The sequence below is a fragment of the Azonexus hydrophilus genome, assembly GCF_001956855.1.
GTDB classification, from domain to species: Bacteria; Pseudomonadota; Gammaproteobacteria; order Burkholderiales; family Rhodocyclaceae; genus Azonexus; species Azonexus hydrophilus_A.
Window position 1 is genome coordinate 1 of record NZ_MTHD01000004.1, and the last position, 54,996, is coordinate 54,996.

The following is a 54,996-nucleotide window of genomic DNA, read 5'->3' on the forward strand; positions in this document are numbered from 1 at the left end:
CTATCGGTTGTCCAAACTTTTAAAGAACATCGCCGCGCCGTCTTAAACATCAATTCGTCTGCAGCAGAGAAGCGAGATTATGTAACACTTCCTCACTTCCGTCAAGCTTTTCAGTAAAAAATTTTCTACCGAACCGCCTCACTACTTCCTCCCTCACGCCGCCGAAAACCCCGGCACCGCAAGGAAGGTGCGCATTCTACCCATCACAAAAATTCCGTCAATACCTTTTTGAAAATTATTTGACCAAACCTCAAGAGAATAGCCATGCAGAACATTTCCACACCCAAAGCAGGAGACGACTCCCATATATAGAGAGGAAAAACACTGCCCTAGAACACCGAAGCGCAGATCAGTACTTCGAGTATCTTTAGGATGAGCGGGATGCTCTGATAAAATCACGGCTGATTTTCGAGGCAACACTAGGGACTCAATGAAAAAGCAGGGCACCTCTCCCCTCCCGCGGCCCCGAACCACGGCCCCCGCATCACACCCGATTCAAGCCATCGCACTCGGCACCATCTTGGCTGCCGCATTCGCAACCGCGCTCGCGGTCGCCCCCGGCAGCAGCAGCGACAACCTCAAACAACAAACAATTGTTGAGACGCTTGAAATCGCTCCTCCTTTCATACTGGACAATTCGGAGCAAGTATTTTTCTCGGAAGCGACCATACAAAGAGGTGACACATTGCAGCGCCTGCTTGGACGCTTGAACATCTCCGATAGCGATGCAGCGTCCTTTCTTCGCTCCTCCCCCCTGACCTCGGCTATCCGCCGCGAATTCATCGCTGGCCGCACAGCCGCCGCCAGCGCATCGGGAGACGGCAAACTGCTCAGCTTCTACTTTCCCCTCGGCGACAAGGAAACCGCTCTCACCATCAAGCGTATCGGCTCGGAGTTTCGTGCTGAGATTGTTGCCGAAAGACCGGAAATTCACATTGAAACCAAAACAGCAAGGATAGAAAGCTCACTCTTCGGCGCCACCGATGCAGCAGGAATCCCTGACAGCATAGCAATTCTGATGGCAGAAATTTTTGGCAGTGAAATCGACTTTCACTCTGATCTACGCAAAGACGACCGCTTCACCGTTAGCTACGAAATGCGCTATCTGCAGGGACAGCCCATACGCACCGGCAAAGTTGTCGCGGCAGAATTTGTCAACAACGGAAAGACAAGCCGCGCCATCTGGTTTGACCACGGCAACGAACAGGGGGAATACCTGACCCCAGAGGGCAAACCGCTAAGAAAAGCCTTCCTTCGATCGCCTTTGGAGTTTTCCAGAATCAGCTCAGGCTTCAGTAGACGCTTCCACCCCATACTGAAAACTTGGCGAGCACACCAGGGGGTTGATTATGCCGCACCAACAGGAACCCCCATTCGAGCAACAGCCAATGCCAGCGTGGACTTCGTCGGAACCCAGCGCGGCTATGGGAAAACCGTTGTACTCAAGCACGACGGCAAGCACACCACTCTTTACGCCCATCTCTCCAGATTCAGCCCTGGCGTGCGCAAAGGCGCCCGCGTCAATCAAGGCGAAACAATCGGCTATGTCGGACAGACCGGCTGGGCAACAGGACCACACCTCCATTACGAATTCAGGATCAACAACACCCCGGTAAACCCGCTGTCAGCCAAACTTCCTATCGAATCAGCAAGCCTGGATGCAAAACAACTCGCACTGTTCAAACAACAAAGCAGCGCCAAGCTTGCTGCGCTTGAAAGAATGAACGAGTCCAGTATTGCCTATCTTGAATAACGCCTGCTGAAGACCAGACACCAGAACCGGCATTGAAACCCTCTTCGCTCCACAATCAAAAACGCCCGACGAAGCTCATCGGGCGTTTTTGACATCTGGACCCAACCTTATCGGCAGGTACAAAGTTGCATCATCAGGACGGCCAAGCTTTTCTCACGCAGAGAACGATGACCCACAACCACACGTAGAAGTTGCATTAGGATTTCGGATGACAAACTGCGACCCCTCCAACCCTTCCGTATAGTCAATTTCTGCACCGACGAGATACTGGTAGCTCATCGGATCAATGAGCAGTTGAACACCATTTTTTTCCATCGTAGTGTCGTCATCAGCTACTTCCTCGTCAAAAGTGAAACCGTACTGAAAACCAGAACAGCCCCCACCGGTAACGAATACACGCAACTTCAAATCGGCATTACCTTCCTCTTCAATCAGTTCCTTTACCTTGTTTGCAGCACTATCGGTAAAGACAATTGGCGAAAGGCTTTCAGCAACAGCGTTCATGGAGCACTCCTAAATATTGGTTCCAAAATTGTAGATCGTAATCAGCCCACTCATGGGGCTTAGTCTTCTGGCAGCACATTTGGTTCCAAAACAGACTTGTGCTCATGAACCAGACGCCCCTCAATGACAGCCCCCTGATGCATTTCGATCGCAGCGTAGGTGACGTCACCCACAATCCGGGCCTTTGGCTGCATTTCAAGACTCTCGGCCACCGAAACCGGACCGACAACCACCCCGTTCAATACCAGATGCGCCACAGAGACCGCACCTTCGATACGCGCCTGATCGCTGACTACCAGCGTTGATGATGAGGCTCCGGAAACAGCCTCAACACTGCCACGCACCTCGCCATCCACGCGCAAGCCTCCACTGAAACGGATCTTTCCCTCGATGCAGGTACCAGCACCGATCAAGCTATCAATTCTGGCCTGAGCGCCAGCAGAATTTTTCTTTCCAAACATCAGGCCTCCTTAGTTCAGCAGGGATTCAGAGCACTGAAAACCAGGCAATCACAAATTAGCAACTTGCTTCGTCACCAGTTTACCAGCCTGCAACAAGCGCGCCTCAACAGAAATCAAAGTCGCACCTGCCGGTAGTTCGATTACCCCCTCGCGCCGAAGAAAATGCTGAACTTCAACAACACCATCCTTGCGGCCAGGCAGCACCAGTTGCCGCAAAGCACCATCCGGCAAACGGTAAGCGGCAACCACCTCATACACCCCACGAAACCCCCCACCACGTTGCGCAGCCTGATATGCCAACAACAGACGATAGCGATAACGCGTTGACGCCTCGGACAGTACGCGAAAGCTCTCGATTCGGACCAGCGACTCCTGACCGGCAACCGGTATCAGTCTCTCGAAGATAAGCATATCTTCCTTGAGAGCCGAATTTTCGGCCTCCAACTCCTGAATGCGCGCAACCAATTGTTGCTGAGCCGCACGTTCCATATTTACTGCATTCTGACCAGTACCAACACTCGAGCGCAACAAGGCCAATTCCCCCTGCTGAGCCCTCAGCTGCTCCTTTAGGTCCGCCAATTGGCTACCCCCCAGGAAACCGCCAAAGTGAAAAACCCATATGACAACAGCAAAAACAGCGGCGGCAAGAAAACTAAAAAACAGAACCCATTGGCGCGGCAAGACACTGCGGACAACAACACGCGGTGCCGAAATACCAAATCGGTGCCTGAATCGTTTCAGGCGAAGACTTACAGCAGGAGTGGGCATCAAAGAAATGGGATCTGCGGCTAAAAAAACCGCTGCGAAGCACTCAGAAAGCCAGGAAAGCATCGCCTCACTGACGCCCCGTAGCAGGGAGCCAATAATAACCCGATGCCCGCAAACAAAAAAGCCGCCCAAAGGCGGCTTTTTCCTGCGTGAATAATCAACGCTTGGAGAACTGCTTCCGGCGGCGAGCCTTGTGGAAACCCACCTTCTTACGCTCGACCTCACGTGCATCACGGGTAACGAACCCAGCCTTCGACAACGCCGGCTTCAGCGCTGCGTCGTATTCGATGAGCGCGCGGGTTATACCGTGACGGACAGCACCAGCCTGACCAGATTCGCCACCACCGGTAACATTAACCTTGATGTCAAAACCATTGAGTTGCTCAACCAGCGCAAGCGGCTGACGAACAATCATGCGACCGGTTTCACGCGAGAAAAACTGGTCAACCGGCTTGCCATTGACAACGATGGCACCCGAACCACGCTTCATGAAAACACGAGCAACGGCGCTCTTGCGACGACCGGTACCGTAAAAATAACTTTCTGCCATGATGACCCCTTAGATTTCCAGAGCCTTCGGCTGCTGGGCGGTGTGAGGATGCTGATCGCCGGCATAGCACTTAAGCTTCTTCAGCATGGCGTAGCCCAAGGGCCCCTTGGGCAGCATACCCTTGACAGCAGTTTCCAGAGCACGCCCCGGAAAACGTTGCTGCATCTTCTTGAAGTTGGTTTCCTTGATACCGCCGGGATAGCCAGTATGACGATAGTACTTCTTGTCGTCAGCCTTGTTGCCGGTTACGGTAATCTTGTCCACGTTGGTCACGACGATGAAATCGCCGGTATCAACGTGCGGAGTGTAAATAGCCTTGTGCTTGCCACGGAGGCGGCGAGCAATTTCGGTAGCGAGGCGGCCGAGCACCTTGTCTGTGGCGTCTACCACAAACCACTCGCGCTTCACCTCATGTGGCTTGGCGGAAAACGTTTTCATGTGTGTGCCGTCCTGAGAAAATTGGGCGCAGATTTGAGAAAGCCGTGGATTTTAACCACACATATCCACAATGTCAATCAACAAATCACTTTGACTCAACACGCAGACAAAAAAAACGCGGCTCGCTGAGCCGCGTTAAATCCACACCAAAGGAGGAGGGTGGAGGAGACAAATCTGAACTGAAGGCAAAAAGAAGAAAGCCATCACAGTTCGTACGCTTCACATTCTGCCCAAACACAAGACGAGACGCAAGACAAATTTGTGCGACGCACAACCACTTGATAAATGCGCAAATAATATATAATTATCTTATTTAATTTATTGAATAAATTGAATATTTTAAATTTTTACGAAACATATATCCATTGGTTTAATCCAATGGCACAACCCTGCCGCACTATCATCCGCCACACTTTATGCTGCGCCGCAACAAGCCGGGTACATCACACAATAGCGTTCCGAATCCGCTAGAATTCACCGCCAGAACAAGCGGAGATGAATAATGGACTGCACAGTACGATGGATGGGAAATGAAGCCGGGATGTCTTTTGTGGCAGAGACCGGCAGTGGCCATGCGTTCGTTATGGACGGAGCACCGGAAGCCGGCGGGCGAAACCTCGGCCCCAGACCAATGGAAACCGTACTTGCCGGAACAGGCGGATGCTCTGCCTTCGACGTCGTCATGATCCTGAAAAAAGGCCGCCAGGCCGTCACTGCCTGCGACGTGAAGCTATCAGCAGAGCGCGCCGAAAGCGACCCGAAGGTCTTCACGAGAATACACTTCCACTATCGCGTCAGAGGTCACCAGCTAAAGCCGGAAGCCGTTGCCAGGGCAATCGAATTATCCAAGGAAAAATACTGCTCTGCCTCGATCATGCTGGCAAAATCCGCCGAAATTACTGCCGACTTCGAAATCGTCGAAGAGGCCTGATCAGAAGCGGTAAGCCAACCCGGTCATCACCTTGGCCATTGCCCGCATCCCGAAACGGACGGGCTCCGGCAGTTCGGCAGCGCCAAAATGCACAGCCATTTCCGCGTGCTGTATTTCGTCGAGGCGCATCTGGTCGACAATTGCCTTGGAACGCTCGTCCTCTTCCGGCAAATCTTCCAGATGACGATTCAAGTGGGCCTCAACCTGACGCTCGGTTTCTGCGAGAAAACCGAGGTTCCACTTGTCGCCGAGCACGCCGGCAACAATACCGAGCGACAATGAGCCCATGTACCAGAGCGGATTCAGCAGACTCTTTCGCCCCCCGAGTTCGCCGATACGCTGCTCGGTCCACGCCAGATGCTCAGTTTCTTCTTCTGCCGCCTTGCGCAAGGCGTCGCGCACGTGGGGCTGCCTTGATGTCAGCGACTGCCCCTGATAGAGAGCCTGCGCGCACACCTCCCCGCAATGGTTCACCCGCATCAGACCCGCAGCATGTCGACGCTGCTGATCGCTCAATTCAACATCAAGCAACTCAGCCCCAGGCACTGGACGCTGACTGCGCGCTGGTGCCGCAAGCGTCCGCAAGGCCCGATCACACTCGAGAATCAAAAAATCGATCGACATGGCTCACCACAAAATGTTTGACGGGTGCCCACCTCGGCGCAACGCATCCAGCGCCTCAGCCTCATCTCTGACAATTACACCACCCGGACAAAAATGATCAAGGAAAAGTGCTGCATGCTGCCGTGCCGGGGCAATATCACGGATACGCTCCCAAGCATTGTTTCGCGATTTCGACCACCCACCATCATGGCGCCCGGACGCATATATGCGTCGCTCCCGCGTTGCGCAGCGAATACCTTCGTAGGTCACATTGCGCGCGCCGCCGTGCGTCTCCACCAGAAGAATGTAGCGCACCACTCCGTCCGCACCTACCGACAGAGACGCAGAGTCCACAAAAAATTTGTTGCGACTGGCCGCGCTGACAAAAAAAGGCAGCATCGATTCCTGCTTTGGCGCAGCCGGCAAGACCACTGCGATCTCCTGCCATTGGCGTGTTTCGTATTCCTCGTCAAAATTGGCCAATGCTGGAAACGCAAAAAACGCTCCGCACACAACAGATACGAAAAACTTGTTCACAAGCCGCCTCACAGTTTGGCCTCACCGTCCGGAAACACCGGCAGATTCTCACCCTCGACGCCTCGGGGCAATCTCGCTTGGCGGCGGTCCTGTTCAAGAAAACGCACCAGCTCATTCAAGGCCTGCTGATAGACCCCGCGCTTGAATTCGATGACAGCATCCAGCGGCACCCAGTAGTCATTCCAGCGCCAGGCGTCGAACTCCGGTTTCGCCGTGGCACGCAAACTGACATCGCTATCCCGACCTACGAGACGCAATAAAAACCAGATCTGCTTCTGGCCCTTGTAGGAACCGCGCCATTCGCGCTTGATCCATTGATTCGGCACTTCATAACGCAGCCAGCCCTTGGTCCGTCCGAGAATGCGCACGTGCTCGGGACGCAGCCCGACCTCTTCGTGCAGTTCCCGGTACATCGCTTCTTCAGGGGTTTCCCCCCGCTTGATGCCACCTTGTGGAAACTGCCAGGAATGTTCACGTATGCGCTTGCCCCAGAAGACCTCGTTTTTGGCGTTGCAAAGAATGATGCCGACGTTCGGGCGAAAGCCTTCGCGGTCGAGCATAGAAAACCTGCTAAAAATATTGGGTTACCCCGATTCTTTCACAAAGGGCGTCGATACGCAAAAAGGCGGCAAAGAACGGGCTCCGTGTAAAATCCTGTTTTTGCCACGAATTCAAGAGCATCCCATGCGCACTTCGCAGTTCTTCTTCACCACTCTCAAGGAAGCCCCGGCCGACGCCGAAGTCATCAGCCAGAAAATGATGCTGCGTGCCGGCTATATCAAGCGTGCCGCCGCCGGCATTTACACCTGGATGCCACTCGGCCTGCGCGTATTGCGCAAGGTCGAGAACATCGTCCGCGAGGAAATGAACGCCGCCGGCGCACTGGAATTGCTGATGCCGGCCGTCCAGCCTTTCGAACTGTGGGAAGAATCCGGGCGCGGCCCGGCCTACGGCCCGGAATTGCTGCGCTTCAAGGACCGCCACCAGCGCGATTTCGTTATCGGCCCGACGCACGAGGAAGTGATCACCGACGTCGTCCGCCGCGACGTCAAGAGCTACCGCCAGTTGCCGATCCACCTGTACCAGATCCAGACCAAGTTCCGCGACGAGATCCGCCCGCGCTTCGGCGTCATGCGCGGTCGCGAGTTCCTGATGAAGGACGGCTACTCGTTCCATACTTCGTTCGACGATCTGGTACGCGAATACGGCAACATGTACGCGACCTACAGCCGCATCTTCACCCGCCTCGGCCTGAAATTCCGCGCCGTTGCAGCTGACACCGGTTCAATTGGCGGTGACGGCTCGCACGAATTCCACGTGCTGGCCGATTCCGGCGAGGACGACATCGCCTTCTGCCCGGATTCAGATTACGCCGCCAACGTCGAGCTGGCCGAGGCAGTTGCCCCGGCTTCGCCGCGTGCTGTCGCCGGCAAGGCAATGGAGAAGATCGCCACCCCGGGCAAGATGGCCTGCGCCGATGTCGCCGCGTTTCTGGCGGTCGATATCAGGAACATCGTCAAAACCATCGCTGTCGTCAGCGAACAGGAAGATGGCGGCAAGAAGTTCGCGCTGCTGCTGTTGCGTGCCGACCACGAGATGAACGAAATCAAGGCAGGCAAGATTGGCGCACTCGGCACTTTCCGTTTTGCTTCCGACAGTGAAGTCCAGGAAACCCTTGGCTGCATTCCCGGTTTTATCGGCCCAGTTGCGGTCGACCGCGAAAAAGTGGCAATTTTCGCCGACCGTACGGTCGCCGCGATGAGTGATTTCGTCTGTGGCGCCAACGAAGCCGGCTTCCATCTGAGCGGCGTCAATTTCGGCCGCGACCTGCCGGAGCCGGAAGTCTTCGACATCCGTAACGTCGTCGCTGGCGATCCGTCGCCGGATGGCAAGGGAACGCTGGAAATCTGCCGCGGCATCGAAGTCGGTCACATCTTCCAGTTGCGCACCAAATACGCCAAGGCGCTCAACTGCGCCTTCCTCGATGAGCAGGGCAAGAGCCAGATCATGGAGATGGGCTGCTATGGCATCGGCGTCTCGCGCATCGTCGGTGCCGCCATCGAACAGGGCAACGACGAGAAGGGCATCATCCTGCCACCGGCCATCGCCCCGTTCGCCGTCTGCATCGTCCCCATGGGCTACCACAAGAGCGAGGCGGTCAAGGCCGCTGCTGACCAACTCTACGCAGAACTCAAGCAACTCGGTATCGACGTCGTCCTCGACGACCGCAACGAGCGTCCTGGTGTCATGTTCGCCGACATGGAACTGATCGGCATCCCGCACCGCGTGGTCATCGGTGAGCGCGGCCTGAAGGACGGACAGTTCGAGTACAAGGGCCGCACCGACGCCGAGGCGACAATGGTTGCGCAAGGGGAGATCGTCGGCATGCTGCAAGGGAAACTGTGCGCCGCCTGATCGGAACACTGTTGCTGACTTGCTGGGCGTCCGCCGTACTGGCCGGCGCCCAGCAATACGAACCGATGTCGGCCAGCGTCCGGGCAGCCTTGCACGAGGCCGTCTCGGACAGCCGACCACAGGTCAGTTCGTTCAAATCCCCGCTGGAAGCCGCCGACTGGCTGGCCGAGATGTCGAAGCGCCTGGAAAAACGCATTCCGAACCGTGACTATCGCATCGACCTGCTGCGCAGCATCCATTACGAAGCCACCCGTGCCGGCCTGGACCCGCACCTGGTGCTTGGACTGATCCAGGTCGAAAGCGCCTTCCGGAAATACGCCGTGTCATCGGTCGGCGCCCGCGGCTACATGCAGGTCATGCCATTCTGGCTCAAGGTCATCGGCCGGCCGGACGACAACCTGTTCGACCTGCGCACCAACCTGCGCTACGGTTGCACGATCCTGCGCCACTACCTCGACATCGAAAAGGGCGACCTGTTCCGCGCCCTCGGCCGCTACAACGGCAGCCTGGGCAAGGCTGAATATCCCAACATGGTCCGCAACGCCTGGCAGAACAACTGGGGCTACAGCAAGAACCCCGAACTGGCCAGCAACAGCAACTGATCAGCGGCCGAAACCGCCGCCCATGCCGGGAAGCATGCCCTTCATGCCGCGCATCAGCTTGCCCATGCCGCCCTTGGTGAACTGCTTCATCATTTTCTGCGTCTGCTCGAACTGGTTGAGCAGGCGATTCACGTCCTGGACCTGTACGCCTGCGCCCATGGCAATACGCCGCTTGCGGCTGGCCTTGATCAATTCGGGCTTGGCGCGCTCGGTCGGTGTCATCGAATTGATGATGCCTTCAACCCGCCCGACCATCTTGTTTTCCGCGCCAGCCGGCAGCTGACCGGCAGCCTGCGCGATCTGCGCCGGCATCTTGTCCATCAGCGCGGACAAACCGCCCATGTTGCGCATCTGCGCCATCTGATCCTTGAAGTCATTGAGGTCGAAGCCCTTGCCGGATTTCAGCTTCTTGGCAAAAGCGACGGCTTTTTCCTCGTCAAGTCCCTTGCGCGCTTCCTCGATCAACGACAGTACGTCGCCCATACCCAGGATGCGCGATGCCATCCGCTCCGGGTGGAAAGCCTCCAGCCCGCTCAGCTTTTCGCCGACACCGGCGAATTTGATCGGTTTGCCGGTGATGTGCCGGACCGACAGGGCCGCACCACCACGTGCATCGCCGTCCAGCTTGGTCAGCACGACACCGGTCAGCGGCAGCGCCTCGTTGAAGGCTTTGGCTGTATTCACTGCATCCTGGCCGAGCATCGCATCGACGACGAACAGGGTCTCGATCGGGTTGATCGCCGCGTGCAGACGCTTGATTTCCGCCATCATTTCCTCGTCGACCGCAAGACGGCCAGCGGTATCGACAAGCAGTACATCATGGTAGTGACGCTTGGCCCAGTCGATGGCCCCGGCAGCGATCGCCTCCGGCTTTTCGCCAACGGCGGAAGGGAAGAAATCAACGCCGGCCTGGCCTGCCACCGACTTCAACTGCTCGATTGCCGCCGGACGGTAAACGTCACAGGAAACGACCAGCACCTTCTTCTTGTGGTTTTCCTTGAGGAACTTGGCCAGTTTGCCGACCGTGGTCGTCTTGCCGGCCCCCTGCAAACCTGCCATCAGCACAATGGCCGGTGGCTGGGTATTGAAGTTGATGCCTTCGTGGGCATCGCCCATGATCTTCGTCAGTTCGCCGTGGACGACACCGATCAAGGCCTGCCCCGGATTAAGCGAGCCGATGACTTCCTGGCCGACCGCCTTTTCCTTTACCGCGGCAATGAAATCCTTGACCACCGGCAAGGCCACGTCGGCCTCCAGCAGGGCCATGCGCACTTCGCGCAAGGCATCGGCAATATTGGTTTCGGTCAGGCGGGCTTCGCCCTTCAGCGTCTTCATGACGCGGGCAAGGCGCGTGGTCAGGTTGTCGAGCATGTCAGATAGGCTTCTAGTAGAATTCGCGAATGGTCGACATTGTAATTCAGCTTCTCCCACATATCCTCGCCGCCCTGATCTATGCGGCGCTCGGACTCCATTTCTGGAACACCCGCTGGCGCGACCACGAAGAACAATGTGTCGCCTGCCCGATGCTGCACTGGGAACGTACAGCGATCGGCTTTGCGCTTGCCATTCACGCATACGGACTGTTCAACGCGTTACTCAGTCACGACGGCATGCATTTTTCGTTTGGCCTCGCACTATCGCTGATGATGTGGCTGGCAGTACTGATCTACTGGCTTGAAAGCTTCATGGCCCGCATGGAGGGCATGCAGCCGATGGTCCTGCCTCTGGCAGCAGTCTGCGCCATCCTGCCGGCAATCTTCCCGACCAATCATGTCGTTGCCCATGCAGGCGCGACCGGCTTCCAGTTCCACTTCCTGGCTGCCATGCTCGCCTACAGCCTGCTGACCCTGGCCGCGCTGCATGCAATCTTCATGGGATTCACGGAGAATGCACTGCACCGACGCACCATCAAGCGCAGCCTGGCCAGCCTGCCGTCGCTGATGGCCATGGAATCCCTTCTTTTCCGCATGTTGATGCTGGGTTTCATCCTCCTGACGCTGGCTGTCGGCAGTGGCCTGCTCTTCTCGGAACTGATTTTCGGCAAACCCCTGACGCTCGACCACAAGATTTTCTTTGCCATCGCATCGTGGTGCATCTTCGCCACCCTGCTGTTTGGTCGCCATGTCTGGGGATGGCGAGGAAAACGGGCTCTGCGGCTGACCCTGGCTGGCTTCGGCCTGCTCATTCTCGCTTACTTCGGCAGTCGCTTCGTCGTCGAAATAATCCTCGGCCGTTTCTAACGTGGACAACATTCCACTATCAGCCCAACTGGGTGCGCTGGTCACACTGCTGGCCCTGTCAGCCTTTTTCTCGATGAGCGAGACCGCCATGATGGCGGCAAACCGCTTCCGCTTGCGCCACCTTGCCCAAAACGGCCATCGCGGCGCGCAAAAAGCCATGGCGTTGCTCGACAAGACGGACAAAATGCTGGGCGTCATCCTGCTCGGCAACAATCTGGTCAATGCCGCGGCAGCAACGCTCGTCAGCGTCATTGCCATGGAGCTTTTCGGCGACGAAAAATGGGCGCTGGGTGCCAGCACACTGATCATCACCTTTGCCATTCTGGTGTTTTCGGAAATCACTCCGAAAATCATCGGCGCCTCCTATGCCGACAGGATGGCACTGATCATTGCCTACCTCCTGACACCCTTATTACGCTTCTGTTACCCGATCATCTGGTTTGTCAATCTGTTCGCAGCAGCCATCCTGCGCCTGCTGGGACTTTCCCTGCGGCCGTCTGCCGATTCTGCACGCCTGTCCCCCGAGGAGCTGCGCAGCCTGGTACTTGAATCGTCGAATGTCATCCCGAAGAAACACCAGGCCATCCTGAACAGCCTCTTCGACCTGAACGAAATTACCGTTGAACACATGATGACGCCACGGGGCAGCATCGAGATACTGGATATCGCTCAGGAGTGGGACGAGGTCCATCAGCAACTGATGACCAGTCACCACAGCCGATTGCCGGTTTGCCGGGGCTCACTCGATCAGTTGCTGGGCATCTTGCCGGTCCGCCGCCTGGTTGCCGGCATCGCATCCGCCGAATTCAACGAGTTGGTATTGCTCGAACAACTCCAGCAGCCCTATTACATCCCGGCTGGCACCGCAGTATTCACTCAGTTGGCTTTTTTCCAGGAAAACCGCCAGCGCATCGGATTTGTTGTCGATGAATACGGTGAAATACTTGGCCTGCTGACGCTTGAAGACATCATCGAAGAAATCGTCGGAGACTTCACGACCTCGATTCCGGGACTCGGCGCCGATCTGGATTGGTCAGACGACGGCAGCGTCGTCGTCGAAGGGTCTCGCCAATTGCGCGACCTCAATCGAATGCTCGACCTCGACTTTCCTCTTGATGGCCCCAAAACCCTCAACGGACTGATACTCGAACACTTTCAGGATATCCCCGAAGCCGATGTCAGCTTGAAACTGAACAATGTTGCCGTGGAAATCCTGCAAACACAGGACCGCAGCGTCGTGACGGCCCGGATCTACCGACCGCAGAGCGAAGAGGAGTCGCTCAGTCTTTACAAACCCCCGCCCCCGTAGCATCATCGGGCGATCCATACGGCATCTGAACCCAAAAAATCAATGGCAGCAATCCCTCCGAACTCTCCGCTCAGCGGCTTGGCTCGCGCTCTGGTACAGGCAGGCCGGCTGAAAGAAGCCGAAGCGGAAGAGTTGACGCAACAGGCGCTGGCCGCAAAACTACCATTGATCGAACAGATCATCGTTTCCAAAAAAGCATCGGCAATGGAAATCGCCCGTTTCTCGGCAGAAACGTTCGGCTATCCACTACTTGACCTCAGCGCTTTTGATGAAACACACATCCCGCAGGATGCAATTGACAGAAAACTGATTGCGACACACAAGGTCATCCCGCTCAACAAACGGGGCAACCGCCTGTCCGTTGCCATCGCTGACCCGACAAATCTGCGTGCGCTGGATGAAATCCGCTTTCAAACCGGACTGACCGTCGACCCCATCGTGGTCGAGCATCCAAAGCTGCTCCCGCTGGTCACGAAGTTCTCCGAATCCGCGTCCGATGCATTAAAGAATCTCACCGACGACGACATCAACCTGGACTTTCTCGACGATGAAGCCGCTGCAAAGGCGGACGATGCAGCGGGGCAGGACATCGACGATGCCCCAGTCGTCAAATTCATCCAGAAAATGCTGCTTGATGCAATCAATGACGGTGCATCGGACATCCATTTTGAACCTTACGAAAAATACTATCGCATCCGTTTCCGTGTAGACGGCATCCTTCGCGAAGTAGCCACGCCACCGCTCGCCATCAAGGAAAAGATCGCTTCCCGCATCAAGGTCATTTCCCGATTGAACATTGCAGAAAAACGAGTTCCCCAAGACGGGCGGATGAAACTCGTGATCTCCAAATCTCGCGCAATCGATTTCCGGGTCAGCACGCTACCCACGCTGCAAGGCGAGAAAATTGTTTTGCGGATTCTGGATCCAGCCTCAGCCACCCTCGGCATCGAAGCGCTAGGTTACGAGCCTGAGCAGAAAGCTGTACTGCTTGACGCCATCAACCGCCCGTACGGCATGGTTCTGGTTACAGGCCCCACAGGCTCAGGCAAGACGGTTTCGCTCTATACCTGTCTCAACATCCTGAACAAGGACGGGGTCAACATCGCAACGGCAGAAGACCCTGCAGAAATCAACCTGGCTGGCATCAACCAGGTCAACGTTGATGACCGCGCCGGCCTGACTTTCCCTGTCGCACTGAAAGCCTTCCTGCGACAAGACCCTGACATCATCATGGTTGGCGAAATCCGGGACCTAGAAACAGCTGAGATCGCCATCAAGGCGGCACAAACCGGTCATATGGTGCTATCAACGCTGCACACCAACGACGCCCCCCAAACCCTGACCCGCCTGATGAACATGGGCGTGCCAACCTTCAATATCGCCTCGAGCATCCTGCTGATCACAGCACAGCGCCTTGCTCGGCGCCTGTGCAATTGTAAGCAGCCCATGCATGTACCTGAGCAAACCTTGCTGGAAGCCGGGTTCAAGCAGGAAGACCTGGATGGTAGCTGGACGCTCTACGGCCCGAGCGGTTGTGAACGCTGCAAAGGCAGCGGCTACAAAGGCCGCGTTGGCATTTACCAAGTCATGCCGGTAACCGAGGCCATACAGCGACTGATCATGAGCGGAGCAACCTCCCTTGACCTCGCAGCCCAGGCCAAGGCAGAGGGCGTGAAGGATCTGCGCGAATCCGGCTTGCTCAAGGTAAAGCAGGGGCTCACCTCACTCGACGAAGTACTGAGTACCACCAACGCATAAGCTGAAGGACACCTGCAATGGCAATCACAGCAAAAACAAAAGCCTCTGCCGTCAAGGAAAGCACCTTTCAGTGGGAAGGCCGCAACAAGGACGGGAAGACCGTACGCGGAGAAATCCGTGCTGCCAGCGAGACCGTGGTGCAGACAACATTGCGCCGACAGGGAATCACCAATCCGAAGATCAAGAAGCTTCGGTTCAAGACGGGCGGCAGGGTTAGCGACAAGGACATCACGCTGTTCACACGACAACTGGCCACCATGATGAAGTCCGGCGTCCCGTTGCTGCAATCGTTTGATATCGTTGGCCGCGGACATTCAAACCCGGCCGTCGGCAAACTGTTACTCGACATCAAGGCTGACGTTGAGACCGGCAGCTCGTTGTCCCAAGCTTTTCGCAAGTACCCACTATACTTCGACGCCCTGTTCTGCAATCTGGTTTCGGCGGGTGAACAGGCAGGCATTCTCGACTCTTTGCTTGATCGCTTGGCCACCTACAAGGAAAAGATCCTCGCCATCAAGAGCAAGATCAAGAAAGCCCTGTTCTATCCGATCGCCGTCCTTGTCGTTGCCTTCGTCATCACAGCGGTCATCATGATTTTCGTGATCCCCGCCTTCAAGGAAGTTTTCAACAGTTTTGGTGCCGATCTGCCATTACCAACACTAGTGGTCATCGCCATTTCAGACTTCTTTGTTTCTTACTGGTGGGCCATATTCGGGATCATTGGTGGAAGCATCTATGCTTTTCTGGAAAGCTGGAAACGTTCAGAGAAGGTCCAGATGGTAATGGACCGACTACTGCTCCGCCTGCCAATTTTTGGCGACATCATCCGCAAATCGGTCATCGCCCGCTGGACACGCACCTTGTCCACCATGTTTGCTGCCGGGGTCCCGCTGGTCGAATCACTGGAATCAGTCGGCGGAGCTGCCGGCAACCACGTATACAAGGTTGCCACCCGCCAGATTCAGAGCGAAGTGTCATCAGGCACCAATCTGACGACGGCGATGCAGAACACCAACATCTTCCCCAACATGGTGACGCAAATGGTCTCCATCGGAGAAGAATCCGGCGCGCTGGACTCCATGCTCTCCAAAGTTGCCGATTTCTTCGAACAGGAAGTGGACGACTCTGTCGAAGCCATGTCGAGCCTGATGGAACCGATGATCATGGTCGTTCTTGGCACACTGATCGGCGGCATGGTGGTGGCCATGTATCTGCCTATCTTCAAGATTGGCGCGGTGGTTGGATGATGCCTGATTCCCTGGCGGTTCTGACAATCCTCGGGGGATTGCTGGGACTCTGCGTCGGCAGCTTCCTCAATGTGGTCATTTACCGCCTGCCGAAGATGATGGAGCAGGACTGGCAGTTGCAGTGTGCGGAATTGCGCGGCGAAACCCCGTCGACCGCAACACCGTTCAATCTTGCCCGACCACGCTCGCGCTGCCCGCATTGCGGCCACTCAATCTCAGCACTGGAAAACATCCCTCTGCTCAGCTACCTGCTGATTCTGCGCGGGAAATGTTCCGCTTGCGGCGCAAGAATTTCGTTGCGTTATCCGCTGGTCGAAATCCTGACCGGAGCACTCTCAGCCTATGCCGTATGGCACTTCGGCCCAGGCATCACTGCCGTCGGTGCCATGTTGCTGATCTGGGCCTTGATTGCACTGACTTTCATCGACCTCGATACCCAACTCCTGCCGGACAGCATCACCCTCCCATTGCTCTGGCTGGGGCTTGCATTCAATCTTGAGAGCACCTATACCGATTTGCCATCTGCCGTCATCGGCGCCATGGCCGGTTACCTCGCACTGTGGAGTGTGTTCTGGCTATTCAAGCTGGCCACCGGCAAGGAAGGCATGGGCTACGGCGACTTCAAGCTGCTCGCCGCCCTTGGTGCCTGGCTCGGCTGGCAAATGCTGCCCGCCATCATCCTGCTCTCTTCGGTTGTTGGCGCACTTGCCGGCATCTTGCTGATCATTCTTGCCCGCCACGGACGCAACGTGCCCATTCCCTTTGGTCCGTACCTCGCCGCTGCCGGCCTGATTGCCCTGTTCTGGGGCAAGACATTGACAGAAAGCTATCTCGGCCTCGTCTATTGAAAAAAGACAGCATCGGCCCGATATAAGCATCGCCCCCCTTTCAGTTATAATTCAAGGTTTTGGAGGATTCCCATGCCGATTTACGAATATCGCTGCGACTCCTGCGGTTTTCAGAAGGAACACCTGCAGAAAATGAGTGACGCACCGCTCTCCTGCTGCCCGAGTTGCGGCAAGGAAAGTTATGCCAAGCTGCTTTCCGCCGCCGGCTTCCAGCTCAAGGGCAGCGGCTGGTACGCAACCGATTTCAAGGGCGGCAGCAAGCCGGCGTCCCCGCCCCCGTGCCAGACCGGGGAAGGTAGTTGCTCATCGTGCGTGGCCAGCTGATCAAACGCTATTTCCTCACCGGACTGCTGATCTGGGTACCCCTGGTCATTACGGCCTGGGTGTTGTCGACCATCATCAACACGCTCGACCAGTCGCTGCAACTGCTACCCGAAGTTCTGCATCCGAAAAACCTGTTCGGCTTCTCGATCCCCGGTGTCGGCGCCTTGCTGACATTGGCGATGATCCTGTTCACCGGATTGCTGGCGGCCAATTTCATCGGCCAGAAACTGGTCGGCTGGTGGGACAAGCTGCTGTCGCGAATTCCCGTCGTCAATTCGGTTTACAAGGCGGTCAAGCAGGTTTCCGACACCCTCTTCGCGCCCAACGGCAACGCCTTTCGCAAGGCGCTACTGGTTCAGTACCCACGACAGGGTTCGTGGACCATTGCCTTCCTGACCGGTTCGCCTGGCGGCGACATCCGGAACCATCTTGAGGGCCAATACGTCAGTGTCTACGTGCCAACCACGCCCAACCCGACCTCCGGCTTCTTCCTGATGATGCCGAAGGCGGATGTCGTCGAACTCGACATGACGGTCGACGAAGCACTCAAATACATCATCTCGATGGGTGTCGTGGCGCCTCCGCCACGTGCCCGAGTCGTTACCCACATCTAAGCAACCCCACGGAAAGTTTCATGCGTACCCATTACTGCGGACAACTCAACGCCGCCCTTGACGGGCAAATCGTCACCCTGTGCGGCTGGGCTCACCGTCGTCGTGACCACGGCGGCGTCATCTTCATCGACCTGCGCGACCGCGAAGGTCTGGCCCAGGTCGTCTGCGACCCGGATCGCGTCGAGGCGTTCAAGATCGCCGAATCGGTGCGCAACGAGTTCTGCTTGAAGATCACCGGCAAGGTCCGTCCGCGTCCGGCTGGCACGACCAATGCCAATCTCGCTTCGGGCGAGATCGAAATCCTCTGCCACGAGATAGAAGTCCTGAACCCTTCGGTTACGCCACCGTTCCAGCTTGACGACGAAAACCTCACCGAGAACGTCCGCCTGACCCATCGTGTCATCGACCTGCGCCGGCCGCAGATGCAGAACAACCTGATGCTGCGCTACAAGACAGCGCGTGCCTTCCGCCGCTTCCTCGACGACAACGGTTTCGTCGATATCGAAACGCCGATGCTGACCAAATCGACCCCGGAAGGTGCCCGTGACTATCTGGTACCGTCGCGCGTCCACCCGGGTCAGTTCTTCGCGCTGCCGCAATCGCCGCAACTGTTCAAACAATTGCTGATGGTTGCCGGCTTCGATCGCTACTACCAGATCACCAAGTGCTTCCGCGACGAAGACCTGCGCGCCGACCGTCAGCCGGAATTCACCCAGGTCGATATCGAAACCTCGTTCATGAGCGAGGCCGAGATCACTGCGCTGATGGAAAAGCTGATCCGCACCGTCTTCAAGGAAGCGATCGACGTCGATCTGCCCGACTTCCCGCGCATGACCTACGCCGAAGCCATGCACCGCTTCGGCTCGGACAAGCCGGACCTGCGCGTCACGCTCGAGCTGACCGAAGTCACCGACGCCTTCAAGGATGTCGCCTTCAAGGTCTTCGCCGGTGTCGCCAACAGCGAAGGCGGCCGTATCGCCGCCATGCGCATCCCCGGCGGCGCCACACTGACCCGTGGCGAAATCGACGCCTACACCCAGTTCGTCGGCATCTACGGCGCCAAGGGCCTGGCCTACATCAAGGTCAATGACGCCAGCCAGATCAACGAAACCGGCCTGCAATCGCCGATCGTCAAGAACCTGTCGGAAGCTTCGTTGCGTGCCGTCATCGAGCGTACCGGCGCCCAGTCCGGCGACCTGATCTTCTTCGGTGCCGACAAGGCCAAGATCGTCAACGACGCCCTCGGCGCGCTGCGCATCAAGATTGGCCACGAGAAGGGCTTCGTCACCGGCGCCAGGTGGGCACCGCTGTGGGTCATCGACTTCCCGATGTTCGAATACGACGACGAAAACAAGCGCTGGACCGCCTGCCACCACCCATTCACCAGCCCCAAGGACGAGCATCTCGACCTGCTGGTGACCGATCCGGGCAAGTGCCTGGCCAAAGCCTACGACCTGGCACTGAACGGTTGGGAACTGGGTGGCGGCTCGGTGCGTATCCATCGTTCCGACGTTCAGGAGAAGGTGTTCGATGCGCTGAACATCGGTCCGGAAGAACAGCAGGCCAAGTTCGGCTTCCTGCTCGACGCGCTGAAGTACGGCGCTCCGCCGCACGGCGGCCTGGCCTTCGGCCTGGATCGCATCGTCACGATGATGACCGGTGCCGAGTCGATTCGTGACGTGATCGCTTTCCCGAAGACCCAGCGCGCCCAGTGCCTGCTGACCGATGCCCCGTCGGCGGTCGACGAGAAGCAGTTGCGCGAGCTGCACGTCCGCCTGCGCCAGAAGGTCGAGACCCAGGTCGAAGTCAACCCGGTCTAATCCACCGTGCGCAATATCCAGCGCTTCCTGATCGTCCTGCTGCTGGCGATCGGAAGTGCTTTTGCCTTCTGGAACGGTAGCACAGACCGGCAGACGATAGAGGTCGGCCGCCTGCCCCCGGAAGCCCGGGAAACGCTGGCACTGATCAAGCAGAACGGCCCCTTCCCCTATAAACGCGATGGTATCGTCTTCAATAATTTCGAGAAGCTGCTGCCGCTGCAGCCGCGCGGCTACTACCGCGAATACACAGTGAAGACGCCGGGCCGCAAGGACCGCGGGCCACGCCGCATCGTCGCCGGCAGGGAAGCCGAGTACTACTACACGGAAGATCACTACAAATCCTTCCGGCGCATACGCGAGTAGCCGATGAACACTACCGAGTACGGACTTTTCTTTTTCCCCGGCGACCGACCATCGATGGCAGATATCACGGTCGACGTGAAGAAATGCCAAAAAACCACCGATCTGCTCCACCACCTCGGCGAAGCCCTGAACTTTCCCGACTGGTACGGCGCCAACTTCGACGCACTATTCGACTGCCTGTGTGAAGCCAGCGAGCCCTCCTGCATCCTGCTGTCCGGCCTCGCCAACTTCGCCACCCGCCAGCCGCAGGACTTCGCCATCCTGCTTGAAGTCCTGCACGCCGCCTGCGCGGCACGCGCCGAAGCAGAAGCACCGCTGACCATCCTGATCGACACACCAGCGGCCAATGTCGCCCCGTGGCCCGACGCATGACAACGTTCAAGCAGCCGCACTCGGTTCTCGTCGTCATCCACACCCGCGCACTCGACGTCCTGCTGCTCGAACGCGCCCGCCATCCCGGCCTGTGGCAATCAGTCACCGGCAGCCGCGAGGGCGACGAAGCACCGGCAGTAACCGCCCATCGGGAAGCCCTTGAGGAAACCGGCATCGACAGTACCCTGTACCTGTTGCACGACTGGCACATCGAGAACACCTACGAGATTTTTGCCACCTGGCGTCACCGCTACGCGCCCGACGTCACCCATAACAACGAACGCGTCTTCAGCCTGGAACTGCCCGGGCGCATCGACATCACCCTCGCCCCCGAGGAACATCGCGACTGGTGCTGGCTGCCCTGGCAGGAAGCCGCAGAGCGCTGTTTTTCATGGAGCAACCGCGACGCCATCCGCTTGCTTGGCGCAAATACCCGGCGCTCTTGAAAGGCACCACCGACACCCCATATTGGTCTTGCTAACGCTTTACCGAAAGGAGACCAACATGGCAAACCTCACCCGCATTGATCCCTTCGATGATCTGTTCCGCGGCTTCTTCGTTCGCCCCGTGGATTTCAACGGCCAGCCACAGCAGGTGCCGGCAATCAGGATGGACGTCAAGGAACAGGTCAATGGCTACCTCGTTCACGCCGAACTTCCCGGCGTAAAGAAAGAAGACATTCACGTCGTGGTCGACGGCAATCAGGTATCGATCAGCGCCGAAACCCACCAGGAAAAGGAAACCCGTGATGGCGAGCGCACACTTCGCTCAGAACGCTATTTCGGCAAGCTCTCCCGCTCCTTCCAGCTGGAGCAGGATCTCGACGATGAGCGTGCCGTTGCCCGTTTTGCCGATGGTGTTCTGGAACTGACCCTGCCCAAGCGGATCGCCAATCCGAGCAAACGCCTGAGCATCGAATGATGCTTCGGCAGTGACCGGAACCAGGCCAGCCCCCGTGCTGGCCTTTTTCTTTGTACAATCCGCGGCGATCCCTTCAGGAGCCCGTCATGAGCATAGAGAACCTCGCCCCCGGCACCAAGGCCGCCGTTCTGGCCGAAGCCCTGCCCTACATCAAGCGTTTCCACGGCAAGACCATCGTCGTCAAATACGGCGGCAACGCGATGACCGACGAGCATCTGAAAAGCTGCTTCGCCCGTGACGTCGTGCTGCTCGAACTGATCGGCTTCAACATCGTCGTCGTCCACGGCGGCGGTCCGCAGATCGAGAACCTGCTGAGCCGCGTTGGCAAGAAGGGGGAATTCATCCAGGGCATGCGCGTCACCGATGCCGAAACCATGGAAGTGGTCGAAATGGTGCTAGGCGGCCAGGTCAACAAGGACATCGTCAACCTGATCAACCAGCACGGCGGCAAGGCCGTTGGCCTGACCGGCAAGGACGGCAACTGCATCCGCGCGCGCAAGCTGATGCTGGAGAACAAGGACAACCCCGGCGATCTGATCGATGTCGGCCAGGTTGGCGAGATCACCAAGATCGACCCGTCGCTGATCGAGCACCTGGACAAGGGCGCCTTCATTCCGGTCATCGCCCCGATTGGCGTCGGCGACAACGGCGAGACCTACAACATCAACGCCGATGTCGTCGCCGGCAAGATTGCCGAAGTACTCAAGGCCGAGAAACTGGTGCTGCTGACCAACACCCCGGGCGTGCTCGACAAGGCCGGCAACCTGATCACCGGCATCACGCCCAAGGAAATCGACGAGATGGTCGCCGATGGCACGCTATCCGGCGGCATGCTGCCGAAGATCGGCTCGGCGCTGGATGCTGCGCGCAATGGCGTCAAGGGCGTGCACATCATCGATGGCCGCGTCGAACACGCGCTGCTGCTCGAAATCCTGACCGACCACGGTGTCGGCACGATGATCAAGTCGCACTAAGCTCATGCGCGGGGAACGCGTCTGGTTGTTCGACCTCGACAACACGCTGCACAACGCCTCCCCGCACATCTTCCCGCACATCAACCGGGCGATGCGCGAGTACATCGAGCGCCACCTCGGCCTCGACGAAAGCGCCGCCAACCGGCTGCGCCAGGATTACTGGCAGCGCTACGGCGCAACGCTGCTTGGGCTGATCCGCCATCACGCAATCGACCCGCAACATTTCCTGCACGAAACCCACCAGTTTCCCGACCTCGCCCGCATGCTGGTGTTCGAGAAACCGTTGCTGCATACGCTCAAACGCCTGCCCGGACGCAAGATCCTGTTCTCCAACGCGCCGCGCGCCTACGCCGAGGCGGTGCTCGAACTCACCGGGCTGACCCGTCACTTTGCTGCGGTCTACACCGTCGAAAGTCTGAAATTCCGGCCCAAGCCGATGCCGCAGGGCTTCCGCACGCTGCTGCGGGCCGAGCGGCTGGACCCGCGCCACTGCATCATGGTTGAGGACAGCCTGGCCAATCTCATCACCGCAAAAAAACTGGGCATGAAAACCGTGTTGGTAAGCACTGGCTCTCGCCAATCACCCTTTGTGGACGTCCGTGTTTCATCGGTACTGCAATTGCCGCAACGTTGCGGTCGACTATAATTCCGGCACAAAAATCAGTCGAGGGACAATTCATGGCAACAAAACCCGGCGAACGCCGCCTGCAGATCCTGCAAACCCTGGCAGAAATGCTGGAAACCCCGAAGGGGGAAAAAATCACCACCGCCGCCCTGGCCGGCAAGCTGGAATGTTCCGAAGCCGCGCTGTACCGACACTTTGCCAGCAAGGCACAGATGTTCGAAGGGCTGATCGAATTCATCGAGCAGAGCCTGTTCGGCGTCATCAACCAGATCACCGGCGAAGAGCAACGTGGCTTCCGCCAGATCGAACTGATCCTCGGCCTGCTGCTCAACTTCGCCCAAAAAAACCGCGGCATGACCCGGGTGCTGATCGGCGACGCGCTGGTCAACGAGAACGAACGCCTGCAGTTGCGCATCAACGCGCTGCTCGACAAGGTCGAGGCGGCGCTCAAGCAGGCCCTGCGCATCGCCGCGACGCAGGAGAACTTCAAGGCCGACGCCGACTTCGGCGCCCTCGCCAACCTGCTGCGCTGCTACGTCGTCGGCCGCTGGGAACAATACGCCCGCTCCGGCTTCAGCCGAGAACCGCTGGCGCAATGGCCGCAGCAGTGGCCGATGCTCTACTTCGCCTGCCTGTCTCAGGCCGGCGACGCGTAAACGCCAAGGGCGGCCCGCAGGCCGCCCTTTTTGCTTTTCCTGGGACCGGATCAGCCCTTCAGGTATTCCGCCGCGTCGAGCGCGAAATAGGTCAGGATGCCATCGGCCCCGGCGCGCTTGAAGGCGAGCAGGCTTTCCAGCACCACCGCCCGCTCGTCGAGCCAGCCGTTCTGCGCCGCCGCCTTGATCATCGCGTACTCGCCGCTGACCTGATAGGCATAGGTCGGCACGCCGAACTCGTCCTTGACCCGACGGACGATGTCCAGGTACGGCATGCCCGGCTTGACCATGACCATGTCGGCGCCTTCCTCGATATCGAGGGCAACTTCGCGCAGCGCCTCGTCACCGTTGGCCGGGTCCATCTGATAGGTGTATTTGTTGCCCTTGCCGAGATTGCCTGCCGAACCGACCGCATCGCGGAAAGGACCGTAGAAGCTCGACGCATACTTGGCCGAATAGGCGAGGATGCGCGTATAGATCTGGCCGTTGCGCTCCAGTGCCTCGCGGATACGACCGATCCGCCCGTCCATCATGTCGGACGGTGCTACCACGTCGGCCCCGGCTTCAGCGTGGCACAGCGCCTGACGCACCAGCACGGCCAGCGTCTCGTCGTTGAGCACGTAGCCGCTGTCGTCAATCAGCCCGTCCTGGCCATGGCTGGTATAGGGATCGAGGGCGACGTCGGTGATCACGCCGAGTTCGGGAAAAGTCCGCTTCAGCGCGCGCACCGCACGCGGCACCAAGCCTTCCGGATTGTAGGCTTCTTCGGCACCGAGCGACTTCAACGGTGCATCAATCACCGGAAACAGCGCCAGCGCCGGAATACCCAGTTTTACGGCCCGCTCAGCCGTATTCAACAGAATGTCGAGCGACTGCCTTTCGACGCCGGGCATCGAAACGACCTTCTCGCTCCGACCTTCTCCCTCAAGGACGAAAACCGGGTAAATGAAGTCGTTGACCGTAAGCACGGACTCGCGCATCAGGCGCCGCGAGAAATCGTCCCGGCGCATCCTGCGCATGCGGGTCCCGGGAAAATTGCCGCCAGTTGTCGTCATCTGGATAACCTCAATAAAAATCTGAAAAATTTTCGCCCGGCGCGGAACTTTCCGCATTGAGCAACGTCATATCCGCAAGATGGCACGCGCTATCTCCCGCTTCACCTCCCTGAGCGGGTGCCTTGACCACGTTGAGGCATTTTGGCCCCCGGACTCCCCTTATCCGGGGGCCCTTTGTTTTCCTTGACCGGTTTTTCGATCCCCAGCCAGCTTGCCAGGATACTTTCGGCTTCGTCGATCCCGGTTTTCTTCAAGCTGGAAAACAGCTGCACGGTGTAGTCGCCGTCACCCCACAAGGCCATTTCGCCTTTCACGGCACGCAGTACCTTGGTCTGCTCCTGACGCGACAGCTTGTCCGCCTTCGACAACATGATGTGAATCGGGCGGCCAGTCGGTCGGAACCAGTCGATCAGACGACGATCAAGATCGGTCAGCGGGCGTCGGCAATCCATGATCACCACCAGCCCGACCAGAGGTTCACGCTTGCTCAGGTAAGGACCAATCAGCCCTTCCCACTGCGAACGGATGGCTTCCGGTGCCTTGGCATAGCCATAACCGGGCAGGTCGACAAAGTACTTGCCATCGGTCAGCGTAAAGTAATTCAGATGCTGCGTGCGGCCCGGCGTCTTGCTGACGAAAGCCAGGCGCACCCGTCCGGCCAGCGTGTTGATCGCGGAAGATTTGCCGGCATTCGAGCGACCGGCAAAGGCAACCTCGCTGATGGCATCCTGCGGCAGATCACGCAGGTTGGCTACGGTCGTATGAAAGACCGCGTTCTGGAAGAGAGGCATAAAAAACGCGGAAGACCCGCCTAGTTGAAGGGAAACTAATATAGAATAACAGGTTTGTAACTTCCGTTCCGGCCAAAGCGCCCACCTACGCGCATTAGGAGTTCGAAAAATGATCCGTACCGCGGCAATGGCAATCCTGTTTGCCACCAGTTTTGTCACCCACGCCTCCGAGCAAGCTCCGGCCAAGGCCGATCCTGCAAAGGGCAAGCTCGTCGCAGAATCCATCTGCGTCGCCTGCCATGGCGCTGACGGCAACAGCATGACGTCTGCCAATCCGCACCTGGCCGGCCAGATCGAACCGTACATCTACAAACAGTTGAGCAACTTCAAGGCTGCCGACGGCAAGCCCGCCGCCCGCGACAACGCCATCATGGCCGGCATGGTTGCAGCACTGACCGACGAAGACATGAAGAATGTCGCCGCCTGGTATGCCAGCCAGAAGCTGAAGCCGGAAGCCGCCAAGGACGAAACGAAAATTGCGCTGGGCAAGAAACTGTGGCGCCAGGGCGATTTCAAGAAGGGCATTCCGGCCTGTGCCGGTTGCCACGGCCCGGCCGGTGCCGGCCTGCCGGCCCAGTACCCGCGTCTGGCTGGTCAGTTTGCCGAATACACCGAAGCGCAGTTGAAGGCCTTCCGCGCCAGCGAACGCGCCAACGACCCGGAAAGCATGATGCGCACGATTGCGGAAAAGCTTTCCGACGTCGAAATCAAGGCAGTTGCCGACTACGCAGCCGGCCTGCGCTAAGCCAGACCGCGCATAGCATGGGGCAGCCTGCGGGCTGCCTTTTGTTTGCCCATGCAAATGGCCCGCGCTCGTGGCCGCGGCTTTCCTTGTCGGCACCCCGGCCTGCGTTTAGACTGTAGCAACGACAAACAACAACGCGGAGACCCATAATGAAAACCCTCAAACAGCTACTCGCCGACAAACCCAAGACCCTGGCCGTCATTGCTCCCGACGACACGGTCTACCAGGCACTCTGCGTCATGGCCGAACACAATGTCGGTGCCTTGCTGGTACTCCAGGGTGGCCAACTGGTTGGCATTTTTTCCGAGCGCGACTACGCCAGAAAACAGATCCGCAACAATCGCTCGTCAAAGGAAACCCCGGTTCGCGACCTAATGAGTGCACGTGTTGCCTATGTCGGACTGAATGCTTCGCTGGAAGAGTGCATGTCCCTGATGACGGAAAAGCGTTTCCGCCACCTGCCGGTACTCGATGATGCCGGGCAGGTTCTGGGCATTCTGTCGATTGGCGACCTGGTCAAGGAAACCATCAGTGCGCAAAAGTTCCTGATCACGGAACTCGAGCGCTACATCGCCGGCTAGACATGACCCAGCCTGAAAGCATCCACTTCCGCATCCTCGAAGACATCGCCCGCGAGTTGTCGGGCGATGTCAATTTCCCGACCTGCATGGATGCAGCACTGCTCGTGCGCAACACGCTCAAGGACCCTTTCGCCAATCTGGAAAAAGTCGTCCAGGTTGTCGGTGTGGAACCGCTGATTTCAAGCAAGCTACTGCGCCTGGCCAATTCCGTCAGCTACAACCCTTCGGGAAAGACCATCAGCGACCTGACGACCGCAATCGGCCGCATCGGTTTCGATTCCGTCCGCACCATCTCGCTGGCCGTTGCCATGGACCAGATGCTGAAATCGCGCAACCTGGCCAGCTATGAAAGCATTGCCCACAATGCCTGGGCGCATTCGATCCATGTCGCTGCCATTGCCAGGGTGCTCGCCCGGCGCCTCGGCCGGATCAATCCGGATGACGCGATGATGGCCGGCCTGGTCCACGACATCGGCGTCTTCTACCTGCTCTACCGGGCCACCGAATATCCGGAATACCGCAACAACCGGGAGGCCATGCTTGAATTGCTCGCCGGCTGGCACGAAGGCATCGGCGAGAGCCTGCTGCACGCCCTCGGCATTCCCGACCGCATCACCGACGCCGTGCGTGACCACGACCGGCTGCAGAACGTCGAAACCCCCTGTACGGTCCGGGACGTCCTGTACTTTGCCAACCTGCTGGCAGGCGGCGACAGGGAATGGATCGCCCGGTGCGAAGATCCAGCGGAACGGGAACTGCGCGACGCCGACCGCGCCCGCTACATCGATCTCGTCGAAGAGGCGGAAGAAGACATTGGCGACTTGCGCTTCGCGCTCAGCATCAGGGATTGAACTGCTCGTCCAGCGCTGCGCTGGCGAGAACCGGGGTGGAAAATACTGAAATGAAACTGGAAAAATTCCCCGTCACATCCGCCAAGACGCTGCTGTTTTGCCTCGCCTTGCTGCCGCTGCTGTCGATTGCTTACCGGGCGTGGTCGGATGCGCTCGGCGACGATCCGGTAAAAACCGTGCAAACCTGGACCGGCATCTGGACGCTGAATTTTCTGCTGCTGACGCTGTGCATCTCGCCGTTGCGCGCCCTGACGCAGGTGCACTGGCTGCTGCGCCTGCGCCGCATGCTCGGGCTGTTCACCTTCTTCTACGCCGTCCTCCACTTTTTCAGTTTCATCGGCCTCGATCACGATTTTGCGGTCGACGCCATTGCCCAGGACATTTTCAAACGCCCTTTTGTCAGTTTGGGTTTTGCCGCCTTCGTGCTGCTGATTCCGCTGGCCGCGACGTCGAACCAGTGGGCCATCCGCCGACTCGGCGGGCGCCGCTGGCAGGACCTGCATCGCAGCATCTACCCGATCGCCATCCTCGGCTGTCTCCACTATCTCTGGCTGAGCAAGCTCTCCGAGCTGGCATGGCCGCTGAGCTATTCGGTCGCCCTTGGCGTGCTGCTCTGGTGGCGTATCCAGGAACGCCGGCGCAAGGCCGTGCCGGTGCCTAAATTCCGCCAGGCTCAACCGTTGAAGTTCTTCGACAAGCGGCCGGACTGAAACCTCAGCGTCGGCCCGGACGCTCGAAGCGGACGATCGCCCGGCCATCCGCCGTTTGCCGGGCTTCCGGCTTCCAGGCATGGCCGTAGATGACCTCGAAGGTCGCCGGCAGACGGCCTTCCTGGCGCATGCCTTCGTAAGCCGCCCGAACCTCGGCCAGCCGACCACGACCGGTCAGACCGTAGCGCCGGGCCTTCATCGCGCAAGCCGAACCGGCGGCACGCAAATCGGCAAACAGCGCGTCGATGTCCTCGTAAGTCAGCGTGATGACTTCCATATCCATCACCGGATCGGCAAAGCCGCACTCGACCAGCATGTCGCCCAGATCGTGCATGTCGGTGAAACGCTGGGTATGGGCGTAGCCGTCGGCAAAGGCCGAGCGCAGTTCGCGCAAGGTGTCCGGGCCAAGCGTGGAGAACATCAGCAGACCACCAACCTCGAGCACCCGGTGCGCTTCGGCCAGCGCCGGTAGCGGATTGTCGAGCCAGTGCAGCAGCAGGTTGGACCAGACCAAGGCCGTCGAACGCGCGGCCAGCGGCAGCCTTTCGGCATCGGCCTGCAGGCGGGCCGGGGCTGGCTTGCCGATACCCAGCCAGCGCTGCCAGGCCGGGCGGGCAGCCTGAGCGCCACCCAGCATCGCGTGCGACACATCGAGACCCAACAACTGCGCCGCCGGATAGCGTCGGGACAACTCAGCGAAACTGCCGCCACGACTGCACCCCAGGTCAAGGATACGCCCCGGCGTCAACTTGACGTAATCGAGACGTTCAAGCATCCGCCGATCAACTTCGCGGACGAAGAAATCGGCCTGGTCATAGCCAGCGGCGACGCGGGAAAAGCGCTTGCCGACCTGCTTGCGGTCGACGAAGCCGGACAGCGTATTCTGGCCGCTCAAACTGCTTTCAGACCGAGGCGGGCAAACAACTGGTCATCACGATCGACGTCCGGATTGCCGGTGGTCAGCAGGTGATCGCCGTAGAACATCGAGTTGGCACCCGCCAGGAAGCACAGCGCCTGCAGTTCATCGCCCATTTCCTGACGACCCGCCGACAGGCGAACCCACGAACGCGGCATGGTGATGCGCGCAGCGGCAATGGTGCGCACGAACTCGAACGGATCGAGACGCGGCTTTTCCGCCAGCGGCGTGCCGGGAATCGGCACCAGGTTGTTGATCGGCACCGATTCCGGCGGCGTCGGCAGGTTGGCCAGCTGGACCAGCAAGGCAGCGCGGTTCTTGCGCGATTCGCCCATGCCGATGATGCCGCCCGAGCAGACATTGATGCCGGCGTCGCGAACCTGATCAAGCGTATCGAGACGGTCGTCGTGCGTATGCGACTTGATCACCTGGCCGTAGAACTCCTTGTCGGTATCCAGGTTGTGATTGTAGTAGTCGAGCCCGGCTTCCTTCAGCTTGCCGGCCTGCCCATCCTTGAGCATGCCCAGCGTCACGCAGGTCTGCATGCCCAGCGCCTTGACCTCGCGCACCATCTCCAGCACCTTGTCCAGGTCATTGTCCTTCGGGCCACGCCAGGCGGCGCCCATGCAGAATCGGGAAGCGCCCTTCTCCTTGGCCACCTTGGCGGCGGCAACGACCTCGTCGATCGGCATCAGGCGTTCGCGCGCCAGATCCGTGTCATAACGGGCCGATTGCGAGCAATAGCTGCAATCCTCCGAGCAACCACCGGTCTTGACGGAAAGTAGCGTCGAGCGTTGAATGGCATTGGCATCAAAATTCTCGCGATGCACCTGCTGCGCACGGAAGACCAGATCCATCAAGGGCATTTCATAGAGCGCCAGCACCTCATCGAGCGTCCAGCGATGGACCGGCGTGGATTGGGCACAGGAGGAAACGGCAGAAAGAGAGCTGGCTTGCATGGAAGACCTTGAGAAAAATCCTGAAAAATCAACGACGAACACAAACGGTAATTATGAATTATCCGAGAGCTGCGACGGGATGTCAATTTTACCCCAGTCGCTGGACTTGAGTCCGCAAGCCGTGTCGCCGCTCGCCCGGATGCTCCCCGGCAGTTGCCTCCTGTGCGCCGATGAAGCCGGCAACAAGCTGCTGTGCACGCCATGCCAAGCGGACTTGCCGCCATTACCGGCGGCAACCTGCCCGATCTGCAGCGAGCACACCACGCACGGTGAGCGCTGCGGCGCCTGCCTGCAGCAAACACCCCACTTTGCCGGCGTCACGGCACTTTTTCGCTACGATTTCCCGGTCGACCGCATGATTCACGCCCTCAAGTACGGGCATCAACTGGCGCTGGCCGACTGGTTCGGCAAGCAACTGGCGCATCGGCTGGCCGGTCGGGAATTCGATCGCATCGTGCCTTTGCCACTGCATCCGCAACGTCTGCGCGAGCGCGGCTTCAATCAGGCCATGGAAATCGCCAGGACGCTGGGAAAATGCCTGAAAATCCCGGTCGACCGCAACAGTCTGCAACGGACCCGGGCCACCGCACCGCAAGCCGGATTGCTGCTGAAGGCACGCCACGGCAACGTGCGCGGCGCCTTCGAAGGTCGCAGCGACCTTGCCGACCAGCGCATCCTGCTGGTCGACGACGTCCTGACCAGCGGTGCCACCGCCGGCGAATGCGCCCGCGTCCTCGCGCTGCACGGCGCCGCCAGCATCCAAGTCGCCGTCGTCGCGCGCGCCCTGAAGGACTGAATCCGTGTTTTAATCGGCGCCTTTGCCGCCACCGATACTGCCGTGTTCGCCGTCGTCCTCTACCAGCCGGAAATCCCGCCCAATACCGGCAACATCATTCGCATGTGCGCCAATACCGGCGCTGAACTGCATCTCGTCGAACCGCTCGGCTTCGATCTCAGCGACAAGCACCTGCGCCGGGCCGGCCTGGATTATCACGAGTACGCACGCGTCGTGCGCCACCCGGACTGGGCCGCCTGCCAGGCCGCTCTGGCGCCGCGCCGGATGTTTGCGATGACGACGAAGGGCAGTCGCAATCTTTTTACGGTCGACCTGCTGCCAGACGATGTTTTTGTTTTTGGCCAGGAAACCGCCGGGCTGCCCGCCGACCTGCGCGATTCATTCCCGCCGGAACGCCGCCTGCGCCTGCCGATGCAGCCCGGACAGCGCAGCCTCAACCTGTCGAACGCTGCCGCGGTAACCATTTTCGAAGCCTGGCGCCAGGCGGGATTCAGCGGCGCCGTCTAGACTCAGGCGAGTTCTTCGCGGGGATCGCGGGCCATCAATTGTTCGACCGCCTGCCCGGCAGTCAGGCGGCCATCAAGCACTGCGGCGACCGCACTGCTGATCGGCATGTCCACACCGAGTTCGCGCGCCAGACGATCGGTTTCCCGCGCCGTATAGACGCCTTCGGCAACATGACCCAGTTCTGCCAGCACCTGCTCGAGCGTCTTGCCCTGGGCCAGCGCCAGACCAACGCGACGATTTCGCGACAGGTCGCCGGTACAGGTCAGGATCAGGTCACCCATGCCTGCCAGCCCCATGAAGGTTTCGCGCTGGCCGCCCAAGGCCACGCCAAGGCGGGCGATCTCGGCCAGACCACGGGTCATCAGCGCCGCCCGGGAATTCAGGCCCAACCCCAGGCCATCGCAAACACCAGTAGCGATGGCCAGCACATTTTTGACCGCGCCACCGACCTCGACACCAACCAGATCATCGTTGGCGTAAATGCGCAGCCGGTTTCCATGCAACTGCCGCGCCGCTTCGCGGGCAAAACCCGGATCATTTGCCGCCAGGGCAACTGCCGTCGGTTGTGCGGCGGCAACTTCCTCGGCAAAACTCGGGCCGGACAAGGCGCCACAAATCTGCCCGGCACCCAGCACTTCGCCAACCACCTGGTGCGCCAGCTTGCCCGAACCCGCCTCGAAACCCTTGCATACCCACAGCAAAGGCACCTGGCAGCCGAGCTCGCGCAGTTTTTCGGCGGTCGGGCGCAAACCGGCAATCGGCGTGGCCACGATCAACAGTTCAGCATCGGCGACGGCGGCAGCAAAAACCGTTTCGACGGCAACACTGTCCGGCAGACGGTAGCCCGGGAAGAAGCGCCGGTTTTCCCGGTTATCCCGCAGGTCGACCGCAACATCGGCTTCACGCGACCACAAGGTCAACGCATGCGCTTCGGCAAAAGCAATCGACAGCGCGGTGCCCCAGGCACCCGCGCCAAGCAAGCTTACATTCATAGGCCCCAGACCTGCGTTGTACGAATCAGGCCGGCAGCGCCATCGCGGTGCTTGACCGCGACCCAGCCGGGTGCCGCCGTGCCGGCATACTCCAGCACCACCCACTTGTCGAAACGTGCCAGCACCGGTGCATCGGCCTTGTCCGACTGACGCAACTCGGCTGCCGCCGTCGTCACAAGCACGGTCCGGCGCTCACCCAGTTGGGCTGCCTCGATCCAGGCCAGCATCCCTTCGGCATCGCGTACCTTGGCCCAGCCTTCGAGCCGGACAACAACTTCGACCGGCGTCTGGGCGCGGATCAGATACAGCTTCTTTGCCTTCTGCGACGGCGCGTCGTAAAGAATGGCCGCCGGCACCTCGACCGAGCGGTAATCGATGGCCAGCGCCGGAAAGGCTACAGCCAGCGACAGCAGGGCGGGAAGCAGGCGGCGCATCATCGCTTACTGCAGCGGCGTCGCAGCAGCCTGTTCGGCTTCCTGCATGCGCTGCATGTACATGGCTTCGAAATTGACCGGCTGCAGCACGATCGGCTGGAAGCCGGCACGGGTGACGGCGTCCGACACCGCTTCGCGGGCATACGGGAACAGCACGTTCGGGCAGGCGATGGCGACCAGCGGCTCAAGCTGTTCTTCCGGCACGTTGGCAATACGGAACACGCCGGCCTGGCCGACTTCGACCAGGAAAACGGTCTTTTCGCCGATGGACGCAGTCACCGTCACCGTCAACACCACTTCATAAACATTCTCACCGACACCACGGCCGGAGGTGTTCAACTGGATGGCCACCTGCGGTGCTTCCTGTTCCAGGAAGACTTCCGGCGCATTCGGCACTTCGACCGACAGATCCTTGATGTAAAGCTTTTCGATACCGAAGACCGGCTGTTCGTTCTGTTCCATGTTTCTCTTTCTGGTAGTTAATCGTTTCAGGCTTCGCCGGCCAGCAAAGGCAGCAGCTTGCCGGCGGAGTCGAGCGCGTACAGGTCGTCACAACCGCCGACATGGGTCTCGCCGATGAAAATCTGCGGCACGGTACGCCGCCCGGTTTTCTGCATCATTTCATCACGGCGCTCGGGATCGAGATCGACGCGGACTTCCTCGATGGCGGTCACGCCACGCGCCGACAACAGTTGCTTGGCGCGAATGCAGAACGGGCAGACGGCCGTGGTATACATCAATACCGGCTGGGTCATTTCTTGCGCCCGCCTTTTTTCAGCGGGTAACTCGCCGCCACCCAGGCATCGACACCGCCACTGAGGTTGTAGAGCTTTTCAAAACCATTTTGTTTCAGGTCACGACAGGCCTTGTTCGAACGCATGCCGGCGGCGCAGCAGACGATCAGGGGCTTGTCCTTGTATTTTTCAATCTCGTGCAGGCATTCGCTCAACTTGCCGCCCGGAATGTTGATCGCTTCCGGAATATGGCCGGCGGCGAATTCACTGGCCTCGCGCACATCGAGAATACGGGCATCCTCACGGTTGATCAGCAGGGTTGCTTCGCCAGGATTGACGGCAGTGCCGACCGGACGAAAGAACATCGGCCACAACAGGCCAAGCCCGCTGATGACGACAATCGCGACAAGCAGGATATTCTGGTTGATGAAATCCATCGGCATTACTTAATTCTCCACACCACAAAAAACTTCGCGCATCATGCCGACGAGCTGCAGGGTGCGCTGATCGCCCACCCGATAAAAAACGCGATTGGCATCCTTGCGCGTGAGCAGGACGCCCTTTTCGCGAAGAATGGCCAAATGCTGGGAAATATTGCTCTGGGACGTCCCGACGGCCTCGACGATATCCTGCACGCAAGCCTCCTGATCGCCGACAACGCAAAGAATCTTGAGGCGCAGGGGATGGGCGATCGCCTTCAACGCGCGCGCCGCCATTTCGATATGTTCCTGCTTGTCGATCAGGCTGAAGGAAGGAGCGTCCAAGATAAAACCTCAATTTGATTGAACGGTTGATTATAGAATAAGCCTTGCGATTCCAAGAACTCAATCAAGAATTTCCCTGATGCACTCCCCCAGACACAGCAAGACTTCCGGCGCCATCGCCCCGGCCCTGAAGCTGCCTGCCATGGTGCTGGCGGCCCTGCTGTTCACGTTTACGGCCCAGACGTCATTTGCCCAGAAGGCTGCAAGCGCCCCCGAAGTCGCCGAAAAACGCGCCGATCTCGACGAATTGCGCAACCGCATCGAAGGGCTGCGCAAGGAACTGTCGGCCAGCGAAGGAACAAGGGCCGATGCGGCCGACCGGCTGCGCGAATCGGAACGCCAGATTTCCCGACTGCAACGGAAGTTGCACGAACTCGGGCAGCAGCGCGGACAACTGCAAAGCCGACTGGACACACTGGAGATGCAATCCCGGGAACTGGGCAAGACGCTCTCGCTCCAGCAGGCGCAGACCGAAAAGCTGCTGCATCGCCAGTACCTGCGCGGCAACCCGGACTCCCTGCAGTTGCTGCTCAACGGCGACGACCCCAACCAGTTGGCCCGCGACCTGCACTACCTGTCGGCCATTGCCACTGCCCGCGCCGAACTGATGGGCGAAATCAGCAGCACGATCAACCAGAAAAAAGCGCTGGCCGCCGACACCCGCGAACGCACCGCCGAGCTTGCCGAAGTAGAAAGCGAACAGAAGAAACATCACGCCGAGCTGGAAAAGCAGCGCCAGGAGCGCAAGGCCTTGCACGCCGAAATTTCCGACAAGGTACGCGCCCAGCGCCGTGAAATCGGCTCCCTGCAGCGTGACGAGAAACGCATGAGCCAGCTGGTACAACGACTTTCGCGCATCCTGGCGCAGCAGGCAGCCGCCCGCGCTGCCGAGGATGCGCGACGGCGACAGCAGGCGGCTGCCGCAGCCGCCCGGCGCGCCGAGAAACCCGGGCAGCCGCCCGAAGAAGCCCCTCCCCGCCGCCAGAATGAGCCGGAAAACCGTTACGAACCGGTCGCCAACGACGGCAGCTTCGCCCGCCTCAAGGGCAAGCTGCGCCTGCCGGTCCGTGGCACCGTTTCCGGACGCTTCGGCAAACCACGCGACGGCGGCGGCCAGTGGCGCGGCCTGTACATTCGCGCCGACAGCGGCAGCCCGGTCAAGGCCATCGCCAACGGCCGGGTCGTATTCTCGGAATGGATGCGCGGCTTCGGCAACCTGCTGATCATCGACCATGGCGATGCCTACCTGTCGATCTACGGCAACAACGACTCTCTGCTCAAACAGGTCGGGCAGGCCGTCAGCGGCGGCGAAACAATTGCCAGTGTAGGCAATACCGGGGGCAATCCCGAATCCGGTTTATACTTTGAAATCCGCCACAAAGGGCAACCGATCGACCCCATGTCTTGGGCAAGTCTGAAATGAGCAAATACAAAACCTTGAGTCTCGCCGTTGGCGGCTTCGTCGCCGGCGCACTGATCACCCTGCAGTTGCCGGCCTTCGCCGAAAAGGACGTCAAACCCGGTCTGCCGATCGAGGATTTGCGTACTTTCGCCGAGGTTTACAGCGCCATCAAACAGGGCTATGTCGAACCGGTCGAAGACAAGAAAATGATCGCCAATGCCATTTCCGGCATGCTGTCCAACCTCGATCCGCACTCCGCCTATCTCGACGCAGATTCGTTCAAGGATCTGCAGGTCGGCACCCAGGGCGAGTTCGGCGGCCTCGGCATTGAGGTCGGCATGGAGGACGGACTGGTCAAGGTTGTCTCGCCGATCGAGGACACACCGGCCTATCGCGCCGGCATCAAGACCGGTGACCTGATCTTCCGGCTGGACGAAACACCGGTCAAGGGCCTGAGCCTGTCCGACGCGGTCAAGAAAATGCGCGGCAAGCCGAAGACCTCGATCAAGCTCGGCATCCTGCGTAAAGGCGAGAGCAAGCCGCTGGAGTTCACGCTCGTCCGCGAAGTCATCAAGGTCCAGAGCGTCAAGTCGAAGATCGTCGAATCGGGTTACGGCTGGGTGCGGATTACCCAATTCCAGGAAACCACCGTTCCCGATCTGGTCCGGCACTTGAACAATGTTTACAAGGAAGGCGAACTGAAGGGGCTGGTGCTCGACCTGCGCAACGACCCGGGCGGCCTGCTGCATGGCGCCATCGGCGTTTCCGCAGCCTTCCTGCCCCCCGACGTCAAGGTCGTCTCGACCGATGGCCGGACCGAGGATGCCAAGCAGGAATTCCTCGCCCGCCCGCGCGACTACCTGCGCGGCACCCGCGAAGACCCGCTGCGCACCCTGCCGGTCGGCGTCAAGAAAGTACCGATGGTCGTTCTGGTCAATGGCGGTTCGGCATCGGCTTCGGAAATCGTCGCCGGTGCACTGCAGGATCACAAGCGCGCCGCCATCGTCGGCACCCAGACCTTCGGCAAGGGATCGGTCCAGTCGGTGCTGCCGCTGCCCGGCAACACCGCCATCAAGCTGACGACGGCCCGTTACTACACGCCGGACGGCCGCTCGATCCAGGCCAAGGGAATCACGCCTGACATCGTCATCGAGGAGTCGGCCAACGGCAGCAGCATGCGCATGCGCGAAGCCGATCTTGAGCGCCACCTGGAAGACAAGGGAACGGCCCCCAAGGAAGAGGCGAAGCCCGCACCGGTGGTGAAACCGGCGACAAAGAACGAAAAGGGCGAGAAAAGCGACAAGGATGCCAAGGACGGCGACGACGACCTGCCGACGCGCCTGGAGTATGCCAGCAAGGAGGATTACCAGTTCCAGCAGGCACTGAACCTTCTCAAGGGCCTGCAGATCATGCAGGGCAAAAAGTAGCAACAGCCGAAATGGAGGGATGATGAGTAGCGCAGACCTCAGGAAAAAGCGGGAAATCCTGTTTTCCAGGTTCCCGCCCGGCCAGGTGCCGGAAGCGGCAGATGACCTGCAGCATCTGGACGAAGTCGACGTCGAGCCGAAGTACGAGAAACGTGCGCTCGGCGTCGCCTACGACCTGCAGCAGCACACGCTGGCCGAACTGGAAGATCACCTGGTCGACAAGGGCTTCCACCTCGACAACACGCTGATGAGCAAGCTGACACGCGCGCTCATCCACTATGTCGAGGAAACCCAGCTGCACAACATCGGCGCCCCGGAAAAACGCTTGAAGCCCTCGCCCGAGGAAGCCTACATCAAGGCCTGGGAACACCGCCCGCACGGCGACCACGACGACACGCCGCCGGAGTGGCGCGAGTACAAGTGACCGACGAGCAGTTACTGCGCTACAGCCGCCACATCCTGCTCGACGCACTGGGCATCGAAGGCCAGCAACGCATCCTCGACACGCATGCGCTGATCATCGGCGCCGGCGGCCTGGGCTCGCCGGCTGCGCTCTACCTCGCCTCGGCCGGCATCGGCAGGATCACGGTGGTCGATGACGACGTCGTCGACCTGACCAACCTGCAGCGCCAGATCATTCACACCGAAGCCCGCGTCGGCATGGCCAAGGCCGCATCGGCCCAGGTTGCGCTGGCCGCGATCAATCCTGCGGTCGACGTCGTCCCGGTGCAAAAAAGGCTGGCCGGCGCCGAACTCGATGCCTTGGTTGCCAGCGCCGACATCGTCCTCGACTGCACCGACAACTTTGCCACCCGGCACGCCATCAACCGGGCCTGCGTGCATCACCGCAAACCGCTGGTGTCCGGCGCCGCCATCCGCTTCGACGGCCAGGTCAGCGTCTACGACCTGCGCCGCGACGATGCACCGTGCTATCACTGCCTGTTCCCCGAGGGTGAGGATGTCGAGGAAGTCCGCTGCGCCGTTATGGGCGTGTTCGCACCGCTGACCGGCATCGTCGGCACGATGCAGGCAGCCGAGGCGCTGAAGCTGGCGGCCGGCATCGGTGAATCATTGAGCGGTCGCTTGCTGCTGCTCGATGCATTGAACATGGAATGGCGCACGGTGAAATTCCGGCAGGACGCCGACTGCGCGGTTTGCGGCCCTAACTCGGGCGTGCGATCAGGCGAATATCCGGGCCAATCTGGCGCACATCACGAATCTGCAACGCCTGCTTGCCGGCCAGCGTAGTCAGCGCCGGCAGGCCGAACAGGCCATTGGCGTCGTCACCGATCAGACACGGCGCAAAGTAAAACAAGAACTCATCGACCAGCCCTTCGCGCAACAACGAGCCATTGAGCTTGCAGCCGGCTTCGGCGTGAACTTCATTGATGCCGCGCCGTCCGAGTTCTTGCATCAATCCGGGCAGATCGACCTTGTCCTGCGAATTCGGCAGAAAAACGATTTCTGCACCGGTCGACCGCAATATTTCAGCCTTTTCCGGATTGTCGACGGCCGCGGCGATCAACACCGGGCCACCTTGCAGAACTTTCGCCGTCGCCGGCGTTTCCAGCCGGCTGTCGACGATCACCCGCAGCGGCTGGCGCGTCGTCTCGACCTCGCGCACCGTCAGGGTCGGGTCGTCGTCGCGCACCGTGCCGTAGCCCGTCAGGATGGCGCATGCCCGCGCCCGCCAGCGATGGCCATCGCGCCGGGCGTCCGGCCCGGTGATCCACTGGCTGACGCCGTTGTTCAGCGCCGTCTTGCCATCCAGGCTGGCCGCCGCCTTCAGGCGCAACCAGGGACGACCGCGGGTCATGCGCGAGACAAAGCCGATGTTCAGTTCGCGCGCCTCGTTTTCGAGCACGCCGCTCGCCGTCTCGATGCCGGCCGCCTGCAACATGGCCAGGCCTTTGCCGGCAACCAGCGGGTTCGGATCGGTCATCGCCGCGATCACACGGGAAACGCCAGCCGCGATCAGCGCTTCGGCGCAGGGCGGCGTACGGCCGTAATGACTGCAGGGTTCCAGCGTGACATAGGCCGTTGCGCCCCGTGCCCGCTCACCGGCAGCCTTCAGCGCATGGACTTCGGCATGCGGCTCGCCGGCCTTTGCGTGCCAGCCTTCGCCAACGATTTCACCAGCCTGAACCAGTACGCAACCGACGCGAGGATTGGGTGAAGTCGTCCACAACCCCTGCTCGGCCAGTTGCAGCGCACGCGCCATCAGCCGATAGTCGTCGGCGGTGAAACTCATTTTTTCCGCGGCGTACTGGCGGGAGAAACTTCGCGAATCGCCTTGGAAAAGGCGTCGACGTCCTCGAAATTGCGATAGACCGATGCAAAGCGGATGTAGGCGACCTTGTCGAGCTTCTTCAACTCGCGCATCACCAATTCGCCCAGTTGCTGCGTGCTGATTTCGCGCTCGCCGGCAGTCAGTAGCCTTTCTTCGATATCGGCGACCGCGGCATCGACCGACTCGATCGATACCGGCCGCTTGCGCAAGGCCAGTTCCAGGCTGGCACGCAGCTTGGAACGGCTGAAGTCGGCGCGCAGGCCGTTCTTCTTGACCACCTGCGGCAGCTGGATTTCGGCCCGCTCGTAGGTGGTGAAACGCTTGTCGCAGGCACTGCACTTTCTGCGGCGGCGAACGATATCGCCTTCATCGGAAACCCGGGTATCGACGACCCCGGTTTCGTCATTGCCGCAGAAAGGGCATTTCATCGCGGCTTATTTTCCGTAAACCGGGAAACGCTTGCACAGCTCGGCAGCCTTGGCGCGCACCGTTGCCGCCACGGCTTCATCGTTCGGCGCATCGAGCACGTCGGCGATCAAGTGGGCAACCTGCTCGGCTTCGATCTCGGTGAAACCGCGCGTCGTCATCGCCGGCGAACCGATGCGGATGCCGGAGGTGACGAAAGGCTTCTGCGGGTCGTTCGGGATGCCGTTCTTGTTGACGGTGATGTGGGCACGACCCAGTGCAGCCTCGGCTTCCTTGCCGGTGATGTTCTTGGAACGCAGGTCGACCAGGAAGACATGGCTTTCGGTGCGCCCGGAAACGATGCGCAGGCCACGCTCTTCCCCCAGCACGCGAGCCATGACACGGGCGTTCATGATCACCTGTTCCTGGTAGTTCCGGAATTCCGGCGATGCGGCTTCCTTGAAGGCGACGGCCTTGGCGGCGATCACGTGCATCAGCGGGCCACCCTGCAGGCCGGGGAAGATGGCGGAATTGATCGCCTTCTCGTGCTCGGCCTTCATCAGCACGACGCCGCCGCGCGGACCGCGCAGCGTCTTGTGCGTGGTCGTGGTGACGACATCGGCGAAGGGCACCGGGTTCGGATAGAAACCGGCGGCGATCAGGCCGGCGTAGTGGGCCATGTCCACCCAGAAGATGGCGCCGACTTCCTTGGCGATCTTGGCGAAGCGCTCGAAATCGATGCGCAGCGCGTAGGCCGAGGCACCGGCGACGATCAGGCGCGGCTTGTGTTCGCGGGCCAGCGCTTCCATCTTGTCGTAGTCGATTTCTTCCTTTTCATTCAGGCCGTAGGAGACGACGTTGAACCACTTGCCGGACATGTTCAGCGGCATGCCGTGGGTCAGGTGACCGCCTTCGGCCAGGCTCATGCCCATGATCGTGTCGCCCGGCTTGCAGAAGGCCATCAGCACGGCCTGGTTGGCCTGCGAACCGGAGTTCGGCTGGACGTTGGCGGCATCGGCGCCGAACAGCGACTTGATGCGGTCGATGGCGATCTGCTCGGCGACATCGACGTGCTCGCAACCGCCGTAGTAGCGCTTGCCCGGATAACCTTCGGCGTACTTGTTGGTGAGCTGGGAGCCCTGGGCTTCCATGACGGCGTTGCTCACGTAGTTTTCCGACGCGATCAGTTCGATATGGTCTTCCTGGCGCTGGACTTCGGCCTGGATGGCCTGCCAGAGTTCGGAGTCAACTTTTGCGAGGGTGTCTTGCGCAGAAAACATGGGGGAATGCCTCAAGCCGTTGAAAAGGGCAAGAATTTTATCACGAAGGCAGTTCGTCCAGCGCACCGTCCGCCAGATGCGCGGTTTCGCCCCAGGTTTCCACGGTCCACCGGCCGTCGACCGCAGAAATCCAGTTGATGCCGGCGTTCGGAATCAGGAAGTCACGCGGCATTTCGAGTGGATTGCCGCGCACGAAGCGGTTGATGACATCAAGCACGCCACCATGAACGACGACCACGATACTTTCCCCGAGATGCCGCTGTGCCAGCTCTTTCAGTTTGCCGGTAACCCGTTCGTACATTACCTTCAGGCTCTCGCCGTGCTCGAAGGCGTAATCGGCATTGCGCCCCTCGAACGCCGCATAGCCCTCCGGATAGCGGGATTCGGCCTCGGCGTAGGTCAGCCCCTCGAAAATGCCATAGCGACGCTCGCGCAATTCCGGCACCGGAACCGGCTGCACGCCGACCGCCTGGCCGATCGCCTGACCGGTTGCCCAGGCGCGCTTGAGATCGCTCGCATAAAGCGCGCTGATACCCGCTGCTTTCAACCAGCGTCCGGCAGCCTCGGCCTGACGCAGACCGGCTGCGTTGAGGCCGATATCGATCTGCCCCTGGATACGCCGTTCGGCATTCCACTCGGTTTCGCCATGACGGACCAGACAGATCCGGGTCAGCACAGCCTCATCCTGTTGCATCGGCATGCTCAGGCCTGCGACTGAAGAAAGACATCCATCCGGTTCTCGGCAACGCTGAACCAGGCATTTTGCGTGCGCCGGTACTTGTCGTAAGCCGCAAGAACTTTCTTGAACCCCGGATTCTTTGCCGCCTCGTCGGCATACAGCTGTTGTGCTGCCTTGTAGGCAGCCGACAGGATCGGCTCCGAGAACTGCTGCAGCTTGACGCCGCTCTGCAGCAGCTTGGCCAGCGCAATCGGATTCTGGTGATCATAACGCGCCATCATCAGGACATTGGCTTCATAGGCAGCCGCCTGGAAAGCTTCCTGGTATTCGCGCGGCAACTTCGCCCACTCCGTCTTGTTGACGAAAAAATGAATCATCGGCCCCGGCTCCCACCAGCCCGGATAGTAGTAATTCTTGGCCACCTTGTAGAAGCCCAGGCGCTCGTCGTCGTAGGGGCCGACCCATTCTGCTGCATCGATGGTCCCGCGCTCCAGCGCCGGATAGATGTCACCACCGGCAATCTGTTGCGGAATCACCCCGAGTTCGGCAAATACCGCGCCACCCAGGCCGGCGATGCGCATCTTGATCCCCTTCAGGTCTTCCGGCTTGGCCACGGTCTTGCGCCACCAGCCCCCCATCTGGACGCCGGTGTTACCGCCGGCAAAGGACATCACGTTGAAATTCCCGTAAAAATCGTCGAGCAGTTCCTGACCGCCACCGTAATAGATCCAGGCATTCATCTGCCGGGCATTCATGCCGAACGGCATCGACGTCCCGAAACCGAAGGTCTTGTCCTTGCCGACGTAGTAATACGAACAGGTGTGGGCGACCTCGACGGTCCCCTGCTCGACGGCGTCGAAAGCCTGCAGGCCGGGCACGATCTCGCCGCCCTGGAAGACACGGATATCGAAGCGGCCGCCAGTCATCGCACGCACCCGGTCGGCCAGCACCTCGGCACCACCAAAAATGGTATCCAGGCTGCGCGGAAAACTCGACGTCAGACGCCAGCGAACAAATGGCAACGCCCCCTGAACTACAGGCGCAGGCGCCTGTTCGACGGGAGCCGCCGGCACCGGCGCAGTACTCGCCGGCGGCGGGGTCTCGCTCTTGCCACAGGCGGCCAGCGATGCGGCGGCAGTGCCGAGAGCGGCCCTGGCAAGAAAATCACGACGTTGCATTATTGTCTCCTCCCGTCCAGGCGGGATGTTGGGGTTGGGCATGTGCGTGTATTTTTCCGCAAACCCGATGATTTTGCGAGCATTTGGCGCAGATAAGCATCCGCGCTTATCCTTGAGCCAAAGAAATACCGATTCCACGGAACCGAGGAGCCGCCCCTGAATCCGCTGCCGAAAACCCTCCTGCAACATATTGCTGCGGCCTGCTCGGTCCCGGAACTGTCGCGTCTGGCAGAAGCCCTGACTGGCCTCTGGCTGGCTGCCGCGCATGATCAGGAGCCGACAGCGCTCGGGGTCATGGTCAGCGACGTCGCCGATGCCATCACCCGCCGCCTGCTGATCATGACAGAAGAATGCATCGGCCCGCCCCCGGTGAGCTACGCCTGGATTGCCTATGGCTCGCAAGGGCGTCGCGAACTGACCCTGAACTCCGACCAGGACAACGCACTGGTTCTGGATGATCGCTACGAGCCGTCCCTTCATGGCGATTACTTCGCCGCGATGGGCGAAGCTGTCTGCGACGGCCTCGCAGCCTGCGGCTTCATCCATTGCCCCGGCGACATGATGGCCAGCAATCCCCGCTGGCGCATGCGTCAGGCGGATTGGTGCAGCACCTTCGCCGACTGGATTACCGCCTGCGACCCGCAGAAGGCCCGCCTTGCCGGCAATTTCTTCGACCTGCGCCACATCCACGGCGACCATGGACTGGTTGCGCCGCTGGAAAAAACGATCAGGGCATTGTGCCCGAAACACGACTCCCTGCTCGCGCACTGGGTGGCCAATGCCAACAGTGCACCACCGGCGCTGGGCATCTTCCGTCGCTTCATCACCGACCACAACGGCCTGCTCGATCTGAAACGCGCGGCAATCATTCCGCTTGTCGAACTGGCCCGCATCCATTGCCTGGCGGCCGGCACGGACACCTGCGGCACAATGCAGCGCCTGGTCCTGGCCAGTGGCCGGCGCTGGCTGAGCAGCGCGGGCGCAAAGGAACTCGGTGAAGCCTTTGGCGTCACGCTGGGATTGCGCGTACGCCAGCAAAGACTGGCACTGATGCAGGGAAAACCGGCCGGCAATCTGGTCGATCCGGCAACGTTGACCGCAGGCGAGCAGGAAAGACTGCGTGGAATACTGGGCTTGATCGCCCTGCATCAGCGCGCCCTGCTGCAGGCTTACCCATACATGACGACGCGCTGAGCGGGGCGAATCAGTCGCCGGCGATCGTCATCCGGTCGATCAGGATGGAACCCGTCTGCTTGCTGCCACGCACCTGCACGTCGCGACCGACGGCGACGATGCCGGCGAACATGTCACGCAGATTGCCGGCAATGGTGATTTCCTCGACCGGATGCACGATCTTCCCGTTTTCGACCCAGTACCCAGCGGCGCCGCGCGAATAGTCGCCAGTCACGTAATTGACGCCGTGACCGAGCATCTCGGTGAGCAGCAGCCCACGGTCCATGCGTGCCAGCAGGCCGGCAAAGTCCAGTTCACCCGGCTCGATGATCAGGTTGTGGCTGCCGCCGGCATTGGCCGTCGTCTGCATGCCCAACTTGCGCGCCGTGTAGGTGGACAGGAAATAACGCTGCAGCACGCCGTCGGTGATCACCTCACTGTCGCGCGTCGCCACGCCATCGCTGTCGAACGAAGCACTGCCGAGACCGCAGGGAATGCGCGGGCGTTCACCGATGCGGACGAAATCCGGCATGATCTTCTTGCCCAGATGGTCGATCAGGAAGGACGCCTTGCGGTACAGCGCCCCGCCGCTCGCCGCATGCACCAGGCTGCCGAGCAGGCCAGCAGCCAGCGGTGCCTCGAACAGCACCGGGAATTCGCCGGTCTTGACCTTGCGCCCGCCCAGGCGCGCCACCGCACGCTCGGCGGCAATCCGGCCGACACTTTCCGGGCTTTCCAGCCGGCCCGCATTCCGGTGCGTGGTATACCAGTCGTCACGCTGCATCTGCTCGCGCTCGCCGGCGATCACCGAGGCCGAAATATAGTGCCGAGAAGTCGGATAACCGCCCATGAAACCCAGGCTGTTGGCGGAAACGAAATGCGCCTGCTGCGTCGAAATCGTCGCCCCTTCCGAATTGTCGATCAACGGACTGGCATCAAAAGCGGCCTGCTCGCAGCGACGGGCGATCTCGATCGACTCTTCCACGGTCAACGCCCACGGATGGTACAAATCCAGATCGGGGCAATCCCTGGCCATCAGCGCAGCGTCGGCCAGACCGGCGCAATCGTCCTCGGCGGTGAAGCGGGCGATGTTCAGCGCCGCCTCGACCGTCTCGCGCAAGGCCTGCGCGGAAAAGTCGGAAGTGCTTGCATAACCCTTGCGCTGACCGGAATAGATCGTGATGCCGATACCCTTGTCACGATTGAATTCGATCGTCTCGACCTCATCGCAGCGCACCGTCACCGACTGTCCGAAACCTTCCGAAACATCGACCTCGCAGGCACTCGCCCCTTTGTCGTGGGCATGTTTCAGGACATCCTCGGCCAGTTGCTGCAAGGCGGGGAAGGCATGGGAAAAAGCGGCGGTCTCGGGCATGGAAGCGGCGTCGTTTCGAGGAAAAGTCGCTATCATAGCAGCCCGCCATTGCCGCACCGGATGCACGCCATGCAAGAAGAAGATTTCACCGAAGACTACGCCCGACCGTCAAAAACCAAGCAGAAAGAGGTGATGCACGAGTTGCGCGACCTCGGCGCAGAACTCGTCGAGCTCTCGATCAGCCAGCTGAAGCGCATCGACCTGCCGGAGAATCTGCTGGCCGCCGTGCGCGACTGCCAGAAAATCACCGCCCACGGCGCCAGGCGCCGGCAGATGCAGTACATCGGCAAGCTGATGCGCGGTGTTGACGACGAACCGATCCGCGCCGGCCTGGCGCTGCTGCGCGGCGAGTCGACGGCGGAAATCGCCCGCATCCACCGCCTCGAACGTTTCCGCGTCCGCCTGATGGAAGACGAAACCACGCTCACCGAAATCGCCAACCAGTGGCCCGGCGTGGACATCCAGCACCTGCGCCAGCTGCGCCGCAACGCGCTCAAGGAACAGGAAGGCAACAAGCCGGCAAAGAGCTTCCGCGCCATCTTCCAGATCCTGAAGGAGCTCGATGGCACCCCGCCAGCTACGGAAGAAGAGGCGACCGATGAATAAGGAACTCGTCGTCGGCCTGGTCTCGATCAGCGACCGGGCATCGACAGGCGCCTACGAAGACAAGGGCATTCCGGCACTGCGCGACTGGCTGGCCACGGCACTGGTTTCTCCGTGGCGGGCGGAAACCCGGCTGATCCCCGACGACCGCGAAAGCATCGAAAATACCCTGATCGAGCTGGTCGACCGCAGCAATTGCCACCTGATCCTGACCACCGGCGGCACCGGCCCGGCGCCACGTGACGTCACACCGGAAGCCACGCTGGCGGTAGCCGACAAGGAAATGCCCGGGTTTGGCGAAGAAATGCGCCGGATCAGCCTGAACTTCGTCCCGACCGCCATCCTGTCACGTCAGGTGGCGGTGATCCGCAAGCAGACGCTGATCATCAACCTGCCGGGACAACCCAAGTCGATCCGCGAAACGCTGGAAGGCGTCCGCACTGCCGACGGCCAGGTCAGCCACGTCGGTATCTTCGCCGCCGTCCCCTACTGCCTCGACCTGATCGGCGGCCCCTATGCCGAAACGGACGAAAAGGTGATCAAGGCCTTCCGGCCGAAATCGGCCGCCCGCAATAACTGAAACGATTCAGGCCGGGGGCACCAGCCGGTAACGGGCGAGTTCGTAATCACTGGTCTGCTCGACGATGAGCAACGGCTCGAGAACGACACGCCGCCCGTTGTGGACGTATTCGAAGGACTCGCGCGGATCGAAGCTGTATGGCGGCAGGATGATCCGCAACTCGCCCGGCGCATTGCCCTCAAGCAGCAGCAATGACGGAATGCCAGCTACCGCCGCATAGCTCGATGCCATTTTCGGCTTCAACTCGGCAGCCTCGACAATCCGAGCCAGCGTCTCGATCCCCACCCTGGCGTCAGTCGGCGATTCGCGATGATAGCGACGTACGCAACCAAGCAACCAGTTTTGCCCGCCCTCCGGCTGCATCGCCAGCAACGCACCAACCTTCAGCCACTCCCCCGGAATATTGTTCAGCAAGGCACCAAAACCACCCCGGCTGACATTCTCGACGACCCAGCTCTCGATCTGCAGCCCTGCCGGCCGCCCGCCAAACTCGCCGGAAAACGCAACAAAGGCATTGACCAGACCGTTGAGCACGGACATCCGGTGCTTCACCCGGTGCCGGTCATGCCGGCGCTGCGGCGGAATCGGTGCCAGGTAGGCGCACAAATGGCGGAGCACCGGAATCAGCGTCTTGGCCTGATACTGACTACCAAGCTTGATCTCCTCCGGCAGGTCGCCCCCTTGCTCCAGCGTCTGCAGAACGGCACGCATTGCATCGTGAGCACGCCCAGGCTTGAAGAAACGTTGCGTTGCGGCAGCCTCGGCCGGCATTCTCGCCAGACGCAAGGGCGGCTGCGCCAGGCGCAGATCAACCCAGTAAACACTGTCATGCTCGGCCACTGAAGAAAATTCGAATTCACCAAGAAAATGTGCGATGAAACGCTCGGCCAGCTCGATTTCCAGAGGCAACAGGCTATCCATCGATGCCGCCTGAAACACCATTACCTTGCGGTATTCCCCGAGCGCTGAAGCGTTCCCCTGCTGGCCGCCGAGATTGACCAGCCGGTTTGCCACCCCGGCATCTTCGGCAATCATCAGAACCCGCCCCATCCGCTGCCAGAGCTCCGGGGGGGTCGGACCGTAGTGAAACTGCTCCCATTTGACGACGGATCGCAAGGCGGCAATCAGACGGGTACACAACGCAGGCAGAACATGTTTGGCGACGTCAGGACTCATCCCTTTCGCCAGCATGCCATCAAGTGCCTGCTCGTAAACACTGGAAAGCAGCTTCCAGAAACCGCCGTTGATCACCCACAGACGCTTCTCTTCAGCCCGGGACAAGCGGATGGTGTGCAGATACTCGCGCGACAGGCGACGCAGATGTGGGATGGCAGCATCTTCAAGCTGGCGCCCGGCATCAAACAGCCGCTCAACGGGGAAATCCCCAGCTGCCAGCAAGGATTCAAGCCAGCCGCCGATCTCGTCCAGCGCCTTGAAGGCGTTGTCCTTGGGCAGTTCGCTGACGATCTGCTGCAATTCACGTGCGTCCGCCAACGGGTGACCATTCCGTTTTTCAAACAGTCCGCCCAGCTTACCCATCTTGTTCAACAAGTCACTCTCCCCGGAAGGCTTCATCCCTGCGCGGTCTTACATCTCAACGGCCAGCCACCGCCAGCGCCAGGCTACTGGATCATTCTAATCCAATCGACATGGGAGGCGAAAAGCTTCCGACAGCGTTAGAATGCCACCATACCCATCCCGAACAAAGCTCCCCCGATGCAGCAATACCTCGACTTGATGCGCCACGTCCTGGAAAACGGCCAGGACAAATCCGACCGTACCGGCACCGGCACCCGCTCGGTTTTCGGCTGGCAGATGCGTTTTGATCTGGCGCGCGGCTTTCCCGCAGTGACAACGAAGAAGCTCCACCTCAAGTCGATCATTCACGAATTGCTGTGGTTCCTCCAAGGCGACACCAACATCGCCTACCTGAAGGAAAACGGTGTCCGCATCTGGGATGAATGGGCCGACGAAAATGGCGACCTCGGACCGGTTTACGGCAAGCAGTGGCGGCGCTGGGAAACGCCGGACGGCCACCTGGTGGACCAGATCGCCCAACTCGTGCACAGCCTGAAACACAACCCGGATTCGCGCCGGCACATCGTTTCAGCCTGGAATCCGGGCGACGTGGACCACATGGCACTCCCGCCCTGCCATTGCCTTTTCCAGTTCTACGTCGCCGACGGCAAACTCTCCTGCCAGCTCTACCAGCGCAGCGCCGACATCTTTCTCGGCGTGCCTTTCAACATCGCATCGTACGCACTGCTGACGCTGATGCTGGCCCAGGTCTGTGGCTACCGGCCAGGGGAATTCATCCATACCTTCGGCGACGCGCACCTGTATTCCAATCATTTCGAACAGGCCCGCCTGCAGTTGACGCGGACAACGCGCGAACTGCCGACGATGTGGATCAATCCTGCGGTCAAGGACATCTTTTCCTTCAAATTCGAGGATTTCCGACTCGACGGCTACGATCCTCACCCGCACATCCCGGCACCGGTTGCCGTCTGACCATGGGGCGACTGACCACCACGGCCGCCTGGCAGGCACTGGAAAAACACGCTGCCGAGATCAGTCCGTTGCACCTGCGCGGCATTTTTGCCGCCGATCCGCAGCGCTTCACCCGGTTGTCGCTGGCGCATGGACAGTTTTTCATCGATTTTTCCAAACAACGCATCACCCCCACGACCCTGACACTGCTTCGCCAACTGGCTGAACAAGCTGACTGGCAGGGCTGGATCGCCCGCATGCGCAGCGGCGAGGCAATCAATCACACCGAAAACCGTGCCGTCGGCCATTGCGCACTACGCGCCGGCCCCCAGGCCCCGGCAGAAGTCCGCCACGTCCTCCGACGGATGGCCGATTTCTGCGAGCGTATCCATGATGGACAGTGGCGAGGATTTTCCGGTGAGCGCATCACCGATATCGTCAATCTCGGCATCGGCGGCTCGGATCTGGGACCGCGCATGGCGGCACAGGCTCTGGCGTCCTTCCAGCAACCTGACCTGAGGGTGCATTTCGTCTCCAACCTGGACAGCGCAGATCTGGCTGGAACACTTTCCCGCCTGAACCCGCGCACGACGCTGTTCATTGTCGCCAGCAAGACCTTCACGACGCTGGAAACCCTGACCAACGCCCGCACCGCGCGCCACTGGCTGCTCCATGCCGCCGGCGACGACAGCGCCATCAGCCGGCATTTCGTCGCCGCCTCGACCAATCTCGCCGCCACAGGCGAATTCGGCATCGCGCCGGAAAATGTCTTCCCTTTCAGCGACTGGGTCGGTGGCCGTTTTTCGCTGTGGTCGTCAATCGGCCTGCCAATCGCCCTGGCCGTCGGCTTCCGCAACTTTGAGCAGTTGCTCGCCGGTGCCCGCGACATGGACGAACATTTCTTCTCGGCACCAGCCGAGCACAACCTGCCATTGACACTGGCGCTGGTCGGCCTGTGGAACACCAATTTCCTGAATGCCCACAGCCACGGCATCTTTCCGTACAGCCACTCACTGGGTCTGCTACCCGCCCATCTCCAGCAACTGGAAATGGAAAGCAACGGCAAACGCATCGACCGCGATGGCCTACCGGTGGATTACGCAACCAATCCGGTACTGTGGGGCGAACCCGGTACCAACGGGCAGCATTCCTTCTTCCAGTTGCTGCACCAGGGCAGCGCGCTGGTGGCCTGCGATTTCATTGCCCTCGGCAAATCGGATTTTCCGTTACCCGGCCACCACAGCGGCCTGCTCGCCAACTGCCTGGCCCAGTCCTCAGCCCTGGCTTTCGGCCAGACTGCGGACGAGGCACGGGCCGCCGGCATCGACGAAGCCCTGGTCGCCTACCGGACCTTCCCCGGCAACCAACCGTCGACCACCATCATCCTGCCCGAACTGACACCGTTCACGCTGGGCCAGCTGATCGCACTCTACGAACACAAGGTGTTCTGCCTCGGTGCCCTGTGGAACCTCAACGCCTTCGACCAGTGGGGTGTTGAACTGGGCAAACAACTGGCCAGCCGCCTGGCGCCGACCATCCGCGGCGAACGCCCGGATGACGATCTCGACGCCTCCACTCGCGGCCTGATTGCCCACCTTCATCAATTCCGGAACTGACATGCCCGAAATCATCCTCATCGCCGCCATCGCACGCAATGGCGTCATCGGCAAGGACAACCGCCTGCTCTGGAACATTCCGGAAGACATGGCACACTTCAAGGCACTAACGGCCGGCCATGCCGTATTGATGGGACGCAAGACCTGGGAGTCACTGCCGGAACGTTTCCGTCCACTTCCCGGGCGCCGCAACATCGTGATCAGCCGGCAAACCGATTACGTGGCCCCTGGTGCAGAAGTGGCCATGACGCCCGAAAAGGGGATATCCATCGCGTCGACCGCAGAAAAGCTGTTCGTTATCGGAGGGGCAGAAATCTATGCCTTGATGCTGCCGCTGGCCGACCGCCTTGAACTCACCGAGGTGGACCTGGCCCCCGACGGAGACGCATGGTTTCCCGAAATACCGCAGGAGCGCTGGGAAATCACTGCAAGCAGCTCGGCAGTATCGGCTTCCGGCGTCCCGGTCTGCTTCAAGTCGATGCGTCGCCGTCCCTGATCAGCGTCCCAGCGCTGCGCTGCCTTTGATCGCATCTTCATTGAATGGCGTAACGCTATAGGACACGCCAACATACTGTGCATTCGTCCCGACAAACATGCCGGATGCCGACCCTGTCCCCAAGGCACCGTCATCCAGTGCTGCGAAGGCAAAGGTCTGGCTGGTCGTCATCGGGGCCAGCGCCTGCGTGAAGGTGTAGGAATTGCCGGCAACAGTAACCCCCAGGTTCAGCGTCAGGGCCATCGTGCCGGCACCAAAGTTGGCCTGCATCGTCGCCGTATTGAGGCTGCCTGCGACCCCCTGTGTATTGACGGGTGTCGAACCGCCAATCAGTGAATAGGTATAGGTACCGGCGCCAAGACCTGTCAGTTCGCTCATGGGCGTCAGCTTGCCGACCACGTAATGGAAATTCGGTATCGCCGTACCATCTTCCCGTACCCCGTTGCTCCAGCGCCCCCAGCCAATCACGCCATCCCGGCTGCTGGCCTGCGCGGTACCACCGGTCAGTGCAAACGAGTGAGGCGCGCTGTCAGCCCTCGTCAGCAAATCGAAATTGTTGAATTGTGCGGTCACGCCTGCCTGGGTTGCCGGCCCGGCAACATTGCTCGCATGAACCATGGTGTACCCCGGTCCGGAAGCCATGGTCTGCAATTGCGTTTCCCCCGCGGCAAATGGCGGCCTGAGATCATCCGTCACCGGCTGCGCCGGATCAAGGCGCGGCCGACTGTCGGTCAATTTCGGCGCCTCCTCGCTCCCGCGCACGACAGCCGCCTCACCGCTGGAAACCAGCACGCAACCGGCCTTGTTGCACACCTCGATACGCCCCTCTCCGGTAGCGACGGCAATGGTCTCGGGATCAAGATAACTGATCGTGTATTCGGTACCACGAATCCCGATTGTCGCCACCGATGTGGTGACTTTATAGCGATCACGATTACTGCGCCCGATCAGGCCGGTAATGGTCCGCAAACCACCCTTGAGCAGGCTGAAGAAACCGGCTTCGCTACCGTCAGCCTGGCCGGAAAACTGGTAGTCATCAAGGCGGAACTCGCTGCCGGGTTGCAGCGACAGCATCCCGCCATCGGAAAAACGCAACTGCGCCCGACCATCGCGACCGGTCTGCACCGTTTCGCCGGATTGCAGTTCGCTGCCTTTGGCCAGTTGCCGGGCCAGCCCGGCTGGAGACAAGGCTCGCACTTCGCCAGTTGCGAAATCGAGTCGCGCCGCCGAAGCCGCCGAAGCCATTACGGGTAACAGACCAAGGAACAGGAAAGCCAGAATTCGGATTGGATGTTTCATCGTGAGTCTCCGGATCAAAACTCGCGACGAATGGCGAGCGACACCACTTCGCGGTGATAATCGTTGAGTTCAAGGTTGGAGCGATTGAAGGTCAGTGACAACTGCGGCGTCAGCGTCCAGTCGCTGGCTATCGCATGCGTGGCGCCAAGAACGACACCGTACTGATCATCCTGCCGCCCCAGATCCGCAGGCAGTGCTTTTGCGTAGGCCCTTCGCTCGTAAGAGACGCCACCAAAAAAGATGGTTTTTTCGTCAACGCTCAAGCGCCCCCCCAGACGCATGCCGTAACCGTCAAACCGATGCTGGCTGTTGTGAGGCCTCTCCGGGCTTTCATTCAGCAGATATGCACTGCCAAACGCGACCGCCCCTTCCCGCCACATGTGTGCATAAGAAATGCCACCAAGGCGACGGGTCACGTCGCGTTGCCGGTTGGTCAGGTAGTTCATCTCGGCATACTGTCCGAAAATGCTGACCTGGTTTCTGGCATCGAGATTGTGCTGCCACTGCCCGGTCACGCCGAAAACGGACCGATAGTTGCTGCTCTCCAGGGTTACCAGGCCGGCCTGTCCCATCAGGGTCAGGACATTCCTGCCAAGGCTGACGACTGCTCCGGCATTCGCATCGGCACTGCCGATATTGAACTGTCCCTTGTCGAAATTGCCTCGGGACGAACCCGATACTCCGGCGAGAAAACTCAGGTTGGCATTGACCGGCAAACTGGCGTTGGCCCCAGCGCCCAATTGGGCAAAAACGTCCTCATTGGCCTTCACGTCTGGTGGCAGGGGAACGCTGAAACCGCTGGGAAAGGTAATGCTGGAGCGATTGGGGCCCGCATTGACATTCGAGTCGTAGCCGAACTGCGCCTCGACATAGCCGTTGAGCGTTGCTCTTTCGCCTTTTTCCATCCGCTTCGCTGCCGCGATGTAACGCTCCAACGTCAGCGACACATCCGCCGGCACCCCCTGACGACGGACTGTTTCAAATTCCTGTCGCGCCGTTTCAGCTTCGCCAAGGGCCAGATAGGCCCGGGCGATTTCGGCGCGCGCCCGTAAATTGGAGGGATCAAGTGCGAGCACGCGTTCCAGTGCGAATACCGCCCGTGTATTTTCGCCAACTTCCAGCGCCGCCAGACCGAGCAGGAAATCATAATAGGTATCTCCGGCCCGCTCACTTTCTCGTGACTCGAGCAGCTCCCAGGCAGCACGCCCTTTGCCTTCATCAAGCAGTTGCCGCCCCTGATCGACAACTGTATCGGCAAAACCAGGCGAGGAAGCCAGGACCAGCAGCACCCCAAACACTGTCCCGATCAAGTTTCCCTTATTCACTTGCATTCCCCTTTTTTATCAGCCTTGTGCGGCACGCCTAGAACTTCCCATGCCTCCCGGCAGGCAACGGCGGCGCCTCCCCAGCCATACCAGCAGGCGGCCTCACTTGTTCCCCTGCCTCAAGCTTCAGAGGCACATCCGGGACCGCCTGGATGGCGTCCGCGCCTTTGCCATCATTCTCCCTCAGCCTGGGCGCCTCATCCAGACTACGTACCCAGACTTCCTTTCCCCCCGGAACATCGACACATCCGACCTTGCTGCACACTTCGACGATACCGACATAGGTTCTGACCACGAGACCGGCACCGTCAAGTTCGGCGCTGTACTCCGTACCTCGGATGCCAATGGTCGCAACGGTGGTTCCCAACTGGTATTGCTTGCGATCACGCTTGCCCAGCCAACCGGTGACTGTACGCAAGCCTCCCTTGACCAGGGTCATCAGGACACCATCTTCCGCCACAGCCTTGTCACCTGCCGTGTAGCGGAAACGGTCAACCCGGAAAGTGGTACCCGGCTGCAATGACATCGATGCGCCGTCGCGAAAACGTAACTGGACTCGTCCGTCGCGGGTCTCAATGGTTTCTCCGGCCAGAACGTCAGCACCACGGAGGAGTTGCCGTGAAACTCCATTTTCGGCCAACACGACCGGTTGACCGGAAAAAAAGACAACCGATGCCGCAGGCCCGGCGAATACCGGGAGTGCCCAGAAAAGGGATAGCAGCGTGATTATTGCCGCGCGCAGCACCATGAGAACCCCTTCTCGTGAATTAACGAACGCAGTCTACGTAATACGCTCCATCCGCGCCTTTGACAAGACCATGAATATCGGTTTCGAACCCGGGGAAGGCGGCATTGAACTCACGCGCAAACTTCAGGTAATTGCAGATCTTGGCGTTGAAGCGCTCGCCCG

Annotated in this window: 65 protein-coding genes (1 of these 65 only partly in view); 35 read left to right on the top strand and 30 right to left on the bottom strand. The window is 60.0% G+C overall.

The features are described from left to right. Positions 1–430 precede the first annotated feature (430 nt). Positions 431–1,753, top strand: coding sequence for a M23 family metallopeptidase (locus BJN45_RS11300; protein ID WP_083651238.1), 1,323 nt, complete (start codon positions 431–433; stop codon positions 1,751–1,753). 153 nt (positions 1,754–1,906) lie between these two features. On the opposite strand, the gene erpA is transcribed toward BJN45_RS11300, so the two are convergent. The 5 genes from erpA to rplM all read right to left on the bottom strand — a co-directional run bounded on the left by erpA (position 1,907) and on the right by rplM (position 4,474). Then, a complete protein-coding gene (erpA, locus tag BJN45_RS11305) occupies positions 1,907–2,257 on the bottom strand; it encodes an iron-sulfur cluster insertion protein ErpA (RefSeq protein ID WP_076095329.1) in 351 nt (116 codons plus the stop codon). A 59-nt stretch (positions 2,258–2,316) separates the two neighbouring features. Next, the gene (locus tag BJN45_RS11310) at positions 2,317–2,718 is read right to left on the bottom strand and encodes a bactofilin family protein (protein WP_076095331.1); all 402 of its coding nucleotides are present in this window, start codon (positions 2,716–2,718) and stop codon (positions 2,317–2,319) included. A 48-nt stretch (positions 2,719–2,766) separates the two neighbouring features. Continuing rightward, the gene (locus BJN45_RS11315; protein WP_139326344.1) at positions 2,767–3,549 is read right to left on the bottom strand and encodes a DUF6776 family protein; all 783 of its coding nucleotides are present in this window, start codon (positions 3,547–3,549) and stop codon (positions 2,767–2,769) included. Positions 3,550–3,643: 94 nt separating this feature from the next. Then, on the bottom strand, positions 3,644–4,036 hold the full coding sequence (rpsI, locus tag BJN45_RS11320) for a 30S ribosomal protein S9 (protein WP_076095335.1): 393 nt from the start codon (positions 4,034–4,036) through the stop codon (positions 3,644–3,646). A gap of 9 nt (positions 4,037–4,045) precedes the next feature. Continuing rightward, positions 4,046–4,474, bottom strand: coding sequence for a 50S ribosomal protein L13 (gene rplM, locus BJN45_RS11325; protein WP_076095336.1), 429 nt, complete (start codon positions 4,472–4,474; stop codon positions 4,046–4,048). 502 nt (positions 4,475–4,976) lie between these two features. Between rplM and BJN45_RS11330 the strand changes: the two genes are divergently transcribed. Continuing rightward, complete coding sequence (locus BJN45_RS11330) at positions 4,977–5,405, top strand: OsmC family protein (protein WP_076095338.1); 429 nt, start codon at positions 4,977–4,979, stop codon at positions 5,403–5,405. Here BJN45_RS11330 and coq7 read toward each other — a convergent pair whose 3' ends face one another. From coq7 to BJN45_RS11345, 3 genes are read right to left on the bottom strand one after another with little or no spacing between them, the layout of a single operon-like run. Further along, positions 5,406–6,029, bottom strand: coding sequence for a 2-polyprenyl-3-methyl-6-methoxy-1,4-benzoquinone monooxygenase (gene coq7, locus BJN45_RS11335; RefSeq protein ID WP_076095339.1), 624 nt, complete (start codon positions 6,027–6,029; stop codon positions 5,406–5,408). Positions 6,030–6,032: 3 nt separating this feature from the next. After that, positions 6,033–6,545 (bottom strand): CNP1-like family protein, encoded by a 513-nt coding sequence (locus BJN45_RS11340; protein WP_083651286.1) that lies wholly within the window; start codon positions 6,543–6,545, stop codon positions 6,033–6,035. Positions 6,546–6,553: 8 nt separating this feature from the next. Continuing rightward, positions 6,554–7,105, bottom strand: coding sequence for an RNA pyrophosphohydrolase (locus tag BJN45_RS11345; protein ID WP_076095341.1), 552 nt, complete (start codon positions 7,103–7,105; stop codon positions 6,554–6,556). Between the two features lie 124 nt (positions 7,106–7,229). Here BJN45_RS11345 and BJN45_RS11350 point away from each other — a divergent pair, with 124 nt between their 5' ends. Next, positions 7,230–8,960, top strand: a complete 1,731-nt coding sequence (locus BJN45_RS11350) for a proline--tRNA ligase (RefSeq protein ID WP_076095343.1) — start codon at positions 7,230–7,232, stop codon at positions 8,958–8,960. After that, positions 8,948–9,562 carry a lytic transglycosylase domain-containing protein gene (locus tag BJN45_RS11355; protein ID WP_076095344.1) on the top strand — a complete coding sequence of 205 codons (615 nt, stop codon included), beginning with the start codon at positions 8,948–8,950 and terminating at the stop codon, positions 9,560–9,562. The genes BJN45_RS11350 and BJN45_RS11355 overlap by 13 nt, the downstream gene beginning before the upstream one ends. Here BJN45_RS11355 and ffh read toward each other — a convergent pair whose 3' ends face one another. Further along, on the bottom strand, positions 9,563–10,933 hold the full coding sequence (gene ffh / locus BJN45_RS11360; RefSeq protein ID WP_076095346.1) for a signal recognition particle protein: 1,371 nt from the start codon (positions 10,931–10,933) through the stop codon (positions 9,563–9,565). 29 nt (positions 10,934–10,962) lie between these two features. Between ffh and BJN45_RS11365 the strand changes: the two genes are divergently transcribed. From BJN45_RS11365 to slmA, 15 genes are all read left to right on the top strand, one after another. After that, positions 10,963–11,802, top strand: coding sequence for a cytochrome C assembly family protein (locus BJN45_RS11365; RefSeq protein WP_076095348.1), 840 nt, complete (start codon positions 10,963–10,965; stop codon positions 11,800–11,802). Between the two features lies 1 nt (position 11,803). Beyond that, on the top strand, positions 11,804–13,111 hold the full coding sequence (locus BJN45_RS11370; RefSeq protein WP_076095350.1) for an HlyC/CorC family transporter: 1,308 nt from the start codon (positions 11,804–11,806) through the stop codon (positions 13,109–13,111). Between the two features lie 42 nt (positions 13,112–13,153). Beyond that, positions 13,154–14,869 carry a type IV-A pilus assembly ATPase PilB gene (gene pilB / locus BJN45_RS11375; RefSeq protein ID WP_076095352.1) on the top strand — a complete coding sequence of 572 codons (1,716 nt, stop codon included), beginning with the start codon at positions 13,154–13,156 and terminating at the stop codon, positions 14,867–14,869. 17 nt (positions 14,870–14,886) lie between these two features. Further along, entirely contained in the window at positions 14,887–16,116 is a 1,230-nt protein-coding gene (locus tag BJN45_RS11380; protein WP_076095354.1) for a type II secretion system F family protein, read from the top strand. Next, entirely contained in the window at positions 16,116–16,964 is an 849-nt protein-coding gene (locus BJN45_RS11385) for a prepilin peptidase (protein ID WP_430793435.1), read from the top strand. The genes BJN45_RS11380 and BJN45_RS11385 overlap by 1 nt, the downstream gene beginning before the upstream one ends. Before the next feature lie 72 nt (positions 16,965–17,036). After that, positions 17,037–17,288: an FmdB family zinc ribbon protein gene (locus BJN45_RS11390; protein WP_076095357.1), complete on the top strand. Its 252-nt coding sequence runs from the start codon at positions 17,037–17,039 to the stop codon at positions 17,286–17,288. Continuing rightward, positions 17,288–17,902: a DUF502 domain-containing protein gene (locus BJN45_RS11395; protein ID WP_076096071.1), complete on the top strand. Its 615-nt coding sequence runs from the start codon at positions 17,288–17,290 to the stop codon at positions 17,900–17,902. The genes BJN45_RS11390 and BJN45_RS11395 overlap by 1 nt, the downstream gene beginning before the upstream one ends. Before the next feature lie 20 nt (positions 17,903–17,922). Continuing rightward, positions 17,923–19,722 (top strand): aspartate--tRNA ligase, encoded by a 1,800-nt coding sequence (gene aspS / locus BJN45_RS11400; protein ID WP_076095359.1) that lies wholly within the window; start codon positions 17,923–17,925, stop codon positions 19,720–19,722. A 6-nt stretch (positions 19,723–19,728) separates the two neighbouring features. Further along, positions 19,729–20,085 carry a ribonuclease domain-containing protein gene (locus BJN45_RS11405; protein WP_076095361.1) on the top strand — a complete coding sequence of 119 codons (357 nt, stop codon included), beginning with the start codon at positions 19,729–19,731 and terminating at the stop codon, positions 20,083–20,085. A 3-nt stretch (positions 20,086–20,088) separates the two neighbouring features. Continuing rightward, entirely contained in the window at positions 20,089–20,457 is a 369-nt protein-coding gene (locus tag BJN45_RS11410; protein ID WP_083651240.1) for a barstar family protein, read from the top strand. Continuing rightward, positions 20,454–20,903, top strand: a complete 450-nt coding sequence (nudB, locus tag BJN45_RS11415; RefSeq protein WP_076095364.1) for a dihydroneopterin triphosphate diphosphatase — start codon at positions 20,454–20,456, stop codon at positions 20,901–20,903. The genes BJN45_RS11410 and nudB overlap by 4 nt, the downstream gene beginning before the upstream one ends. Before the next feature lie 58 nt (positions 20,904–20,961). Further along, entirely contained in the window at positions 20,962–21,378 is a 417-nt protein-coding gene (locus BJN45_RS11420) for an Hsp20/alpha crystallin family protein (protein WP_076095365.1), read from the top strand. A gap of 86 nt (positions 21,379–21,464) precedes the next feature. After that, positions 21,465–22,352 carry an acetylglutamate kinase gene (gene argB / locus BJN45_RS11425; protein ID WP_076095367.1) on the top strand — a complete coding sequence of 296 codons (888 nt, stop codon included), beginning with the start codon at positions 21,465–21,467 and terminating at the stop codon, positions 22,350–22,352. A 4-nt stretch (positions 22,353–22,356) separates the two neighbouring features. Beyond that, positions 22,357–22,998, top strand: a complete 642-nt coding sequence (locus BJN45_RS11430) for a pyrimidine 5'-nucleotidase (protein WP_076095369.1) — start codon at positions 22,357–22,359, stop codon at positions 22,996–22,998. A 32-nt stretch (positions 22,999–23,030) separates the two neighbouring features. Continuing rightward, positions 23,031–23,633, top strand: coding sequence for a nucleoid occlusion factor SlmA (gene slmA, locus BJN45_RS11435; protein WP_076095370.1), 603 nt, complete (start codon positions 23,031–23,033; stop codon positions 23,631–23,633). 50 nt (positions 23,634–23,683) lie between these two features. On the opposite strand, the gene hemB is transcribed toward slmA, so the two are convergent. Together hemB and yihA are read right to left on the bottom strand one after the other, a co-directional pair. Then, entirely contained in the window at positions 23,684–24,688 is a 1,005-nt protein-coding gene (gene hemB / locus BJN45_RS11440) for a porphobilinogen synthase (RefSeq protein ID WP_076095372.1), read from the bottom strand. Positions 24,689–24,789: 101 nt separating this feature from the next. Then, positions 24,790–25,479 carry a ribosome biogenesis GTP-binding protein YihA/YsxC gene (yihA, locus tag BJN45_RS11445; protein ID WP_076095374.1) on the bottom strand — a complete coding sequence of 230 codons (690 nt, stop codon included), beginning with the start codon at positions 25,477–25,479 and terminating at the stop codon, positions 24,790–24,792. 109 nt (positions 25,480–25,588) lie between these two features. Here yihA and BJN45_RS11450 point away from each other — a divergent pair, with 109 nt between their 5' ends. The 4 genes from BJN45_RS11450 (at position 25,589) to BJN45_RS11465 (ending at position 28,366) form a co-directional block, all read left to right on the top strand. Then, positions 25,589–26,224 carry a c-type cytochrome gene (locus BJN45_RS11450; RefSeq protein ID WP_076095376.1) on the top strand — a complete coding sequence of 212 codons (636 nt, stop codon included), beginning with the start codon at positions 25,589–25,591 and terminating at the stop codon, positions 26,222–26,224. Positions 26,225–26,373: 149 nt separating this feature from the next. Continuing rightward, entirely contained in the window at positions 26,374–26,805 is a 432-nt protein-coding gene (locus BJN45_RS11455) for a CBS domain-containing protein (protein WP_076095378.1), read from the top strand. Between the two features lie 2 nt (positions 26,806–26,807). Next, positions 26,808–27,656, top strand: coding sequence for an HDOD domain-containing protein (locus tag BJN45_RS11460; protein WP_076095379.1), 849 nt, complete (start codon positions 26,808–26,810; stop codon positions 27,654–27,656). 50 nt (positions 27,657–27,706) lie between these two features. Next, positions 27,707–28,366, top strand: a complete 660-nt coding sequence (locus tag BJN45_RS11465) for a sulfite oxidase heme-binding subunit YedZ (RefSeq protein ID WP_076096072.1) — start codon at positions 27,707–27,709, stop codon at positions 28,364–28,366. 4 nt (positions 28,367–28,370) lie between these two features. Here the strand turns inward: BJN45_RS11465 and BJN45_RS11470 are convergent, their stop codons facing one another. Together BJN45_RS11470 and bioB are read right to left on the bottom strand one after the other, a co-directional pair. Beyond that, on the bottom strand, positions 28,371–29,261 hold the full coding sequence (locus BJN45_RS11470; protein WP_076095381.1) for a methyltransferase domain-containing protein: 891 nt from the start codon (positions 29,259–29,261) through the stop codon (positions 28,371–28,373). After that, positions 29,258–30,241 (bottom strand): biotin synthase BioB, encoded by a 984-nt coding sequence (gene bioB / locus BJN45_RS11475; RefSeq protein ID WP_076095382.1) that lies wholly within the window; start codon positions 30,239–30,241, stop codon positions 29,258–29,260. The genes BJN45_RS11470 and bioB overlap by 4 nt, the downstream gene beginning before the upstream one ends. 79 nt (positions 30,242–30,320) lie before the next feature. Here bioB and BJN45_RS11480 point away from each other — a divergent pair, with 79 nt between their 5' ends. Both BJN45_RS11480 and BJN45_RS11485 read left to right on the top strand, forming a co-directional pair. Beyond that, positions 30,321–31,037, top strand: a complete 717-nt coding sequence (locus tag BJN45_RS11480) for a ComF family protein (protein ID WP_076095384.1) — start codon at positions 30,321–30,323, stop codon at positions 31,035–31,037. Positions 31,038–31,079: 42 nt separating this feature from the next. Next, positions 31,080–31,544 (top strand): tRNA (cytidine(34)-2'-O)-methyltransferase, encoded by a 465-nt coding sequence (locus tag BJN45_RS11485; RefSeq protein ID WP_076095386.1) that lies wholly within the window; start codon positions 31,080–31,082, stop codon positions 31,542–31,544. A 2-nt stretch (positions 31,545–31,546) separates the two neighbouring features. Here BJN45_RS11485 and BJN45_RS11490 read toward each other — a convergent pair whose 3' ends face one another. Genes BJN45_RS11490 through BJN45_RS11515 form a run of 6 tightly spaced genes read right to left on the bottom strand, consistent with a single transcriptional unit; the run spans position 31,547 to position 34,420 of the window. Beyond that, positions 31,547–32,536: an NAD(P)H-dependent glycerol-3-phosphate dehydrogenase gene (locus BJN45_RS11490; RefSeq protein ID WP_076095389.1), complete on the bottom strand. Its 990-nt coding sequence runs from the start codon at positions 32,534–32,536 to the stop codon at positions 31,547–31,549. After that, positions 32,533–32,973, bottom strand: a complete 441-nt coding sequence (locus tag BJN45_RS11495) for an SH3 domain-containing protein (protein WP_076095390.1) — start codon at positions 32,971–32,973, stop codon at positions 32,533–32,535. Before BJN45_RS11495 ends, BJN45_RS11490 begins: the two co-directional genes overlap by 4 nt. 3 nt (positions 32,974–32,976) lie before the next feature. Then, positions 32,977–33,432 carry a protein-export chaperone SecB gene (secB, locus tag BJN45_RS11500; protein WP_076095393.1) on the bottom strand — a complete coding sequence of 152 codons (456 nt, stop codon included), beginning with the start codon at positions 33,430–33,432 and terminating at the stop codon, positions 32,977–32,979. A 26-nt stretch (positions 33,433–33,458) separates the two neighbouring features. Next, positions 33,459–33,725, bottom strand: a complete 267-nt coding sequence (gene grxC, locus BJN45_RS11505; protein WP_076095394.1) for a glutaredoxin 3 — start codon at positions 33,723–33,725, stop codon at positions 33,459–33,461. Then, on the bottom strand, positions 33,722–34,147 hold the full coding sequence (locus BJN45_RS11510; RefSeq protein ID WP_240494561.1) for a rhodanese-like domain-containing protein: 426 nt from the start codon (positions 34,145–34,147) through the stop codon (positions 33,722–33,724). Before BJN45_RS11510 ends, grxC begins: the two co-directional genes overlap by 4 nt. Before the next feature lie 3 nt (positions 34,148–34,150). Then, positions 34,151–34,420, bottom strand: a complete 270-nt coding sequence (locus tag BJN45_RS11515; RefSeq protein WP_076096075.1) for an ArsR/SmtB family transcription factor — start codon at positions 34,418–34,420, stop codon at positions 34,151–34,153. Between the two features lie 127 nt (positions 34,421–34,547). Here BJN45_RS11515 and BJN45_RS11520 point away from each other — a divergent pair, with 127 nt between their 5' ends. Genes BJN45_RS11520 through BJN45_RS11535 form a run of 4 tightly spaced genes read left to right on the top strand, consistent with a single transcriptional unit; the run spans position 34,548 to position 38,545 of the window. Further along, positions 34,548–35,891 carry a murein hydrolase activator EnvC family protein gene (locus tag BJN45_RS11520; RefSeq protein ID WP_083651242.1) on the top strand — a complete coding sequence of 448 codons (1,344 nt, stop codon included), beginning with the start codon at positions 34,548–34,550 and terminating at the stop codon, positions 35,889–35,891. Further along, a complete protein-coding gene (locus BJN45_RS11525) occupies positions 35,888–37,297 on the top strand; it encodes a S41 family peptidase (RefSeq protein WP_076096077.1) in 1,410 nt (469 codons plus the stop codon). The genes BJN45_RS11520 and BJN45_RS11525 overlap by 4 nt, the downstream gene beginning before the upstream one ends. Positions 37,298–37,319: 22 nt before the next feature. Further along, positions 37,320–37,721 (top strand): hypothetical protein, encoded by a 402-nt coding sequence (locus tag BJN45_RS11530; RefSeq protein WP_076096080.1) that lies wholly within the window; start codon positions 37,320–37,322, stop codon positions 37,719–37,721. Beyond that, positions 37,718–38,545 (top strand): HesA/MoeB/ThiF family protein, encoded by an 828-nt coding sequence (locus tag BJN45_RS11535; RefSeq protein WP_083651244.1) that lies wholly within the window; start codon positions 37,718–37,720, stop codon positions 38,543–38,545. The genes BJN45_RS11530 and BJN45_RS11535 overlap by 4 nt, the downstream gene beginning before the upstream one ends. Here the strand turns inward: BJN45_RS11535 and ribD are convergent. Genes ribD through BJN45_RS11560 form a run of 5 tightly spaced genes read right to left on the bottom strand, consistent with a single transcriptional unit; the run spans position 38,460 to position 43,129 of the window. After that, positions 38,460–39,548: a bifunctional diaminohydroxyphosphoribosylaminopyrimidine deaminase/5-amino-6-(5-phosphoribosylamino)uracil reductase RibD gene (gene ribD, locus BJN45_RS11540; RefSeq protein ID WP_076095396.1), complete on the bottom strand. Its 1,089-nt coding sequence runs from the start codon at positions 39,546–39,548 to the stop codon at positions 38,460–38,462. The genes BJN45_RS11535 and ribD overlap by 86 nt on opposite strands. Next, positions 39,545–40,015: a transcriptional regulator NrdR gene (nrdR, locus tag BJN45_RS11545; RefSeq protein ID WP_076095398.1), complete on the bottom strand. Its 471-nt coding sequence runs from the start codon at positions 40,013–40,015 to the stop codon at positions 39,545–39,547. The genes ribD and nrdR overlap by 4 nt, the downstream gene beginning before the upstream one ends. Positions 40,016–40,021: 6 nt before the next feature. Then, on the bottom strand, positions 40,022–41,272 hold the full coding sequence (gene glyA, locus BJN45_RS11550) for a serine hydroxymethyltransferase (protein WP_076095399.1): 1,251 nt from the start codon (positions 41,270–41,272) through the stop codon (positions 40,022–40,024). A 40-nt stretch (positions 41,273–41,312) separates the two neighbouring features. Continuing rightward, entirely contained in the window at positions 41,313–41,972 is a 660-nt protein-coding gene (locus BJN45_RS11555) for a histidine phosphatase family protein (RefSeq protein WP_240494563.1), read from the bottom strand. A gap of 2 nt (positions 41,973–41,974) precedes the next feature. Then, complete coding sequence (locus BJN45_RS11560) at positions 41,975–43,129, bottom strand: TRAP transporter substrate-binding protein (protein WP_076095401.1); 1,155 nt, start codon at positions 43,127–43,129, stop codon at positions 41,975–41,977. 252 nt (positions 43,130–43,381) lie between these two features. On the opposite strand from BJN45_RS11560, the gene BJN45_RS11565 reads away from it, so the two are divergent. Then, the gene (locus tag BJN45_RS11565) at positions 43,382–44,323 is read left to right on the top strand and encodes a DUF294 nucleotidyltransferase-like domain-containing protein (protein ID WP_276205216.1); all 942 of its coding nucleotides are present in this window, start codon (positions 43,382–43,384) and stop codon (positions 44,321–44,323) included. A 10-nt stretch (positions 44,324–44,333) separates the two neighbouring features. Here the strand turns inward: BJN45_RS11565 and pmbA are convergent, their stop codons facing one another. Then, entirely contained in the window at positions 44,334–45,677 is a 1,344-nt protein-coding gene (pmbA, locus tag BJN45_RS11570) for a metalloprotease PmbA (protein WP_076095404.1), read from the bottom strand. A gap of 69 nt (positions 45,678–45,746) precedes the next feature. Here pmbA and yjgA point away from each other — a divergent pair, with 69 nt between their 5' ends. After that, entirely contained in the window at positions 45,747–46,283 is a 537-nt protein-coding gene (gene yjgA / locus BJN45_RS11575; protein WP_076096083.1) for a ribosome biogenesis factor YjgA, read from the top strand. Continuing rightward, positions 46,276–46,860 carry a molybdopterin adenylyltransferase gene (gene mog, locus BJN45_RS11580; protein ID WP_076095406.1) on the top strand — a complete coding sequence of 195 codons (585 nt, stop codon included), beginning with the start codon at positions 46,276–46,278 and terminating at the stop codon, positions 46,858–46,860. The genes yjgA and mog overlap by 8 nt, the downstream gene beginning before the upstream one ends. A 6-nt stretch (positions 46,861–46,866) precedes the next feature. Here the strand turns inward: mog and BJN45_RS11585 are convergent, their stop codons facing one another. Continuing rightward, positions 46,867–48,411 (bottom strand): hypothetical protein, encoded by a 1,545-nt coding sequence (locus BJN45_RS11585; RefSeq protein ID WP_083651245.1) that lies wholly within the window; start codon positions 48,409–48,411, stop codon positions 46,867–46,869. A 165-nt stretch (positions 48,412–48,576) separates the two neighbouring features. On the opposite strand from BJN45_RS11585, the gene BJN45_RS11590 reads away from it, so the two are divergent. Genes BJN45_RS11590 through BJN45_RS11600 form a run of 3 tightly spaced genes read left to right on the top strand, consistent with a single transcriptional unit; the run spans position 48,577 to position 51,462 of the window. After that, a complete protein-coding gene (locus tag BJN45_RS11590) occupies positions 48,577–49,371 on the top strand; it encodes a thymidylate synthase (protein WP_076095409.1) in 795 nt (264 codons plus the stop codon). Positions 49,372–49,373: 2 nt separating this feature from the next. Beyond that, positions 49,374–50,966 (top strand): glucose-6-phosphate isomerase, encoded by a 1,593-nt coding sequence (gene pgi, locus BJN45_RS11595; protein WP_076095411.1) that lies wholly within the window; start codon positions 49,374–49,376, stop codon positions 50,964–50,966. 1 nt (position 50,967) lies between these two features. Further along, positions 50,968–51,462: a dihydrofolate reductase gene (locus BJN45_RS11600; RefSeq protein WP_076095413.1), complete on the top strand. Its 495-nt coding sequence runs from the start codon at positions 50,968–50,970 to the stop codon at positions 51,460–51,462. Here the strand turns inward: BJN45_RS11600 and BJN45_RS11605 are convergent, their stop codons facing one another. The 4 genes in view from BJN45_RS11605 to BJN45_RS11620 are tightly spaced (at most 37 nt apart) and all read right to left on the bottom strand, a layout consistent with a single transcriptional unit that may run on beyond the window. Then, on the bottom strand, positions 51,463–52,761 hold the full coding sequence (locus BJN45_RS11605) for a FecR family protein (protein WP_083651247.1): 1,299 nt from the start codon (positions 52,759–52,761) through the stop codon (positions 51,463–51,465). Between the two features lie 14 nt (positions 52,762–52,775). Next, a complete protein-coding gene (locus tag BJN45_RS11610) occupies positions 52,776–54,086 on the bottom strand; it encodes a surface lipoprotein assembly modifier (protein WP_170873082.1) in 1,311 nt (436 codons plus the stop codon). A gap of 37 nt (positions 54,087–54,123) precedes the next feature. Then, on the bottom strand, positions 54,124–54,834 hold the full coding sequence (locus BJN45_RS11615; protein WP_076095416.1) for a FecR family protein: 711 nt from the start codon (positions 54,832–54,834) through the stop codon (positions 54,124–54,126). 19 nt (positions 54,835–54,853) lie between these two features. Then, a protein-coding gene (locus BJN45_RS11620) for an arginine/lysine/ornithine decarboxylase (protein WP_076095418.1) crosses the window boundary here: on the bottom strand, positions 54,854–54,996 show its end. It continues 2,086 nt past the right edge of the window; 143 of the gene's 2,229 nt are visible here — the last part of the coding sequence; its start codon lies off the right edge, out of view; the stop codon is at positions 54,854–54,856.

Bases quoted from the DNA above. Each gene is read 5' to 3' on its own strand.
- BJN45_RS11300 (WP_083651238.1), top strand. From the start codon at position 431: ATGAAAAAGCAGGGCACCTCTCCCCTCCCGCGGCCCCGAACCACGGCC.
- erpA (WP_076095329.1), bottom strand. From the start codon at position 2,257: ATGAACGCTGTTGCTGAAAGCCTTTCGCCAATTGTCTTTACCGATAGT.
- BJN45_RS11310 (WP_076095331.1), bottom strand. From the start codon at position 2,718: ATGTTTGGAAAGAAAAATTCTGCTGGCGCTCAGGCCAGAATTGATAGC.
- BJN45_RS11315 (WP_139326344.1), bottom strand. From the start codon at position 3,549: ATGCTTTCCTGGCTTTCTGAGTGCTTCGCAGCGGTTTTTTTAGCCGCA.
- rpsI (WP_076095335.1), bottom strand. From the start codon at position 4,036: ATGGCAGAAAGTTATTTTTACGGTACCGGTCGTCGCAAGAGCGCCGTT.
- rplM (WP_076095336.1), bottom strand. From the start codon at position 4,474: ATGAAAACGTTTTCCGCCAAGCCACATGAGGTGAAGCGCGAGTGGTTT.
- BJN45_RS11330 (WP_076095338.1), top strand. From the start codon at position 4,977: ATGGACTGCACAGTACGATGGATGGGAAATGAAGCCGGGATGTCTTTT.
- coq7 (WP_076095339.1), bottom strand. From the start codon at position 6,029: ATGTCGATCGATTTTTTGATTCTCGAGTGTGATCGGGCCTTGCGGACG.
- BJN45_RS11345 (WP_076095341.1), bottom strand. From the start codon at position 7,105: ATGCTCGACCGCGAAGGCTTTCGCCCGAACGTCGGCATCATTCTTTGC.
- BJN45_RS11350 (WP_076095343.1), top strand. From the start codon at position 7,230: ATGCGCACTTCGCAGTTCTTCTTCACCACTCTCAAGGAAGCCCCGGCC.
- ffh (WP_076095346.1), bottom strand. From the start codon at position 10,933: ATGCTCGACAACCTGACCACGCGCCTTGCCCGCGTCATGAAGACGCTG.
- BJN45_RS11365 (WP_076095348.1), top strand. From the start codon at position 10,963: ATGGTCGACATTGTAATTCAGCTTCTCCCACATATCCTCGCCGCCCTG.
- pilB (WP_076095352.1), top strand. From the start codon at position 13,154: ATGGCAGCAATCCCTCCGAACTCTCCGCTCAGCGGCTTGGCTCGCGCT.
- BJN45_RS11380 (WP_076095354.1), top strand. From the start codon at position 14,887: ATGGCAATCACAGCAAAAACAAAAGCCTCTGCCGTCAAGGAAAGCACC.
- BJN45_RS11385 (WP_430793435.1), top strand. From the start codon at position 16,116: ATGCCTGATTCCCTGGCGGTTCTGACAATCCTCGGGGGATTGCTGGGA.
- BJN45_RS11390 (WP_076095357.1), top strand. From the start codon at position 17,037: ATGCCGATTTACGAATATCGCTGCGACTCCTGCGGTTTTCAGAAGGAA.
- aspS (WP_076095359.1), top strand. From the start codon at position 17,923: ATGCGTACCCATTACTGCGGACAACTCAACGCCGCCCTTGACGGGCAA.
- BJN45_RS11410 (WP_083651240.1), top strand. From the start codon at position 20,089: ATGAACACTACCGAGTACGGACTTTTCTTTTTCCCCGGCGACCGACCA.
- nudB (WP_076095364.1), top strand. From the start codon at position 20,454: ATGACAACGTTCAAGCAGCCGCACTCGGTTCTCGTCGTCATCCACACC.
- BJN45_RS11420 (WP_076095365.1), top strand. From the start codon at position 20,962: ATGGCAAACCTCACCCGCATTGATCCCTTCGATGATCTGTTCCGCGGC.
- argB (WP_076095367.1), top strand. From the start codon at position 21,465: ATGAGCATAGAGAACCTCGCCCCCGGCACCAAGGCCGCCGTTCTGGCC.
- BJN45_RS11430 (WP_076095369.1), top strand. From the start codon at position 22,357: ATGCGCGGGGAACGCGTCTGGTTGTTCGACCTCGACAACACGCTGCAC.
- slmA (WP_076095370.1), top strand. From the start codon at position 23,031: ATGGCAACAAAACCCGGCGAACGCCGCCTGCAGATCCTGCAAACCCTG.
- hemB (WP_076095372.1), bottom strand. From the start codon at position 24,688: ATGACGACAACTGGCGGCAATTTTCCCGGGACCCGCATGCGCAGGATG.
- yihA (WP_076095374.1), bottom strand. From the start codon at position 25,479: ATGCCTCTCTTCCAGAACGCGGTCTTTCATACGACCGTAGCCAACCTG.
- BJN45_RS11450 (WP_076095376.1), top strand. From the start codon at position 25,589: ATGATCCGTACCGCGGCAATGGCAATCCTGTTTGCCACCAGTTTTGTC.
- BJN45_RS11455 (WP_076095378.1), top strand. From the start codon at position 26,374: ATGAAAACCCTCAAACAGCTACTCGCCGACAAACCCAAGACCCTGGCC.
- BJN45_RS11460 (WP_076095379.1), top strand. From the start codon at position 26,808: ATGACCCAGCCTGAAAGCATCCACTTCCGCATCCTCGAAGACATCGCC.
- BJN45_RS11465 (WP_076096072.1), top strand. From the start codon at position 27,707: ATGAAACTGGAAAAATTCCCCGTCACATCCGCCAAGACGCTGCTGTTT.
- bioB (WP_076095382.1), bottom strand. From the start codon at position 30,241: ATGCAAGCCAGCTCTCTTTCTGCCGTTTCCTCCTGTGCCCAATCCACG.
- BJN45_RS11480 (WP_076095384.1), top strand. From the start codon at position 30,321: ATGTCAATTTTACCCCAGTCGCTGGACTTGAGTCCGCAAGCCGTGTCG.
- BJN45_RS11490 (WP_076095389.1), bottom strand. From the start codon at position 32,536: ATGAATGTAAGCTTGCTTGGCGCGGGTGCCTGGGGCACCGCGCTGTCG.
- BJN45_RS11495 (WP_076095390.1), bottom strand. From the start codon at position 32,973: ATGATGCGCCGCCTGCTTCCCGCCCTGCTGTCGCTGGCTGTAGCCTTT.
- secB (WP_076095393.1), bottom strand. From the start codon at position 33,432: ATGGAACAGAACGAACAGCCGGTCTTCGGTATCGAAAAGCTTTACATC.
- grxC (WP_076095394.1), bottom strand. From the start codon at position 33,725: ATGACCCAGCCGGTATTGATGTATACCACGGCCGTCTGCCCGTTCTGC.
- BJN45_RS11510 (WP_240494561.1), bottom strand. From the start codon at position 34,147: ATGCCGATGGATTTCATCAACCAGAATATCCTGCTTGTCGCGATTGTC.
- BJN45_RS11515 (WP_076096075.1), bottom strand. From the start codon at position 34,420: ATGGCGGCGCGCGCGTTGAAGGCGATCGCCCATCCCCTGCGCCTCAAG.
- BJN45_RS11520 (WP_083651242.1), top strand. From the start codon at position 34,548: ATGCACTCCCCCAGACACAGCAAGACTTCCGGCGCCATCGCCCCGGCC.
- BJN45_RS11525 (WP_076096077.1), top strand. From the start codon at position 35,888: ATGAGCAAATACAAAACCTTGAGTCTCGCCGTTGGCGGCTTCGTCGCC.
- BJN45_RS11530 (WP_076096080.1), top strand. From the start codon at position 37,320: ATGAGTAGCGCAGACCTCAGGAAAAAGCGGGAAATCCTGTTTTCCAGG.
- ribD (WP_076095396.1), bottom strand. From the start codon at position 39,548: ATGAGTTTCACCGCCGACGACTATCGGCTGATGGCGCGTGCGCTGCAA.
- nrdR (WP_076095398.1), bottom strand. From the start codon at position 40,015: ATGAAATGCCCTTTCTGCGGCAATGACGAAACCGGGGTCGTCGATACC.
- glyA (WP_076095399.1), bottom strand. From the start codon at position 41,272: ATGTTTTCTGCGCAAGACACCCTCGCAAAAGTTGACTCCGAACTCTGG.
- BJN45_RS11555 (WP_240494563.1), bottom strand. From the start codon at position 41,972: ATGCCGATGCAACAGGATGAGGCTGTGCTGACCCGGATCTGTCTGGTC.
- BJN45_RS11560 (WP_076095401.1), bottom strand. From the start codon at position 43,129: ATGCAACGTCGTGATTTTCTTGCCAGGGCCGCTCTCGGCACTGCCGCC.
- pmbA (WP_076095404.1), bottom strand. From the start codon at position 45,677: ATGCCCGAGACCGCCGCTTTTTCCCATGCCTTCCCCGCCTTGCAGCAA.
- yjgA (WP_076096083.1), top strand. From the start codon at position 45,747: ATGCAAGAAGAAGATTTCACCGAAGACTACGCCCGACCGTCAAAAACC.
- mog (WP_076095406.1), top strand. From the start codon at position 46,276: ATGAATAAGGAACTCGTCGTCGGCCTGGTCTCGATCAGCGACCGGGCA.
- BJN45_RS11590 (WP_076095409.1), top strand. From the start codon at position 48,577: ATGCAGCAATACCTCGACTTGATGCGCCACGTCCTGGAAAACGGCCAG.
- pgi (WP_076095411.1), top strand. From the start codon at position 49,374: ATGGGGCGACTGACCACCACGGCCGCCTGGCAGGCACTGGAAAAACAC.
- BJN45_RS11600 (WP_076095413.1), top strand. From the start codon at position 50,968: ATGCCCGAAATCATCCTCATCGCCGCCATCGCACGCAATGGCGTCATC.
- BJN45_RS11605 (WP_083651247.1), bottom strand. From the start codon at position 52,761: ATGAAACATCCAATCCGAATTCTGGCTTTCCTGTTCCTTGGTCTGTTA.
- BJN45_RS11615 (WP_076095416.1), bottom strand. From the start codon at position 54,834: ATGGTGCTGCGCGCGGCAATAATCACGCTGCTATCCCTTTTCTGGGCA.